General features: G+C 53.6%; 56 protein-coding genes (1 of these 56 only partly in view). 24 read left to right on the top strand and 32 right to left on the bottom strand.

Features of this window, described 5'->3' with window-relative positions:
• From Q9J80_RS08335 to Q9J80_RS08325, 3 genes are all read right to left on the bottom strand, one after another.
• Positions 1–85: the 5' end (the start) of a YadA C-terminal domain-containing protein gene (locus tag Q9J80_RS08335; RefSeq protein ID WP_301673964.1), read on the bottom strand. Its footprint begins 128 nt before the window's first position; 85 of the gene's 213 nt are visible here — the first part of the coding sequence; the start codon lies at positions 83–85; its stop codon lies beyond the left edge, outside the window.
• Between the two features lie 707 nt (positions 86–792).
• Positions 793–1,779, bottom strand: coding sequence for a peptidylprolyl isomerase (locus Q9J80_RS08330; RefSeq protein WP_301673965.1), 987 nt, complete (start codon positions 1,777–1,779; stop codon positions 793–795).
• Positions 1,780–1,879: 100 nt separating this feature from the next.
• Positions 1,880–4,288, bottom strand: coding sequence for an LPS-assembly protein LptD (locus tag Q9J80_RS08325; RefSeq protein ID WP_304671513.1), 2,409 nt, complete (start codon positions 4,286–4,288; stop codon positions 1,880–1,882).
• A 69-nt stretch (positions 4,289–4,357) separates the two neighbouring features.
• On the opposite strand from Q9J80_RS08325, the gene amgK reads away from it, so the two are divergent.
• Positions 4,358–5,362, top strand: a complete 1,005-nt coding sequence (gene amgK / locus Q9J80_RS08320; RefSeq protein ID WP_301673967.1) for an N-acetylmuramate/N-acetylglucosamine kinase AmgK — start codon at positions 4,358–4,360, stop codon at positions 5,360–5,362.
• An 80-nt stretch (positions 5,363–5,442) separates the two neighbouring features.
• Here the strand turns inward: amgK and Q9J80_RS08315 are convergent, their stop codons facing one another.
• Positions 5,443–6,141 carry a thiol:disulfide interchange protein DsbA/DsbL gene (locus tag Q9J80_RS08315; protein WP_107863303.1) on the bottom strand — a complete coding sequence of 233 codons (699 nt, stop codon included), beginning with the start codon at positions 6,139–6,141 and terminating at the stop codon, positions 5,443–5,445.
• Positions 6,142–6,344: 203 nt separating this feature from the next.
• Here Q9J80_RS08315 and murJ point away from each other — a divergent pair, with 203 nt between their 5' ends.
• The 4 genes from murJ (at position 6,345) to recQ (ending at position 12,170) form a co-directional block, all read left to right on the top strand.
• Positions 6,345–7,883 carry a murein biosynthesis integral membrane protein MurJ gene (gene murJ / locus Q9J80_RS08310; RefSeq protein WP_301674014.1) on the top strand — a complete coding sequence of 513 codons (1,539 nt, stop codon included), beginning with the start codon at positions 6,345–6,347 and terminating at the stop codon, positions 7,881–7,883.
• 132 nt (positions 7,884–8,015) lie between these two features.
• Positions 8,016–8,972, top strand: a complete 957-nt coding sequence (locus Q9J80_RS08305; protein WP_301673968.1) for a YheT family hydrolase — start codon at positions 8,016–8,018, stop codon at positions 8,970–8,972.
• 50 nt (positions 8,973–9,022) lie between these two features.
• On the top strand, positions 9,023–9,805 hold the full coding sequence (gene trpC, locus Q9J80_RS08300) for an indole-3-glycerol phosphate synthase TrpC (RefSeq protein WP_301673969.1): 783 nt from the start codon (positions 9,023–9,025) through the stop codon (positions 9,803–9,805).
• 64 nt (positions 9,806–9,869) lie between these two features.
• Positions 9,870–12,170 (top strand): DNA helicase RecQ, encoded by a 2,301-nt coding sequence (gene recQ / locus Q9J80_RS08295; RefSeq protein ID WP_301673970.1) that lies wholly within the window; start codon positions 9,870–9,872, stop codon positions 12,168–12,170.
• A gap of 36 nt (positions 12,171–12,206) precedes the next feature.
• Here recQ and Q9J80_RS08290 read toward each other — a convergent pair whose 3' ends face one another.
• The 3 genes from Q9J80_RS08290 to bioH all read right to left on the bottom strand — a co-directional run bounded on the left by Q9J80_RS08290 (position 12,207) and on the right by bioH (position 15,318).
• Entirely contained in the window at positions 12,207–13,703 is a 1,497-nt protein-coding gene (locus Q9J80_RS08290; protein ID WP_304672781.1) for a gliding motility protein, read from the bottom strand.
• 81 nt (positions 13,704–13,784) lie between these two features.
• Positions 13,785–14,573, bottom strand: coding sequence for a class I SAM-dependent methyltransferase (locus tag Q9J80_RS08285; RefSeq protein ID WP_304671508.1), 789 nt, complete (start codon positions 14,571–14,573; stop codon positions 13,785–13,787).
• 1 nt (position 14,574) lies between these two features.
• The gene (gene bioH / locus Q9J80_RS08280; RefSeq protein WP_301673973.1) at positions 14,575–15,318 is read right to left on the bottom strand and encodes a pimeloyl-ACP methyl ester esterase BioH; all 744 of its coding nucleotides are present in this window, start codon (positions 15,316–15,318) and stop codon (positions 14,575–14,577) included.
• Here bioH and Q9J80_RS08275 point away from each other — a divergent pair.
• The 12 genes from Q9J80_RS08275 to Q9J80_RS08220 all read left to right on the top strand — a co-directional run bounded on the left by Q9J80_RS08275 (position 15,317) and on the right by Q9J80_RS08220 (position 23,897).
• Positions 15,317–16,042, top strand: coding sequence for a ComF family protein (locus Q9J80_RS08275; RefSeq protein ID WP_301673974.1), 726 nt, complete (start codon positions 15,317–15,319; stop codon positions 16,040–16,042). The two genes, bioH and Q9J80_RS08275, sit on opposite strands and share 2 nt — an antisense overlap.
• Positions 16,043–16,106: 64 nt before the next feature.
• Entirely contained in the window at positions 16,107–16,571 is a 465-nt protein-coding gene (gene trmL / locus Q9J80_RS08270; protein ID WP_301673975.1) for a tRNA (uridine(34)/cytosine(34)/5-carboxymethylaminomethyluridine(34)-2'-O)-methyltransferase TrmL, read from the top strand.
• A 129-nt stretch (positions 16,572–16,700) separates the two neighbouring features.
• Positions 16,701–17,420, top strand: coding sequence for a septal ring lytic transglycosylase RlpA family protein (locus Q9J80_RS08265; RefSeq protein ID WP_301673976.1), 720 nt, complete (start codon positions 16,701–16,703; stop codon positions 17,418–17,420).
• A gap of 53 nt (positions 17,421–17,473) precedes the next feature.
• Positions 17,474–17,800, top strand: coding sequence for a PepSY domain-containing protein (locus Q9J80_RS08260; protein WP_115110324.1), 327 nt, complete (start codon positions 17,474–17,476; stop codon positions 17,798–17,800).
• A gap of 81 nt (positions 17,801–17,881) precedes the next feature.
• Positions 17,882–18,466, top strand: a complete 585-nt coding sequence (gene ruvA / locus Q9J80_RS08255; RefSeq protein ID WP_304671507.1) for a Holliday junction branch migration protein RuvA — start codon at positions 17,882–17,884, stop codon at positions 18,464–18,466.
• The gene (locus tag Q9J80_RS08250; protein WP_101115934.1) at positions 18,466–18,603 is read left to right on the top strand and encodes a hypothetical protein; all 138 of its coding nucleotides are present in this window, start codon (positions 18,466–18,468) and stop codon (positions 18,601–18,603) included. Before ruvA ends, Q9J80_RS08250 begins: the two co-directional genes overlap by 1 nt.
• 25 nt (positions 18,604–18,628) lie before the next feature.
• Positions 18,629–20,485: an ABC transporter ATP-binding protein gene (locus tag Q9J80_RS08245; protein ID WP_301674015.1), complete on the top strand. Its 1,857-nt coding sequence runs from the start codon at positions 18,629–18,631 to the stop codon at positions 20,483–20,485.
• Positions 20,486–20,612: 127 nt separating this feature from the next.
• Positions 20,613–21,260, top strand: coding sequence for a hypothetical protein (locus Q9J80_RS08240; protein WP_128582410.1), 648 nt, complete (start codon positions 20,613–20,615; stop codon positions 21,258–21,260).
• Between the two features lies 1 nt (position 21,261).
• Positions 21,262–21,753, top strand: a complete 492-nt coding sequence (locus Q9J80_RS08235) for a surface-adhesin E family protein (protein ID WP_301669436.1) — start codon at positions 21,262–21,264, stop codon at positions 21,751–21,753.
• Between the two features lie 61 nt (positions 21,754–21,814).
• Positions 21,815–22,681, top strand: coding sequence for a ribosome small subunit-dependent GTPase A (gene rsgA / locus Q9J80_RS08230; RefSeq protein WP_304671504.1), 867 nt, complete (start codon positions 21,815–21,817; stop codon positions 22,679–22,681).
• A gap of 27 nt (positions 22,682–22,708) precedes the next feature.
• Complete coding sequence (locus Q9J80_RS08225) at positions 22,709–23,017, top strand: exodeoxyribonuclease VII small subunit (RefSeq protein WP_369415227.1); 309 nt, start codon at positions 22,709–22,711, stop codon at positions 23,015–23,017.
• On the top strand, positions 23,001–23,897 hold the full coding sequence (locus Q9J80_RS08220) for a polyprenyl synthetase family protein (protein WP_304671503.1): 897 nt from the start codon (positions 23,001–23,003) through the stop codon (positions 23,895–23,897). The genes Q9J80_RS08225 and Q9J80_RS08220 overlap by 17 nt, the downstream gene beginning before the upstream one ends.
• A 52-nt stretch (positions 23,898–23,949) precedes the next feature.
• Here the strand turns inward: Q9J80_RS08220 and Q9J80_RS08215 are convergent, their stop codons facing one another.
• The 23 genes from Q9J80_RS08215 to Q9J80_RS08105 all read right to left on the bottom strand — a co-directional run bounded on the left by Q9J80_RS08215 (position 23,950) and on the right by Q9J80_RS08105 (position 43,929).
• Positions 23,950–24,249, bottom strand: coding sequence for a DUF2818 family protein (locus Q9J80_RS08215; protein ID WP_003676976.1), 300 nt, complete (start codon positions 24,247–24,249; stop codon positions 23,950–23,952).
• 115 nt (positions 24,250–24,364) lie between these two features.
• A complete protein-coding gene (gene nuoN / locus Q9J80_RS08210; protein ID WP_304671502.1) occupies positions 24,365–25,807 on the bottom strand; it encodes an NADH-quinone oxidoreductase subunit NuoN in 1,443 nt (480 codons plus the stop codon).
• Positions 25,808–25,816: 9 nt separating this feature from the next.
• Entirely contained in the window at positions 25,817–27,313 is a 1,497-nt protein-coding gene (locus Q9J80_RS08205) for an NADH-quinone oxidoreductase subunit M (protein WP_304671501.1), read from the bottom strand.
• A gap of 88 nt (positions 27,314–27,401) precedes the next feature.
• Positions 27,402–29,426, bottom strand: coding sequence for an NADH-quinone oxidoreductase subunit L (nuoL, locus tag Q9J80_RS08200; RefSeq protein WP_301673981.1), 2,025 nt, complete (start codon positions 29,424–29,426; stop codon positions 27,402–27,404).
• Positions 29,427–29,474: 48 nt separating this feature from the next.
• The gene (locus Q9J80_RS08195) at positions 29,475–29,816 is read right to left on the bottom strand and encodes a hypothetical protein (protein ID WP_301673982.1); all 342 of its coding nucleotides are present in this window, start codon (positions 29,814–29,816) and stop codon (positions 29,475–29,477) included.
• A gap of 131 nt (positions 29,817–29,947) precedes the next feature.
• Positions 29,948–30,523, bottom strand: a complete 576-nt coding sequence (gene fic, locus Q9J80_RS08190) for a protein adenylyltransferase Fic (protein WP_301673983.1) — start codon at positions 30,521–30,523, stop codon at positions 29,948–29,950.
• A gap of 36 nt (positions 30,524–30,559) precedes the next feature.
• Positions 30,560–30,865, bottom strand: a complete 306-nt coding sequence (gene nuoK / locus Q9J80_RS08185; RefSeq protein ID WP_004519135.1) for an NADH-quinone oxidoreductase subunit NuoK — start codon at positions 30,863–30,865, stop codon at positions 30,560–30,562.
• Entirely contained in the window at positions 30,862–31,533 is a 672-nt protein-coding gene (locus Q9J80_RS08180; RefSeq protein WP_301673984.1) for an NADH-quinone oxidoreductase subunit J, read from the bottom strand. Before Q9J80_RS08180 ends, nuoK begins: the two co-directional genes overlap by 4 nt.
• A gap of 11 nt (positions 31,534–31,544) precedes the next feature.
• The gene (gene nuoI, locus Q9J80_RS08175; RefSeq protein ID WP_002218650.1) at positions 31,545–32,024 is read right to left on the bottom strand and encodes an NADH-quinone oxidoreductase subunit NuoI; all 480 of its coding nucleotides are present in this window, start codon (positions 32,022–32,024) and stop codon (positions 31,545–31,547) included.
• Between the two features lie 59 nt (positions 32,025–32,083).
• Positions 32,084–32,422 carry a hypothetical protein gene (locus Q9J80_RS08170; RefSeq protein WP_301673985.1) on the bottom strand — a complete coding sequence of 113 codons (339 nt, stop codon included), beginning with the start codon at positions 32,420–32,422 and terminating at the stop codon, positions 32,084–32,086.
• Positions 32,423–32,471: 49 nt separating this feature from the next.
• Positions 32,472–33,548 (bottom strand): NADH-quinone oxidoreductase subunit NuoH, encoded by a 1,077-nt coding sequence (gene nuoH, locus Q9J80_RS08165; protein ID WP_002216340.1) that lies wholly within the window; start codon positions 33,546–33,548, stop codon positions 32,472–32,474.
• Positions 33,549–33,550: 2 nt separating this feature from the next.
• Positions 33,551–35,812: an NADH-quinone oxidoreductase subunit NuoG gene (gene nuoG / locus Q9J80_RS08160; protein ID WP_304672780.1), complete on the bottom strand. Its 2,262-nt coding sequence runs from the start codon at positions 35,810–35,812 to the stop codon at positions 33,551–33,553.
• Positions 35,813–35,870: 58 nt separating this feature from the next.
• Complete coding sequence (gene nuoF / locus Q9J80_RS08155) at positions 35,871–37,166, bottom strand: NADH-quinone oxidoreductase subunit NuoF (protein ID WP_003686543.1); 1,296 nt, start codon at positions 37,164–37,166, stop codon at positions 35,871–35,873.
• On the bottom strand, positions 37,142–37,264 hold the full coding sequence (locus Q9J80_RS08150; RefSeq protein ID WP_003708125.1) for a hypothetical protein: 123 nt from the start codon (positions 37,262–37,264) through the stop codon (positions 37,142–37,144). Before Q9J80_RS08150 ends, nuoF begins: the two co-directional genes overlap by 25 nt.
• 61 nt (positions 37,265–37,325) lie before the next feature.
• The gene (locus tag Q9J80_RS08145) at positions 37,326–37,901 is read right to left on the bottom strand and encodes an excalibur calcium-binding domain-containing protein (RefSeq protein WP_304671497.1); all 576 of its coding nucleotides are present in this window, start codon (positions 37,899–37,901) and stop codon (positions 37,326–37,328) included.
• Between the two features lie 98 nt (positions 37,902–37,999).
• Positions 38,000–38,473, bottom strand: coding sequence for an NADH-quinone oxidoreductase subunit NuoE (nuoE, locus tag Q9J80_RS08140; protein WP_304671496.1), 474 nt, complete (start codon positions 38,471–38,473; stop codon positions 38,000–38,002).
• 54 nt (positions 38,474–38,527) lie between these two features.
• Positions 38,528–38,968 carry a pyruvate kinase gene (locus Q9J80_RS08135; protein ID WP_101130102.1) on the bottom strand — a complete coding sequence of 147 codons (441 nt, stop codon included), beginning with the start codon at positions 38,966–38,968 and terminating at the stop codon, positions 38,528–38,530.
• Positions 38,969–39,030: 62 nt separating this feature from the next.
• Positions 39,031–40,287, bottom strand: coding sequence for an NADH dehydrogenase (quinone) subunit D (gene nuoD / locus Q9J80_RS08130; RefSeq protein WP_304671495.1), 1,257 nt, complete (start codon positions 40,285–40,287; stop codon positions 39,031–39,033).
• Positions 40,277–40,870, bottom strand: coding sequence for an NADH-quinone oxidoreductase subunit C (locus Q9J80_RS08125; RefSeq protein WP_304671494.1), 594 nt, complete (start codon positions 40,868–40,870; stop codon positions 40,277–40,279). Before Q9J80_RS08125 ends, nuoD begins: the two co-directional genes overlap by 11 nt.
• A gap of 12 nt (positions 40,871–40,882) precedes the next feature.
• On the bottom strand, positions 40,883–41,365 hold the full coding sequence (locus tag Q9J80_RS08120; RefSeq protein ID WP_002215610.1) for a NuoB/complex I 20 kDa subunit family protein: 483 nt from the start codon (positions 41,363–41,365) through the stop codon (positions 40,883–40,885).
• On the bottom strand, positions 41,356–41,712 hold the full coding sequence (locus Q9J80_RS08115; RefSeq protein ID WP_002215607.1) for an NADH-quinone oxidoreductase subunit A: 357 nt from the start codon (positions 41,710–41,712) through the stop codon (positions 41,356–41,358). Before Q9J80_RS08115 ends, Q9J80_RS08120 begins: the two co-directional genes overlap by 10 nt.
• A 378-nt stretch (positions 41,713–42,090) precedes the next feature.
• Complete coding sequence (locus Q9J80_RS08110) at positions 42,091–43,077, bottom strand: S49 family peptidase (RefSeq protein ID WP_301673988.1); 987 nt, start codon at positions 43,075–43,077, stop codon at positions 42,091–42,093.
• A gap of 39 nt (positions 43,078–43,116) precedes the next feature.
• Positions 43,117–43,929, bottom strand: coding sequence for a competence/damage-inducible protein A (locus Q9J80_RS08105; protein WP_301673989.1), 813 nt, complete (start codon positions 43,927–43,929; stop codon positions 43,117–43,119).
• 186 nt (positions 43,930–44,115) lie between these two features.
• Here Q9J80_RS08105 and Q9J80_RS08100 point away from each other — a divergent pair, with 186 nt between their 5' ends.
• From Q9J80_RS08100 to Q9J80_RS08080, 5 genes are all read left to right on the top strand, one after another.
• The gene (locus Q9J80_RS08100; protein WP_301673990.1) at positions 44,116–44,577 is read left to right on the top strand and encodes a hypothetical protein; all 462 of its coding nucleotides are present in this window, start codon (positions 44,116–44,118) and stop codon (positions 44,575–44,577) included.
• Positions 44,578–44,848: 271 nt separating this feature from the next.
• The gene (locus Q9J80_RS08095) at positions 44,849–45,235 is read left to right on the top strand and encodes a hypothetical protein (protein ID WP_301673991.1); all 387 of its coding nucleotides are present in this window, start codon (positions 44,849–44,851) and stop codon (positions 45,233–45,235) included.
• Between the two features lie 125 nt (positions 45,236–45,360).
• Positions 45,361–46,704 (top strand): argininosuccinate synthase, encoded by a 1,344-nt coding sequence (argG, locus tag Q9J80_RS08090; RefSeq protein ID WP_301673992.1) that lies wholly within the window; start codon positions 45,361–45,363, stop codon positions 46,702–46,704.
• A 206-nt stretch (positions 46,705–46,910) separates the two neighbouring features.
• Positions 46,911–47,126: a DUF4177 domain-containing protein gene (locus tag Q9J80_RS08085; RefSeq protein ID WP_002246537.1), complete on the top strand. Its 216-nt coding sequence runs from the start codon at positions 46,911–46,913 to the stop codon at positions 47,124–47,126.
• Positions 47,119–47,334, top strand: a complete 216-nt coding sequence (locus Q9J80_RS08080) for a hypothetical protein (protein ID WP_002248798.1) — start codon at positions 47,119–47,121, stop codon at positions 47,332–47,334. Before Q9J80_RS08085 ends, Q9J80_RS08080 begins: the two co-directional genes overlap by 8 nt.
• A 504-nt stretch (positions 47,335–47,838) precedes the next feature.
• On the opposite strand, the gene Q9J80_RS08075 is transcribed toward Q9J80_RS08080, so the two are convergent.
• Together Q9J80_RS08075 and sstT are read right to left on the bottom strand one after the other, a co-directional pair.
• Positions 47,839–49,275 (bottom strand): transferrin-binding protein-like solute binding protein, encoded by a 1,437-nt coding sequence (locus Q9J80_RS08075; protein WP_301674016.1) that lies wholly within the window; start codon positions 49,273–49,275, stop codon positions 47,839–47,841.
• 255 nt (positions 49,276–49,530) lie between these two features.
• Positions 49,531–50,760 carry a serine/threonine transporter SstT gene (gene sstT / locus Q9J80_RS08070; protein WP_301673993.1) on the bottom strand — a complete coding sequence of 410 codons (1,230 nt, stop codon included), beginning with the start codon at positions 50,758–50,760 and terminating at the stop codon, positions 49,531–49,533.
• 363 nt (positions 50,761–51,123) lie between these two features.
• On the opposite strand from sstT, the gene Q9J80_RS08065 reads away from it, so the two are divergent.
• Both Q9J80_RS08065 and Q9J80_RS08060 read left to right on the top strand, forming a co-directional pair.
• Complete coding sequence (locus tag Q9J80_RS08065; RefSeq protein ID WP_301673994.1) at positions 51,124–52,971, top strand: autotransporter assembly complex protein TamA; 1,848 nt, start codon at positions 51,124–51,126, stop codon at positions 52,969–52,971.
• Between the two features lie 54 nt (positions 52,972–53,025).
• Positions 53,026–57,195, top strand: a complete 4,170-nt coding sequence (locus tag Q9J80_RS08060) for a translocation/assembly module TamB domain-containing protein (RefSeq protein ID WP_301673995.1) — start codon at positions 53,026–53,028, stop codon at positions 57,193–57,195.
• Positions 57,196–57,441 lie beyond the last annotated feature (246 nt).

The following is a 57,441-nucleotide window of genomic DNA, read 5'->3' as shown; positions in this document are numbered from 1 at the left end:
GATAACCGCCCACAGCGGCGGTAACGTTTGCCTTGCCGACAGAGTAGGGTTGGAATAAACCGCTTAACGCGGCTTGTGCCGCCAAACCGCGTTTCAGTTTTTTGTTTTCAGCATCTGCCGTTTTTCCGTCATTCGTCGCAACAACCGCAGTCTCATCAGAATTCGTCGCTGCAAGCGAGTAGCTAGAAACTACCCCCCCGCGATTACCAGCAGGGAAAGCACTGACGGTGCCAATAATTTTTTCATCATTAAAATTCCTATGGTTAGTATGATACAAAGCGTGAAATTACGATTAATCCGCCATTTTCCAACTTATGCGGAAATATGCTTCCCAACCGTAAGCCTGCATTGTAAAACAATAACATTCAATTACTGAATAATTTTCGCAGATTCAAGGAAAAAATCCTGATTCCTTACTTCTGCCTTCTTTATTTCATCATTCCCCGGCAGGCGCGGATTTGGTTTTTGCGTTTCAGTTGCTTTTAGGCTTCAGGCAACTTTTAAATCGTCATTCCTGATAAATACCCGCAATCTAAAATCCCGTCATTCCTGCGCAGATGGGAATCTAGGTTTGTCCTCACCGAAACCGATATGCCGTCATTCCCGCGAAGGCGGGAATCCAGACCCTTCGGCACAGAAACTTATCGGATAAAACGGTTTCTTTAGATTCTACGTCCTAGATTCCCGCCTTCGCGGGAATGACGAATGACGGTGTAAAAGTAACTCGAAATCCAAAAAGCCATACCGCCCGAATTTTTGCCCGATCAGTATGGCTTTTTGCTTCAAACCGTTTCAGCGGATGTCGATGTACGCGCCGGAATGCAGGTCGCGCAACAGGCTGACGGTTGCCTGTTCTGCCTTCTGCTGGAAAATATATTGCCGTACGGAATTGCGGACGCGTTCCTGAGGCGTGCCCGCCTCGCGTACTTCGTTCAGCTTGATGATGTGCCAGCCGAACTGGGTGCGTATGGGCGCGCTGACTTGGCCGGGTTTGAGGCTGCGGACGGCTTCTTCAAAGGCGGGAACCATTACGCCGTCGGCAAACCAGCCCAAATCGCCGCCGTTGCCTGCGCTCGCGTCTTGCGAATATTGGCGCGCCAGGCTGGAAAAGTCTGCACCGCTGCGTGCCTCTCCGTAGATTTTGCGGATGGTGCTTTCTGCGCCGACAGCGGCGTTTTCGCTGTCGGCCTTAATCAGGATGTGTTGGGCGCGGTATTGGCGCATCGGCTCGCCTTCGGGCAGGGTAACGCCCTGTTTCTGCGCCTGTTCGATAAAGCGGTCGACCTCTGCCTCGCTTACCCGGCTGTTCTGCATTACTGCCTGCTGGCGGACTTTTTCGGCAATAATGCTGTCGGCAAGTTCGCGGCGTTGTTCGGCAGACAGGTTCTTAAGCGCGGGGTTTTGCGCGGCGACGGCGGCAATTTCTGCCTCGCCCGCCTGAATGTTGCGGCGTTTGCCCGCCTGTACGATCAGTGATTGGTTGACCAGCTGCATCAGTACTTGTTCGGTCAATGCCGTATCGCTGATTTGTACGCCTTTGGGCAGGTTTGCCTTGGCATCGGCAACAGCCTGTGCCAGCCTGCGGCGTGTGATGACTTCGTTGTCGGCAACGGCGGCGATGCCGTCTGAAAAGTGTATACCGCCTTCCTGTTGGGCGGCTTCTTGGCGTGCCGTCTCCGCCGGCTTGGCGGCAGGTGCGGGTTTTGCCGCACGGGGTGCCGCTTGGCTGTAGGACGCGCTCAGCAGTGCGGCGGCTATCATCAGGGTTTTTATCTTCATCGATATTTCCTTATCGGTTGGATTCCGCACTTGGGTTCGCGGAATCGGGGTTGTTCGTCGGACGGCAGGTTCGTTGGAACAGGACGGGGATTCGGTCTGTTTACGGCTGCGTTTTGCGCCTGCCTGAAAGGTCCAGATTCGGGATATAGCCGGGTACGGCAATGTCCATCGCACCTTTGGGAACCCTGCCGATATTGCTCAAGTCTTTTAATTGCAGGGTAAGGAAGACAGCGTTTTTGTAGGTGTTCTCTCCGGTAACGTAACGTTGCGCATACATGCCGGCACTCCAGCAGCCGCAACTGCTCCGATATTCGGCACCCGCCAGCATTTCTATCGGTTTTTTGGCTTCAAAACCGTAGTTGTAGCGGGCGACGGCCGACAGGTTGCGCGTCAGCGGCCATTGTGCGGACAGGTCGAGCTGGCTGAGTTTGTCGTAAAAATAGGAACCGTCGGACTTCAGGTAGATTTTTTCGTTGCGCCCGTATTTGTAGCGGGCGTTCAACACTTTGCCCTGTGCGGGACGGTAGCTTGCACCGACGGCGTAGTTCTCGGCGCGTTTGTCGTTTTGGTTGTAGTGGATGCTGCTGTCGAGGATGAAGCGGCTGCCGATGCTGCCGGAGGCAAATGCCACCCAGTCGGAACGGTTGCGCGGATTTTTGCCGACGCTGCCGTCAAGCATCACCGCATCATCCTTGAAATAGAATTTCTGACCGATGCCGGCGCGGAAACGCTCTTCCCCCGTCACACCGTCCAAAATACGGCTTTGTACGGCGGCGGAAAGGCTGTTTGCGGCATTGATCCTGTCGTTGCCGTAATAGAGGTTTTCACGGAAGAGCTGCCCGTAGCCGAAGCTGCTTTCCGACGAATCGAAATTGGGCAGGTCGTTTTGGGATTTGGCAGGAATATAGTTGTAGAACAGGCGCGGCTCGAGGGTTTGCAGGACTTCTCCGCCGAACAGCCGCGTATTCCGCTCGAAGGTTGCGCCGCTGTCGATATTGACAATGGGCAGCACGCGGCTGACGCGGCGCGGCTCTTTGCCGTCGAAGCGGTTAAGGCTGTAGTAGGTGGCGTGCAGCCCGAGCTTGGGCCGGATATAACCCCAGCTGCTGCCGAACTCCCATTTGACGCCGGGATACACGACCAGGCGGCTGCCGTCTTGGCGGCTGTCGTGGCTGAAGCGGGTAAATTGTGCGGACACGCCGATTTGCGCCCTGCCTGCGTTTTTATGCCAATCGGCAGAAAGGCGTGGCATCAGAGCATACGGTTTGTCTTTGTAGCCGTTTTGGTTTGCCAGCGTCTGGTATTTTTGTGCCGACAATCCGACGTTCAAAATGCCACCAGCCGCCCTGCCGCCATAATCCAGCCATACGCGGCGGTTGAGGTTGACGTTGCCGGCGATTTCTTCGCTGCCGTAAAAGTCGCGGTAGTAGCCGCTGTCGGAGACTTGGTTGAAATCGACACCCGCCTGAAGCGTGTCGGAAATGTCGTGCCGGTGCTGCCATTTTGCCTGATAGCGGTTGTTCCTGCCGCTTTTCTTATCGTGCGGCAGCCAGGCTAGGTCGGCCTGTCCGCTGTAATCGGGACGCAGGTAACGGATTTGTCCGTCAAACGTCGCGCCGCGTTCGCCGATAATGCCAGGGGCAAAGGTGGCATCGAAGTTGGGGGCAAGGTTGAAATAATAGGGAACGGAAAGGGAAACGCCGTCCGAACCGGCGGACAGTGAGGGAACAAGCAGGCCGCTTTTGCGGTTGCCGTCAAGCGGGAAGTCCGCCCAAGGCGTATAGAAAAGGGGAACGCCGCCGAACACGAAGGCGGCGTGTTTGGCAACGCCTATGCCTTTTTCCCGATCGGCTTCGACAGAGGCTGCCTTGACATACCAGCCGGCATCGCCGGCGGAACAGGTGTTGAATTGGGTTTCCGTCAGTTTGTAATGCCCTTCGCCCAACATTTCGGCGGTGCGGCTGACGCTTTGCAGCCGCCGTCCGCCTTGTTCGGTTTCCATGCGGACGTTGTGTGCTTCGCCGGTCTGCTGCTCGAGATTGTAGGTCAGGGTTTCGCCCCGAATCAGCGTACCGTCCTGTTGGAGGGCGAAACGGTCGCCTACGGTAACGGTGTCGCCCGACTGGTCGTAATCCGCCCAATCGGTATTGAGGACTGCGCCGTCCCGTTCGATGATAACGCTTCCTTCCGCGCGTACCTTGACCTGCGACTGCCCTTCCATCCTGTCGGCAACAATGCGCGTATAATCTTCGGGGATGAATGCTTCGCCGCTGCCTTGGACGGCAGCTTCGGTTCTCTCGGGGCTGCCGCTTTCGTTACTGCAAAACAGGCAGGTCGAACCGAGGCTCAGGCCGACAGGCTGCATGGGTTCGGACACGCTCCGAACGCTTCCTCCGGCGGTCTGATTGTCCGTTTCCTCCGCCGCAACGGCATCGGCGGCGGCGCAATGCGTGCCGAAGCAGAAGCCCAATGCCAGCACCAGTGGTTTGAGTGAAAATAAACGAGCCAAAATTGCCCCTCAGGTCGGTTTGCCAGTTAGAATAGCGTTTATTGTAACCTGAAATGCTTTAGTACTGTTATGCAACGACAAATCGAACTGAAAAATTGGCTTCAGACCGTCTATCCCGACCGCAGTTTCGAACTGGCCTTTGCGGCGGCGGATGCTGATTTCCGCCGCTATTTCCGTGCAACGTTTTCAGACGGCAGCAGTGTCGTCTGCATGGATGCGCCGCCCGACAAGATGAGTGTCGCGCCTTATTTGAAGGTGCAGAAACTGTTTGACATGGTCAATGTGCCGCAGATATTGCACGCGGACACGGATTTGGGGTTTGTGGTATTGAACGACTTGGGCAATACGACGTTTTTAACCGCGATGCTTCAGGAGCAGGGCGAAGCGGCACACAAAGCCCTGTTGCTGGAGGCCATCGGCGAGCTGGTCGAATTGCAGAAGGCAAGCCGTGAAGGGGTTTTGCCCGAATATGACCGTGAAACGATGCTGCGCGAAATCAACCTGTTCCCGGAATGGTTTGTCGCAAAAGAATTGGGGCGAGAATTAACATTCAAGCAACGCCAACTTTGGCAGCAAACCGTTGATACACTGCTGCCGCCCCTGTTGGTGCAGCCCAAAGTCTATGTACACCGCGACTTTATTGTCCGCAACCTGATGCTGACGCGCGGCAGGCCGGGCGTTTTAGACTTCCAAGACGCGCTTTACGGCCCGATTTCCTACGATTTGGTGTCGCTGTTGCGCGATGCCTTTATCGAATGGGAAGAAGAATTTGTCTTGGACTTGGTTATCCGCTACTGGGAAAAGGCGCGGGCTGCCGGCTTGCCCGTCCCCGAAGCGTTTGACGAGTTTTACCGCTGGTTCGAATGGATGGGCGTGCAGCGGCACTTGAAGGTTGCAGGCATCTTCGCACGCCTGTACTACCGCGACGGCAAAGACAAATACCGTCCGGAAATCCCGCGTTTCTTAAACTATCTGCGCCGCGTATCGCGCCGTTATGCCGAACTCGCCCCGCTCTACGCGCTCTTGGTCGAACTGGTCGGCGATGAAGAACTGGAAACGGGCTTTACGTTCTAAGAAACAGCCCTCCGAACGCTTGAAACTAAAAATGCAGTCTGAACCTGAAATCGGGTTCAGACTGCATTTTTCAGATAGGCTTACTGCGCGGCTTTTTGTTCTTCGCGTACTTTGTCCGCCAAAAGGTCGATGGTGTTCATACCGGATTCCCAGTCGGCAAATTCGACTTTATATTTGCCGCCGACGATAACCGTGGGCGTACCGTCGATTTGGAAGGTTTCAGTCAGCTCCTGCATTTTGTCGGCGCGCGCCTGGCTTTCGGGAGATTCGTAGGCGGCAAGGACTTTTTTGCCGTCAAAGGCGGTTTGTTCACCCAGCCATTTTTTGAGGACTTCCGGCTCTTGCAGCTTAATTTTCTGATTAACCATCGCATCGAAAATATGGCTGTTCGCCACATCTTTGCTTTCGGCGGCAGCCATATCGACGGCGGCGGCAAGGCGTGCCAGCGGCAGCATTTCTTTCTGCCAGACGACGTGCTCGGTACGCAGGTACATATCGTCTTTAAAAGACTTGGCGTGTTTGCTCAAAACAGGTTCGAGGTGGGCGCAGTGCGGGCAGAAATAGCCGAAAAACTCAAGGACTTCAACCTTGCCTGCCTGCTGTTGGGGAATCGGGTTGGAAAGGACAGTATAGTTTTGCCCTTCGACCAGCCCTGCCGGGGCGGCGGCTGCCGAAGCGGCAGGCGCGCTGTCGGCGGGGACGCTGGTTTGGACTTTGCTGTCGCACGCGGCAAGGGCGAACAGGGCGGCAACGCCGAGGGCAAGGTGTCTGGATTTCATACAGCTCTCCGTGATGTTGGAAATAAATCGGATATTGGTATTTTATTGTATTTTCGCGTGTTGATACAGTTTGCCTCCGGAAAAGGAAGCTTTCGTATCGGGAAACCGGCTCGGACGACATGAAACCCGATGCCGTCTGAAGCGGTTTCTGTCGTACAATACGCGCCGTTGCCCCAAACGGGTACGACTGTTGAGGAACAATGATGAATATGCTTGGAGCTTTGGCAAAAGTCGGCAGCCTGACGATGGTGTCGCGCGTTTTGGGATTTGTGCGCGATACAGTCATTGCGCGCGCATTCGGCGCAGGCATGGCGACGGATGCGTTTTTTGTCGCGTTCAAACTGCCCAACCTGCTGCGCCGCGTGTTTGCGGAAGGGGCGTTTGCCCAAGCGTTTGTGCCGATTTTGGCGGAATATAAGGAAACGCGTTCGAAAGAGGCGACGGAGGCTTTTATCCGCCATGTGGCGGGGATGCTGTCGTTTGTGCTGGTCATCGTTACCGCGCTGGGCATACTTGCCGCGCCTTGGGTGATTTATGTTTCCGCACCCGGTTTTGCCAAAGATGCCGACAAATTTCAGCTCTCCATCGATTTGCTGCGGATTACGTTCCCCTATATCTTATTGATTTCACTTTCCTCTTTTGTCGGCTCAGTACTCAATTCCTATCATAAATTCAGCATTCCGGCGTTTACGCCCACGTTTCTGAACGTGTCGTTTATCGTATTCGCGCTGTTTTTCGTGCCGTATTTCGATCCTCCCGTTACCGCACTGGCATGGGCGGTTTTTGTCGGCGGCATTTTGCAACTCGGCTTCCAACTGCCCTGGCTGGCGAAACTGGGTTTTTTGAAACTGCCCAAACTGAATTTCAAAGATGCGGCGGTCAACCGCGTGATGAAACAGATGGCGCCTGCGATTTTGGGCGTGAGCGTGGCGCAGATTTCTTTGGTGATTAACACGATTTTCGCGTCTTATCTGCAATCGGGCAGCGTTTCATGGATGTATTACGCCGACCGCATGATGGAGCTGCCCAGCGGCGTGCTGGGGGCGGCGCTCGGTACGATTTTGCTGCCGACTTTGTCCAAACACGCAGCAAACCAAGATACGGAACAGTTTTCCGCCCTGCTCGACTGGGGTTTGCGCCTGTGCATGCTGCTGACGCTGCCGGCGGCGGTTGGACTGGCGGTGTTGTCGTTCCCGCTGGTGGCAACCTTGTTTATGTACCGAGAATTCACGCTGTTTGACGCGCAGATGACGCAACACGCGCTGATTGCCTATTCTTTCGGTTTAATCGGTTTGATCATGATTAAAGTGTTGGCACCCGGCTTCTATGCGCGGCAAAACATCAAAACGCCCGTCAAAATCGCCATCTTCACGCTCATCTGCACGCAGTTGATGAACCTTGCCTTTATCGGCCCACTGAAACACGTCGGACTTTCGCTTGCCATCGGTCTGGGCGCGTGCATCAATGCCGGATTGTTGTTCTTCCTGTTACGCAAACACGGTATTTACCGGCCCGGCAAGGGTTGGGCGGCGTTCTTGGCAAAAATGCTGCTCTCGCTCGCCGTGATGGGAGGCGGCCTGTATGCCGCCCAAATCTGGCTGCCGTTCGACTGGGTACACGCCGGCGGAATGCAAAAGGCCGCCCGGCTCTTCATCCTAATTGTCATCGGAGGCTGTCTGTATTTCGCATCACTGGCGGCACTGGGCTTCCGTCCGCGCCATTTCAAACGGGTGGAAAGCTGACCGATGCCGATATCCTTTTTCGGAAAACGCTTTTTCCGCGCCTATATTCGGACGCGCATCCCCCGCGTCCGCATCGGCCGGACGGGCTGCCGCATCATCAATGCCGTCTGAAAACAAGAAAACCGATACCTTATGATTTTGACACCGCCGGACACGCCCTTTTTCCTCCGCAACGGCAATGCCGACACGCTGGCCGCCAAATTCCTGCAACGCCCCGCACCCACATACCGCCGCGAGCTGCTTCCCGACAGCACGGGTAAAACCAAAGTCGCCTACGACTTTTCAGACGGCATTTCGCCCGATGCGCCGCTGGTCGTGCTGTTTCACGGTTTGGAGGGCGGCAGTGGCAGCCATTACGCGGTCGAACTGATGCTCGCGGTACGCAATCGCGGTTGGAACGGCGTAGTCGTCCATTTCCGCAGCTGCGGCGGCGTAGCGAACACCGCCCCGGTGTTCTACCACTTGGGCGATACCGCCGAAATCGCCTTTACTTTGGACACGCTCGCCGCGCGTTACCGTGAAATATACGCCGTCGGCGTATCGCTGGGCGGCAACGCGCTGGCAAAATATTTGGGCGAACGGGGCGAAAACGCGCTGCCGCACGCCTCGGCCGCCGTATCCGCCCCCGTCGATGCAGAGGCGGCAGGCAGACGCTTCGACAGCGGCATCACGCGGCTGCTCTACACGCGCTACTTCCTCCGCACCCTGATACCCAAAGCACGGTCGCTCCAAGGTTTTCAGACGGCATTTGCCGCAGGGTGCAAAACACTGGGCGAGTTTGACGACCATTTCACCGCACCGCTGCACGGCTTTGCCGATCGGCACGACTACTACCGCCAAACTTCCTGCAAACCGCTGCTCAAACACGTTGCCAAACCGCTGCTGCTGCTCAATGCCGTCAATGACCCCTTCCTGCCGCCCGAAGCACTGCCGACACCGGACGAAGTGTCCGAAGCCGTTACCCTGTTCCAACCTGCACACGGTGGGCACGCCGGCTTTGTCAGCAGCACCGGTGGCAGGCTGCACCTGCAATGGCTGCCGCAGACCGTCCTGTCCTATTTCGACAGCTTCCGCACAAACAGGCGTTAACGGTTTGATGCTAATATTCCCCCTTTCCCCAGACGAATACGGAACACGATATGACCGACATCCTCAATAAAATCCTTGCCACCAAAGCACAGGAAGTTGCCGCTCAAAAAGCCGCCGTTTCCCCCGAACACATCCGCGCACTTGCCGCAGAAGCCGCGCCCGTCCGCAGCTTCATCGATTCGATACGCGGCAAACACCGCCTAAACCTGCCCGCCGTCATTGCCGAAATCAAAAAGGCAAGCCCGAGCAAAGGGTTAATCCGTCCGGACTTCCGACCGGCCGAGATTGCACGCGCCTATGAAAACGCCGGAGCGGCGTGTTTGTCCGTACTGACCGACAAACCCTATTTCCAAGGTTCGCCCAAATACCTCAAACAGGCGCGCGAAGCCGTATCGCTGCCCGTGCTGCGCAAAGACTTCATCATCGACGAATACCAGGTTTATCAGGCGCGCGCATGGGGGGCGGATGCCGTCCTGCTGATTGCCGCAGCACTGGAACAGGAACAATTGGAACGCTTTGAAGCGGTGGCGCACGAATTGGGCATGACCGTCCTGCTCGAACTGCACGATGAAACCGAATTGGAAAAATGCCGCAACCTGACCACGCCGTTGTGGGGCGTAAACAACCGCAACCTGCGGACTTTTGAAGTCTCCCTCGACCAAACCCTGTCGCTGCTGCCCGCGCTGGAAGGCAAAACCGTCGTTACCGAAAGCGGCATTACGGGTAAGGCGGATGTGGAATTTATGCGGGCGCGCGGCGTGCACACCTTCCTGATCGGCGAAACGTTCATGCGTGCCGGCGATATTGAGGCGGAAGTGGGCAAACTCTTCTAAATCCCGATTTCAGACGGCATATTGCCGCCGACCGACCAACACCCTTACAAAGCACGGAACCATCATGCACCGACCGACCGCCAAACAGATTCTGCACGAAGTATTCGGCTATCCCGAATTTCGCGGCAGGCAGGAGGCTGTCATCAATACTTTGGCAGGCGGCGGCAGTTTGACGGTGCTGATGCCGACGGGCGGCGGCAAGTCTTTGTGTTACCAGATTCCCGCGCTGATGCGCGAAGGCGTGGCGGTTGTCGTATCGCCGCTGATTGCGCTGATGAACGACCAAGTGGCAAACCTGCACGCCGCCGGCATCGAAGCGGCGGCAGTCAACAGCGGCACATCGGCAGACGGGGCGCGCGATATTGCCGACCGGCTCGCCCAAGGCCGTCTGAAACTGCTTTATGTCGCGCCGGAACGCTTGGTTACCGACCGCTTTTTGCGTTTTCTCGACCAACAAACCGTCAGCCTGTTTGCCATTGATGAGGCGCATTGCGTCAGCCAATGGGGACACGATTTCCGCCCCGAATACCGACAGCTCGGCATGCTTGCCGAACGCTATCCGAACGTCCCGCGCATCGCCCTGACCGCCACCGCTGATGCCGCCACGCGCGCCGACATCAAGCATTATCTGCACTTGGACAATGCGCCCGAATTTATTTCCAGCTTTGACCGCCCGAATATTTATTATCAGGTTATCGAAAAAAACAACGGCAAAAAGCAACTGCTTGAATTTATCCGCAAAGAAATGATGGGGCAAAGCGGCATTGTGTACTGCCTAAGCCGCAAAAAGGTTGAAGATGTGGCGCAGTTTTTGCGTGAAAACGGATTAAACGCGATTCCGTATCATGCCGGTTTGAGCATGGACGTACGCGAGGAAAACCAACGCCGCTTTACGCATGAAGACAATATTATCGTGGTGGCGACCGTGGCGTTCGGCATGGGCATAGACAAACCTGACGTGCGCTTTGTCGCCCATCTCGATATGCCCCAAAGTGTCGAACATTTCTATCAGGAATCGGGACGCGCCGGACGGGACGGACTGCCTGCCGTGAGCTGGCTGTGTTACGGTTTGAACGATTGGGTGTTGCTGCGCGAACGGATTGCCGAAGGCAACAGCGACGATGTGCAAAAGCAAATCGAAATGCAAAAACTCGATGCCATGCTTTCCGTCTGCGAAACCGCCGCTTGCCGCCGCGTGTTGCTGCTCAAACATTTCGGCGAAGAATCCGAACCCTGCGGCCATTGCGACAACTGCCTGCATCCGCCTGTACGGTTTGACGGCACGGTGTTGGTGCAAAAATTACTCAGCTGCGTGTACCGCGCCGGACAACGTTTTGCCGCCGGTTACATCACCAACCTTTTGCGCGGCAAAAGCGACGATTGGATACGCGGCAACCGGCACGAGCAACTGTCCACATTCGGCATCGGTGCGGAGTTGTCCGACAAAGAATGGCGCAGCGTCATCCGCCAGTGCATCAGCCTCGGCTATCTCACCGTCAACATTACCCGATATCAGGCATTGCAACTGACCGAAGCCGCCAAAAAAGTCCTCAAAGGCGAAACCGAAGTGATGCTGCGCCCGCTCAAGCGCGACAAGCCCGCCGTCCGCACCCTCAAAGACAACTGGCTGCGTACCGAACGCGAAGAACGCCTGTGGCAGGCATTGCGCGTTTGGCGTATGAAACAGGCAGAAGCCGAAGGCATCCCCGCCTATATGATTTTCGGCGACAAAACCCTGCGCGACCTTGTCGAAAAAATGCCGCAAGACCTCAACGGGCTGCACGACATCTACGGTTTGGGCGAAGCCAAAATCGACCGTTTCGGACACGGCATCCTCAAAGTCTGCCAAAACGCTGCCGACTTTAGCCACGATGCCGTCATCCGCCCGCAAACCGAACGCGAACAACAACTGCGTCAAAAACTCGAAGCCTGGCGGTATAAACAGGCAAGGGCGGAAAACTGCGCCCTGCATGCCGTCCTCTCCGACGAAAGCCTTGCCAATATGCTTGCCGATACGCCCGAAACCGAAACCGACCTCGAAGGCGTGCACGGCTTGGGCAGCGTACGCGCCGCCAAATACGGACGGGACATCCTCACCGTCTGCCGTCCGTTTTCAGACGGCATCGATGAAACCGCCAAACGCAAACGCCGCCTGATGCGCGCCCTGATCCAATGGTGCAACGAAACGGCAAAACACGAACAGTCCGAACCCTACCGCATTCTCAGCAAAGCCGCCCTGCGCGCCATTGCCGCCAAACAGCCGGAAGGTTTGGCGGAGCTTGCCGCCGTATACGGCGTAGGCGAAGAAAAAGCCGCACGTTACGGTGCGGCGGTGTTGGCGGTGTTGGAACGGGATGCCGTCTGAGGCCCGTTACCAAGTTTCAGACGGCATTGCCTCTATTTAAAAATTCCTGTTTTTATCAAATATTTCAAACAGTTTTTCCTTGTCGGCACAAGACCCCTCCGGTATCAGGTTCAATATCGTTTCCAACGCCTCGGCAATATCTTCCCGTTCTACCGTGTCAATAAAGAGTTTTTTGTCCATTTTGTTGAAACCTCCGGTATAGGCTTTGACCGCCTCTGCCAGCTCCTCTCCTATGTTTTCAGGCGGATTGCCGAGCAGTTTGACCACGCCGGCACGGGTTTTCCGGTACAGCTCCGCCGCTTTTTTGGCATGGCTTTTCGGAATATGCTCCGCACCGTCCCAATCACGGAAGGGGTTATCGAAATTTTGCGCCAGCCATTCGGGTTTTCGGGCTTTTTCTATCCACAGGTCCAGCCCGTCTTCCTTCCGTTTCTTATAAAGTTTCTTCACTGCCTTCGCCGCCTCTTCGGGCAGGCTGCTCATCCACAGCCTGTGCAGCTTCGGCAGCCGGTCGGGATGCGGGATGTCGTCCGCGCCGAAACCGAACAAATCTACGGTAGTGAACACTTCCAAATCCTCAAATCCCGATACGGCGGAAAAATTGGCGATATTGCCCGGTTTGCCCCACAGCCGTATGGTTTTGAGCTTAGGATACGTTTCCGACAGGTTTTGCATATCAAAATCGGCAATGCCCATGACGTTGACGGCGGTCAGGTTTTCCAAACCCTGCACTTCAGGAACGCTTTTACCCACTTCCAAAATCAGACCCGCGCCCTTTTCGGCGGTATAGACCTTGCAGTTTTCCTTGATTTCGCCTTTCAGGTTCAGGCTGTCCAAGCCTTCGTTCAGATAAAGCGATTCCACGCCGGTCATATCGACAGAAAGGTCGGTTATGCGCGTATTGCTGAAATCCAGCACGGTCTGACCGTGGTTTTCCAGACACAATCGGGTGATAAACGGATATTCCTCCAGATATTCATATAGATTTTTATGCCATTTGGTCAGAAACAGCGAAGACAGGCAGGGAAACGCCTTCAGTTCCATCGCGTCTTCAAAATCGTCCCAAACATCGCTCAAATTCTGTTTGGATATGCCGTATTCCCGTCCGGCAAACATCACGGTCTTTTTGCTTTTGGCGGCTTTTTTGAATGCCTTTCTCTGTTTTTCGGGTATCTGCTGCCATCTCAACTGACGGTACACGTCGTAGCCGTCGCCCCAAAAAGAGGCATACCGCTGCGTGTCTTCGCCGACCAGCGGCGCGGTATTCCCAACCCGTACATATCCCGTCGGCACGACGGCACTTGCCTTATACATGTGCAGACCGCGTTCCCAATACATAAAGTCTTTGTAGAGCGGTTTCAAATCCGCCAGCTCCGCCGACCCAAGCGGTTTGTTGCCCTGCCAGTCCAAAGCCAGCAGGGTTGCATATGTTTTTTTACCGCCGTGTTCTTCAACTCGGGTAACCTGGCAGGCAGTGTACTGCTTCAGTCTGATGTTATAGACGCAATATACGTCTCCGGCATCGGCATACATCGGCATTTCCTTTATTTCTGTAGGTTTTCACAGACAGATGCCGTCTGAAACTTGGAAACGGCTTCAGACGGCATCTGCACATCATCTCTTCGGAAAAAACTGCACTACGTTCTCCCCCTGCGGCAGCATCAGTTTTTTCACGGCGTGTCCGTACACCGTTTCCAGCGTAATGCCCAAACCGCCTTCCCGTTCAAATATCGCCCCGACACACGAACGCGCGGCGTTTTCATCGTTCCACGCCATCGCCCGCCAAACGCCCAGCGTATCCATATCCGCCCAAAACGTTTCCGCCTTTTTGTAATCCAACACCAGCTTCGCCGTATCGGTAACGGGGTCGTAAAAGCCGTTTTCGGCGAGCATATCGCCCAAGTCGTGCATATCGGGAAACATCACGCTGCGGCTTTCAATGCCGTTTTCTTTCAGACGGCATTTCAGTTCCGCCAAGGTATCTCGCCCGAAGCAGGTGAAAAACAGCAGCCCGTCCGTCTTCAGCGCGCGCGCCCAATTTTGCAGCACGGGGACGATGCTTTCCGCCTCCGTCAAACCGAGGTTGGACCACAACATATCGGCACACGCTTCGGGCAGCGGCGCGGTCGGGGATTGGCAGTGTTGCACCACGCCCTTACCCGTAAACCTTTGCCAAAAACCGCCTTTGCGGGCGGCAGCCGCAGCCGCCAAAAAATCCGCACGGGAATCGTATTCTTCAAATACCGCCTGCGGATAGCGTTTCGCCAGCAGGCTGCGGCTGATGTCCGCATCCGCACCGGCAAGCAGGATATGCTTGGGCGCGTTGCGGACGAGTGTCAGGCGTTGGTCGGCATGTTCGGCGAGATGGCGGTGAACCTGCCAGCATTTGTCCTGCGGATTCATGTCAAACCCCTTCGACAAAGTCGCGGTACAGCGCGGCAAACGCTTCCGCATGGCTCAAAAACGGCGCATGCGCCGCCTTTTCCATTACAACCAGCCTGCTTCCTTTCAAATGCCGGTGCAGATACTCGCCCATACGCGGCGGCGTAATCGCGTCTTTGCCGCCGAACACCAGCAGTACCGGAACATCTATCTTGTCCAACAAATGCCGCGCATCCGCCCGCTCCGCCGCGTCCAAAGCTTCCTGCAAGGCTTGAGGCGTGCCGCAGCGCGCCAAATCGGGCAGGATTCTGCCTATGATTCCGTCCGCATCAGGCGTGTGCAAAAGCTGTAATTGTAGAAACTGTTTGATATGTTTGGCATAATCCGAACGGAACGCACCGACCATTTTGCCCAGTGCAGGCGCGGCAAGCCCTTCGGGATAATCTTCGTCAGCCGTCAGTCGGGCGAAACTCGCCGTCAGGCAGAGCGAACGGACTTTTCCGGGATGGCGGGCCGCCAGATACAGCGCAACCAATCCGCCGAGCGACCAGCCGAGAATGTCGGCGGGCGTATCGATTTGTGCGGCAACAGCGTCGGCAGCTGCCTCAATATCGAAGGGTTGCGCGAAGGGCGCGTCGCCGTGTCCGGGCAAATCGACGGCGGACACCGACCACGTTGCAGGCAGACGGGGCATTAGGTCGTCGAACACATGGCGGTTCGCCCCCCAACCGTGTATCAGGTAAACTTTTTTGACGGCATCAGGCATGGATTTTCTCTCTTGTTGGCGGCGCATCGCAGACGCGGCCGCAGTCAGACACTGCGTATTATGCCACGATTCATCAGACGTTTCAGACGGCATCTGCGCCAGCTGCAATACCGATTTGGCAAGTTTCCGCACCGACGCGGCAAACAGCTGCCCCCTGTGTTTCAGACACATCCAAGGCGGATCGGCGTGCGGCATTTGCCAAAAGAAACCGCCCGCATTCGACCGGATGTGGGCCTCGCTGCATTACGAACCACCCGTCAGCAACATGATACGTACGCTGAAACACTTGGCAGACTTGGGCATGATTCGCCCGTTGGCAAACCTGATGGTACAAAACCCGCCCGACTGGCTTGCAGACGAATGTTTCGATTTCGTCCTGCCCGTACCGCTGGGCAAAGAACGGCTGCTTCAACGCGGCTTCAATCAAAGCGAAAGTATCGTCGGGCTGCTGGCGCAACGCTACGGTTGGCGCACACTACCGCGGCATACCGTATTCCGACACCACCGCCCGCCGCAAAGCACGCTCAAAGGCAGCGAACGGCGGCGAAACATCAAAAACGCCTTTGAAATCCGCACACCGATACCGGAAAACTGTAATATTCTGTTAATCGACGATGTCTTTACCACCGGCGCGACACTGAACGAACTGGCGAAGATGCTGAAAAAATCGGGCGCGAACCGCATCTGCTGCTGGACGCTGGCACGCACGCCAATGAAAAAATAACTAAATTTTTTGACACCCCATCCGCCTTATGGCAAGGTTACGCGCCTATAAGTGATTGATATTTATGTTTACCATCGTTTTATACCAACCGGAAATCCCCCCGAACACGGGCAACATCATCCGCCTGTGCGCCAATACCGGCGCGGATTTGCACCTTGTCAAACCGCTCGGCTTCCCATTGGATTCCGCCAAAATGAAACGCGCCGGGCTCGACTACCACGAGTTCGCCAGCCTGACGGTGCACGAAAACTTCGACGGCTGCCTCAAGGCACTCGCAGGCAGGCGCATTTTCGCCCTGACCACCAAAGGCACGGCACGCCCCGATGAAACCGCGTTTCAAAAAGGCGACGTTTTATTGTTCGGACCGGAAACGCGCGGACTGCCTGCCGACATTCTCGACAGCCTGCCCGCCGCGCAAAAAATCCGCCTGCCCATGCAGCCCGGCAGCCGGAGTATGAACCTTTCCAATACCGTTGCCGTGATTCTCTTTGAAGCATGGCGGCAACACGGTTACTCAGGCGGCGTTTGAACGCAAGTTCATGCCGCCTGAAAACCTATCCGGACACGTTCCGAACCACTGTCCGCACTGTACGGCGGTTCGGAACGTATCCGGCGGGCATGATGCCCATTCGTCTTCAACTCAAGAACGGAACACGTTTTGACTTTAACCCGAAAAACCCTTTTCCTCCTCACGGCCGCATTCGGCATACATTCCTTTCAGACGGCATCCGCCGACGCAGTGGTCAAAGCAGAAAAACTGCACGCCTCCGCCAACCGCAGCTACAAAGTAGCCGGCAAACGCTACACGCCGATAAACCAAGTTGCCGCATTTACACAAACTGGCAACGCCTCATGGTATGGCGGCAGATTTCACGGCCGCAAAACTTCCGGCGGGGAACGATACGACATGAACGCCTTCACCGCCGCACACAAAACACTGCCCATTCCCAGCTACGTCCGCGTAACCAATACCCGTAACGGGAAAAGCGTCGTCGTCCGCATCAACGACCGCGGCCCCTTCCACAGCAACCGCATCATCGACGTATCTAAAGCGGCGGCCCAACAATTGGGCTTTGTCAGCCAAGGTACGGCACATGTCAAAATCGAACAGATTGTCCCGGGCAAATCCTCACCGACTGCCGAAAACAAAGACATCTTCATCGACTTGAAATCCTTCGGTACGGAACGCGAAGCACAGGCATATCTGAACCATGCCGCCCAAAACCTGGCTTCATCGGCATCAAACCCGAACCTATCGGTTGAAAAACGCCATTACGAATATGTCGTCAAAATGGGACCGTTTTCCTCGCAGGAACGTGCCGCCGAAGCCGAAGCTCAGGCACGCGGTATGATTCAGACGGCATTGACCGCCGGCTGATGTCCCGCCTTTACGTCCTTCAAACACCACCAGATACTTCGCAGGAGCAAAACATGAACTTCAAACGCCTTCTCTTGACCGCCGCTGCAACCGCACTGCTGGGTATTTCCGCCCCCGCACTCGCCCACCACGACGGACACGGCGATGACGACCATGGACACGCCGCACACCAACACAACAAACAAGACAAAATCATCAGCCGCGCCCAAGCCGAAAAAGCAGCGTTGGCGCGTGTCGGCGGCAAAATCACCGACATCGATCTCGAACACGACGACGGCCGTCCGCACTATGATGTCGAAATCGTCAAAAACGGACAGGAATACAAAGTCGTTGTCGATGCCCGTACCGGCCGCGTGATTTCCTCCCGCCGCGACGACTGAATTTGATACAATCCGTGCCGTCTGAAGCCCGAACCGGTTTCAGACGGCATTTTGCACCCGACACTTCAGGATTCGGCACACATGATCAGCAGACTGACCGGCAAACTGGTTGAAAAAAACCCTCCGCAAATCGTCATCGATGTCAACGGTGTCGGCTATGAGGCCGACGTATCCATGCAGACCTTCTACAACCTGCCGCCATTGGGCGAAACCGTACAGGTTTTCACCCAACTCGTCGTCCGTGAGGACGCACACCTGCTCTTCGGTTTTGCCACTGCGGAAGAACGCAAAACATTCCGCCAACTGATCAAGGTCGGCGGCATCGGTGCGAAAACGGCTTTGGGCATTTTATCGGCAATGACTGCCGACGAACTGGCGCGGGCGGTTGCCGAAGAAGATGTGAAACGCCTGTCTTCTGCTCCGGGAATCGGCAAAAAAACCGCCGAACGCATGGTTTTGGAACTGCGCGGCAAGCTGGTCGCGCATACGGTAACGGACGGGCTGTTTGCCGCTGCACCCGCCGCCGACGAAACGGAAGACATCGTCAGCACGCTGCTTGCGCTGGGTTACAGCGAACGCGAAGCAAAAGCGGCGGTCAAAGGCGTTCCGAAGGGGACGGACGTGGGCGAAGGCGTGCGCCTCGCCTTAAAAAACCTGCTGAAATAATGCCGTCTGAAGGCGGCGCGGCGTTTGCCCTGCCGAAACCCTGCGTTTCCGCCCCGCGCTGTCTTCCCGACGGCTTTTCCCGTAAAATGGCGTTATTGTCCTTCCTTTCAGACGGCATTGTGTTTGATGCCGTCTGAAACTGTTTTACCGAAATCGAAAACAATGTTGAACAAAATCTTTTCTTGGTTCGAATCCCGAATCGACCCCTATCCCGAAGCCGCCCCGAAAACGCCTGAAAAAGGGCTGTGGCGGTTTATCTGGAGCAACATCAGGGGCTTGCGCAAATGGATTGCCGTTTTGGCGGCATTTACCGCAGGCATCGGCATCATGGAAGCCCTGCTGTTTCAATTTATGGGCAAAGTCGTGGACTGGCTCGGCAAATACACGCCCGCGACCCTGTTTGCCGAAAAAGGCTGGGCGTTGACGACGATGGCGGCGATGATGGTGTTTTTCGCCCTCTGGACCTTCCTCGCGTCCAACGTGCGCCTGCAAACCCTACAAGGCGTGTTCCCCATGCGCCTGCGCTGGAACTTCCATCGCCTGATGCTGGGACAGAGCCTGGGCTTCTATCAGGACGAATTTGCAGGACGCGTGTCCGCCAAAGTCATGCAGACCGCACTGGCACTACGCGACGTGGTGATGACGGTTGCCGACATGGTCGTGTATGTGCTGGTGTATTTCATTACTTCCGGCGTGATTCTGATTTCGTTCGACGGCTGGCTGCTGCTGCCCTTTATCGGCTGGATGATTGGATTCGCCCTGATTATGCGTTTCCTGATTCCCAAGCTCGGCAAAACCGCCGCGCGTCAAGCGGATGCGCGCTCGCTGATGACCGGCCGCATTACCGACGCCTATTCCAACATCACCACCGTCAAACTTTTCTCCCACGGCGCGCGCGAAGCGGCCTACGCCAAGCAGTCGATGGAAGAATTTATGGTGACGGTACACGCCCAAATGCGTTTGGCAACGCTGCTGCACACCTGCAGCTTCATCGTCAACAGCTCGCTGACCGCCGGTACGACCGCGTTGGGCATCTGGCTTTGGTATCACGGGCAAGTCGGCGTCGGCGCGGTTGCCACCGCCACCGCGATGGCGTTGCGCGTCAACGGTTTGTCGCAATACATCATGTGGGAATCCGCCCGATTGTTTGAAAACATCGGCACCGTCGGCGACGGCATGGCAACCCTGTCCAAACCGCACACCATCCTCGACAAGCCCAAAGCCCTGCCGTTGAAAGTGTCGCAAGGCGAAATCAAGTTCGAACACGTCGATTTCTCCTACGAAGCAGGCAAACCGCTGCTCAACGGCTTCAACCTGACCATTCGCCCGGGCGAAAAAGTCGGCTTGATCGGACGCAGCGGCGCGGGCAAATCCACCATCGTCAACCTGCTTTTGCGCTTCTACGAACCGCAAAGCGGCACGATTTCGATCGACGGACAAACCGTGGACAGCGTGACCCAAGAAAGCCTGCGCGCCCAAATCGGTTTGGTCACGCAAGACACCTCGCTGCTGCACCGTTCCGTGCGCGACAACATCGTTTATGGCCGCCCCGATGCAACTGATGCCGAAATGATCTCCGCCGCCGAACGCGCCGAAGCCGCCGATTTCATCCCCAACCTTTCCGACGCCAAAGGACGGCGCGGCTATGACGCGCACGTCGGCGAACGCGGCGTGAAACTCTCCGGCGGTCAACGCCAGCGCATCGCCATCGCCCGCGTCATGCTCAAAGATGCGCCGATTCTGCTGCTCGATGAAGCCACCAGCGCGCTTGACTCCGAAGTCGAAGCCGCCATCCAAGAAAGCCTCGACAAAATGATGGACGGCAAAACCGTCATCGCCATCGCCCACCGCCTCTCCACCATCGCCGCGATGGACAGGCTCATCGTCTTGGACAAAGGCCGCATCATTGAAGAAGGCAGCCACACCGAGTTGCTCGAGAAACAAGGCCTGTATGCCAAACTTTGGGCGCACCAAAGTGGCGGCTTCTTGAGTGAACATGTCGAGTGGGAAAACAATTAAACGCTTGGAAAGAAGATAAAAGGCCGTCTGAAAAAAAACAATAATTTAGATCGTGCTTAATTTGATGTCATGAATTAAAATGGTCATGTAATTCAACGATAATTTACGCTAACTTTAGAAAGACAATATGAAACGATCTATCAAATATTTGAGTATGGCTGTATTTGCACTTGCAGCGAATGCATGGGCAGGAAGTGCGGAAGAAGAGTTGCTGAATGCATTTGTAAAATGTGATGCATCTATGTTTGATATCTTGAAAAACAAGCAGGAGCAATTGAGTAAATATGCTCCGATTGAGAAAGTAGGAAAGACTGCACGTTTTCAGTTAGGTAGTGCCGATGAAGATGGGAAAAGACAGGTTATCTTCAATAAACCGATAATAGTAAACGGCATACATTTTAGTAGTTTTTCGGCAGAATATTCGGAACTGCCGGTTAATGAGACGGGTAAAAATCCTGTCTTTTATTTCTGGGGGTTCGAGCTTAAAAAAGCTCAGGCTGCTGATGTGGTAGCAAAGTTCCCTCAATGGGGATTGAAACCGATGGGAGAGGATTTTGTGACTTCTCCGCAAATTATTATTAATAGTCATAAGTCTTTGCGTTGGCAGCCAAATATGCAAGCAACGTCTGGTTCGATACCTGCAAAAAATACAGTAGAAAAATCGCTGATATTGGAAGAGAGTGACGGTAAAACTTCTCTCATCTGTACTATTCAGGGTTATCCGAATGATAAACTGATTCGTCGTGAACGACTTGATCTAATCGGGGGAAAGTAAAATGAAAAAGTTAGCTGTTTTTTTAATGACAATTTGTTTACCAATCTCAGTATTTGCTGATAAGCCAAGATTTTTGCCAATGCTGGATGGTGCTCAGAGTCGTGTTTATGCAGATATGGAAAGTATCAAGAATCATCCTCACAACCCAAATTTGTTAGTATATGATGTGATAACTAATTTTGATGATACGAATAAAAATTTGGCAGGTACTTCCATGATAGAGAAGCACTATCTGGATTGTCTGAACAGGATTGATATTATGAATCCGGAGCCGGCAAAACTATACAGTCGTCATTTCGGGAAAGGGAAATTATTGCATGAGATCCCAATGGAATCTGAACGGTTTGAAATGAAAGAGATTTCGACGATGAGTATTCTATCTGCTACTGTGTGTAGTGTCGGCGGCCATGATTTTGGCGGTAATCCGAATGCTTTAGAAGATATGGGAAAAGCGTTGGATAAAATGGAGCAAAAGAAAGGTCGGAAAAGATAAATCTCAAGGCCGTCTGAAAACATTTTCAGACGGCCTTCCCGTTCCCCTACCCGTCAAAACCATGACCGATACCGCCCAAATCATCACCAGCTACGGCCGCCGCTACATCGTGCGTACGCCAGACGGCAAAACCTACGAAGCCAGCACGCGCAAAAAGCGGGTCGATTTCGCCTGCGGCGACCGCGTGCATATCCAAAACATTAACGCCGAACAGGCCGTCATCGAAGACTACCTGCCGCGCGAAAGCCTGCTCTACCGCCAAGACGCTTGGAAAACCAAACTTATCGCCGCCAACGTCAGCCAGCTCCTTATCGTTACCGCCGCCGTTCCCTCGCCCAGCGAAGCCCTGTTGCAACGCGCCCTCCTTGCCGCCGAAGCCGCGGGCATCCAAGCCGTCATCGTCCTGAACAAAGCCGACCTGCCCGAAACCGCCCTCTGGCGCGAAAAACTCAAATTCTACGAAACGCTCGGTTATCCCATCATCGAAACCCGCGCGCTAGAAAACGCCGACATCCTGCGCCCCGTCCTGCAAGGGCATAGCAACATCCTGCTCGGACAAAGCGGCATGGGTAAATCCACCCTGACCAACGCCCTCTTGGGCAACCAAACCGCCCGCACTGGCGACATTTCCACCGCGCTCGATTCCGGCAAACACACCACCACCCACGCCCAGCTTTACGATTTAAACGAAGAAACCCAATTAATCGACTCCCCGGGTTTGCAAGAATTCGGCCTGCACCACCTCGAAGCCGCCGACCTACTGCAATACTTCCCCGACCTGAGCCATCTCGTCGGGCAATGCCGCTTCCACAACTGCACCCACCGCGCCGAACCCGGCTGCGCCGTCAAAGCCGCCGCGCAAACCGGTAAAATTCGCACCGAACGGCTGACCTTCCTGCAACGTATTACCGACGATCTGCTCAAATAACCTCTTGCCGTTTGCAGGACAAAAACCATGCCGTCTGAAATCCTGCTGTTTCAGACGGCATCCGGTTTTCAGAAATGCTACAATTCCATTTTTACAGAAACTCCCGACACCATGAAGAAAATTACCCCGAAATCGTTTGAAGAGGCCCTGTCGCGCCTTGAATCACTGACCCAGTCCATGCAGGGGGAAATGCCCTTGGAAGACGCGCTTGCCGCCTATCAGGAAGGCAACGAACTGGTCAGATACTGCCAAACCAAGTTGGCCCAAGTCGAACAAAAACTACAGGTTTTAGACACAGATGGGCTGAAGGAGTTAAACCTTGAATCCGGCGAATGATTTGAAAGCGTGGCAACAGAGGGCGCAGGCGCAAACAGAGCTGCTGCTGGAACGGTTTTTGCCGTCTGAGGGGGAAATACCGCACACACTGCACGAAGCGATGCGTTATGCGGCTTTGGACGGGGGCAAACGTCTGCGGCCGATGCTGGTTCTGGCAGCTTCGGAATTGGGCGAAGCCGTGCATGAAGCAGTAGAACAGGCAATGGCAGCAATCGAAATGATCCATGCCTATTCGTTGGTTCACGACGATATGCCGGCAATGGACAACGACAGCCTGCGTCGGGGCAAACCGACCTGCCATGTGAAATATGGCGAAGCAACCGCACTACTGGTCGGCGATGCTTTACAGACCCAAGCCTTCGACGTGTTGAGTCGTCCGACAGAACTGCCCGCCGCACGCCAGCTGGCAATGTTGTCAGTTTTGGCAAAAGCAGGCGGAAGCAGGGGCATGGCGGGCGGTCAGGCAATCGATTTGGCCAATGTCGGCAAGCAGATGGCCCAAACCGATTTGGAACAGATGCACAGCCTGAAAACAGGGGCGTTGATTCGTGCCGCAGTTTTATTGGGAGCGATGTCTTGCCCGAATCTGTCTGAAAACAGTCTGGCGGTATTGGATGATTATGCGGCAAAACTGGGGCTGGCGTTCCAAGTCATCGACGATGTGTTGGACTGCGAGGCAGACACGGTGACTTTGGGCAAGACGGCGGGCAAAGACGCAGACAACGACAAGCCGACTTATGTGAAACTGATGGGCTTGGAAGCGGCGCGCTCATACGCGCACAAACTGGTTGCCGAAGCGGTCGCGCTGCTCGAACCGTTCGGCAATAAGGCATTACGGCTCAGGCAGCTTGCCGAATTTACGATTGCGCGCACATACTGAGCAGACTCGGATATGCCGTCTGAACAAGGCTTCAGACGGCATTATTGTTACCCTATTCCCTGTTGCGCGTATGCCAGAAATACCGCCACACAAAACATGGAAACGCAAAAATCAGGTACAGACAGACGACTGTGGCGTAAAACTCCCAACCCTGATCGTGTACCGATCCTGCACGGGATTCAAGAATATAGGCAAGAATGGCGGTCAGTGCGAAACCTGCCGCCAGCTCGATCAGGTGATGTCCGAAATGTTTGCGCTTGAGCGGAACAATACCGAACAGCCTGACCGTAAGAAACGGAGCATTGGCAAAAATTAAGGCAAGCAGCAAGAGTGTGTACATAGATGCGGTCATAATCTTCTTTCTCCGCTTTCAGACGGCATAGCCGTTTCCCATGCCGTCTGAAATACGGCGGTAACCTTAAATAAAACGGCAACCTCTGATACGGCTGCCGTGATGATACCGAATATTACAGCGTATTTTCCAGCGCCTTGGCACACCAGTCGATAACGGTTTGCGGCATGATACCCCACAGGAGCAGCAGGAAGGCATTGACCGTCAGGACAAATTTGGCGGCATAGTTGCTGCCGACCGGCTGGTCATGGTCAGGCGCATCGAAGTAGATAACTTTGACCACGCGCAGGTAGTAGAACGCACCAATCAGCGACATGATGACGGCAAATACGGACAACCAAACATGGCCTTGTTTCAAGAGTGCCATAATCACGCCGAATTTGGCGTAAAAACCCATCAGCGGCGGAATGCCTGCCATGGAGAACATAGACAGCAACATCAGGAAGGCAAACCATGCATGGCGTTGGTTAAGGCCTGCAAGGTCTTTGATGTTTTCACATTCAATGTCTTTGGTGGACAATACCATCAAGACACCGAAGCTGACTGCCGCCATCACAGCATAGGTAATGGCGTAATACAAACCTGCGGTAAAGCCGACCGCGCCTGCCATAAACGCCAACAGGATAAAGCCCATGTGCGATACGGTGGAATAGGCAAGCATACGTTTGATATTGGTTTGCATGATGGCGGCAAGGTTACCGACCACCAAAGAAGCGACGGCAAGAATGGCCAACATCGGCGCCCAGTCTGAATGTATGGTACCCATACCGGTAACAAGGATACGGAACGCAAAGACGACAGCGGCAATTTTCGGAGCCGTACCCACAAAGGCGGTAATAGAGGTCGGCGCGCCATCGTACACGTCGGGTACCCACATATGAAATGGAACCGCACCCAGTTTAAATGCAATGGCGACCACAATAAACACCATACCCAATTTCAACAACCATTCATTAGCCTGCTCATTGAAAGCGGAAGCCAAGACGGAAGCAAAATCAAGGGAACCGGTGGAGCCGTAAACCATAGAAATGCCATAGAGCAGCAAACCGGAGGCCAACGCGCCCAATACGAAGTATTTCAGCGCAGCCTCGGCAGAGCGGCCGGAATCTCGGCGCAGGGCAATCATGGCATACAGCGACAAAGACAACAATTCCAAACCGATATACGCAGTCAGGAAATGTGCCGAGCTGACCATGACGCTCATACCCAACAGGGCAAACAGCGACAGGGTGTAAAACTCGCCTTTAAAGATTTGGCGGTCTTGGTTGTACGGTTTACTGTAAATAAACAGACCAAACGTCAGTGCATACAGCACCAGTTTTGCCAAACGGGACATGCCGTCTGCAATATACATACCGTGAAAGGCATCGACACTGCCCTGCTCCCATACCACCAATTGGGTGACGGCTACGACAATAACCGTTCCCAAACTCATCAGATGGGTCAAATAGCGGTTTTTATCGCAAATCCACAAGTCTGCCAGCAATACGACACCCAATAGCGCAAGCAGCACGATTTCGGGCATGGCGGGCATTAAATTCAAATCAGACCAGTTCATTTACACACCTCACATCTTGCTTTGTGCCACATGGGCAATCAAATCGTTTGCCGCTTGATGTACCACTTCGATAAATGCTTGCGGATACAGACCCATGCCCAAAACAGCAATCGCCAAAATCGCCAAAATCGCAAATTCGCGGCAATTGATGTCTTTCATTTCGGCAACGTGCGGATTGTGGATCGCACCAAAAATAACGCGTTTGTACATCCACAGGGTATAAGACGCGCCATAAATCAGCGTCATAGCCGCCAGCGCGCCCACCCAGAAATTCACTTTGACCGCGCCCATAATCACCATAAACTCGCCCACGAAGCCGGAAGTTGCAGGCAGACCGGCATTGGCCATACCGAACAACATCATAAACGCCGCAAACTTGGGCATCACGTTCACCACGCCGCCGTAATCGGCGATATTGCGCGTGTGCAGGCGGTCGTACATCACGCCGATACACATAAACATCGCCGCCGACACGAAGCCGTGCGAAATCATCTGAATGACCGCGCCTTTCAATGCCCAGTCATTCAGTTGGCCGTCAACAAACAAAAACATCCCAAGCGTTACAAAACCCATATGGCTGATGGACGAATACGCCACCAGTTTCTTCATATCGGTTTGCACCAGGGCCACCATACCGATGTAAATCACGGCAATCAGGCTCAATACGATGATTACGGGGGCAAAATAGCGTGCCGCATCCGGCATAATCGGCAGGATAAAGCGCAAGAAACCATACGCACCCAGTTTCAGCGTAATTGCCGCCAACACCATCGAACCGCCGGTCGGCGCTTCAACGTGGGCATCCGGCAGCCAAGTGTGTACGGGGAACATCGGCACTTTCACGGCAAACGACAGGAAGAACGCCGCAAACAAAAGCTGTTGCACGCCCAACGGAATCTGTTTGATGTTTTGAAAATCGACAATAGAGAAGCTGCCTGTCTGATAGTACAGGTAAACCATGGCAACCAGCATCAAAAGCGAACCCATCAGCGTATAGAGGAAGAGCTTGACCGACGCATAGACGCGGCGCGGACCGCCCCATACACCAATAATCAGGTACAGCGGAATCAGCATACCCTCGAAGAACACATAAAACAGAATCGCATCCTGCGCGGCAAACGCACCGTTAATCAAACCCGACATCATCAGGAATGCCGCCATATACTGCGCCGGACGTTTCTGAATGACTTCCCAACCGGCCAATACCACCAACAGCGTAATAAACGCATTTAAGATGATAAAGAGCACTGAAATACCGTCCACGCCCAATGCGTAGTTGATTTTCAGAAGCGGAATCCACTCGTGGAACTCGGTAAATTGATAGCCGCCGCTCAAACGGTCGAAACCGGTAAACAGGGGCAGCGTTACCAAGAAACCGGCAAGCGCACCCATGAAGGCAAGCACACGCGCCAGCGGCGCACGGCTGTCCTTCCCGGTCGCCAAAACCAGCACACCTGCGGCGATGGGTATCCATATTGCCAAGCTGAGTAGGTAGTTGGGAAACATAGTGGTTAACCTGTGGTTAAAATAAAAATATCGTTGTGCGGGTTGGTTTGTCAGACGACATTTTAAGAGGCCGTCTGAAGCCTCATCCTTATCTGAACAATCCCCAGAAGGTCATACTGAGCAAGACCAATACGCCGAATACCATAGCGGCGGCGTAAGTGTAGATAAAGCCGGTTTGGGCTTTGCGCACTTGCGCGGCAACCGCGCCGACCAGTTTGGCGGAGCCGTTGACGATACCGTTGTCGATAATGGCGGTATCGCCGACTTTCCAGAAGAAAGTGCCTAATGCGCGCGTGCCTTTGGCGAAAACGTTGAAATACAGGGCATCGAGGTAGTATTTGTTTTCAAACAAAACGTAAACCGGACGGAACGCCTGAGCGATTTTGGCGGGCAGGTGCGGCAGTTTGACGTACAAAAGCCATGCGCTCAATACGCCTGCGATTGCGAGGTAGAGGACGGGCGAATGCAGGCTGTGCGACACCATCGCCAATGCTCCGTGGAACTCTTCTTTCATGATGTGCATGGTCGGATGCGCGTCGGCGTTGACAAAAATCACGTCTTTGAAGAAATCGCCGTAGAGCATGGGTTCGATGGCGATGTAGCCGATGATGACGGACGGAATGGCAAGCAGAATCAGCGGCAGGGTAACGACCAGCGGGCTTTCGTGCGGATTGTCGTTTTTGCCCAAACCGTGATGTTCTTCGCCATGGCCGTCTGAATGGTGTTCGGGCAGGCTGCGCCATTTCTCTTCGCCGTGGAACACCATAAAGTATTGGCGGAAAGCGTAAAACGCGGTAACGAACACGCTGGCGAGAACGGCGAAATAGGCAAAGCCGCTGCCCGGCAGGGTGCTGTATTTCGCTGCTTCGATAATCGAATCTTTGGAATAGAAGCCTGAGAAGAACGGCGTACCGATCAGCGACAAATTGCCGATCAGCATGGTCAGCCAAGTAATCGGCATGTATTTTTTCAGGTTGCCCATATGGCGCATATCTTGATCGTGGTGCATACCGATAATCGCACTGCCCGCCGCCAAGAACAACAAGGCTTTAAAGAAAGCGTGGGTCATCACATGGAACATCGCCACGGAATAGGCAGATGCGCCCAGAGCCACGGTCATGTAGCCCAGTTGCGACAGGGTAGAATACGCAACCACACGTTTGATGTCGTTTTGAATCACGCCCAAGAAACCCATAAACAGGGCAGTAATCGCGCCGATCACCATGATGACAGATAGCGCGGTGCTGCTCATTTCGTAAATCGGCGACATACGCGATACCATAAACAGACCGGCGGTAACCATGGTTGCGGCGTGAATCAATGCAGAAATCGGTGTCGGGCCTTCCATCGAATCAGGCAGCCAAACGTGCAGCGGGAATTGAGCCGATTTACCCATCGCACCGACAAACAAGAGCAAACAGGTTACGGTAATCAAAGACCATTCCACACCGGGGAACAATTGGATAGTGGCATTTTGTACGTTGGGCAGATAAGCGAATACATCTTGATAGCGCAGGCTGCCGCCGAAATAGGCAAGCACCAAGCCGATACCGAGCAAAAAGCCGAAGTCGCCGACGCGGTTGATCAAAAAGGCTTTCAGGTTGGCAAAAATCGCGCTCGGACGTTTGAAATAGAAACCGATCAAGAGATACGACACCAAGCCCACCGCTTCCCAACCGAAGAAGAGCTGGATGAAGTTGTTGCTCATAATCAGCATCAACATGCTGAATGTAAACAAAGAAATATAGCTGAAGAAGCGTTGGTAGCCGACTTTTTCATCGTGCATATAGCCGATGGTATAGATATGCACCATCAACGACACGCCCGTTACCACGACCATCATCATCGCCGTCATCGTATCGACCAAGAAGCCGACGGAAAAATCCAAACCGCCCATCGTCAGCCAGGTATAGACGTTCTCGTCAAACTTGGCGCGGCTGCCGTCGATAAAGCCCCACAGCACATAAGCCGACAACACGGCGGACACCGCCACGCCGAGTATCGTAACCGTATGCGCGCCGGCACGTCCGATTTTATTGCCGAACAAACCCGCAATCAGCGAGCCTGCCAAAGGCACGAGGGCAATGATGAGATATAAAGTCATGTCGTTCATTTGATTGAATCCGATTGATTTAAAAATCTATGTTTGTTTCGTACAAAATTACTTCGGAAAAACAAATCCAACACGCTCCAATCGTTTGCGTGCCACAGCTAATTGCTCTTCAGTAAATAAATCACACCACGGCTTTTGTAACACCAGATATTCCATACTGTATTTCAAGGCGTGGACTCCGCCACCACTCAAAATTAGCTCTGTAAAACCGGTCTGAGTCTTCTTCTCTCCCGTACTCAATAATTTATCCGCCGCCTCTTTACCACCAAATTCATTTACCATTTTCAAAAATCTAGTTGCCTTATAAGGTGGTTTAAATTTTAGAGTCTCCTCATAAAGATTCAGCATGGCTTCATGAAATTCTTGTTCTAACTGATTTTTATCCATCATTCTTCTTTCAATATTTCAGTCTCGTAGGTCGGATTCTCGAATCCGACAAATCTGCCTGTTTCCCCAAAATGTCGGATACAAGTATCCGACCTACCGCTTAAGGTCGTCTGAAGCCGTTTTTCAGACGACCTTTACCCTTTCTTATACCCTTCGTAATAATACGACTGCTCGATTCCTTTAAAGATGATTTCGCAGTTGTCCACATCATCGGTCAGGTTGTCCTTCAATAGAAAGCGCAGTTCTAAATCGTTGACGGAGCTGCGTTCCATCGCCTGCAAATACAGAGTTTTGCTTACATTTTGCCAGTTTACGACTTTTTTCAGGTTTTTCTTCAGCACCAAGTCCAGCCAGATGCGGGTGCTTCTGCCATTACCCTCCAAAAACGGATGGGCAATGTTCATTTCAACATATTTGGCGATGATTTCTTCAAAAGTCCGCTCGGGCATCTGCTCGATTTTAACCAAAGCTTCTTTCAGATACATGGCGTTGGCAAAACGGAAACCGCCTTTGGAAATGTTGTCTTCCCTGATTTGACCCGCAAAATCATATAAGCCGCCGAACAGGTAACGGTGAATCTGTTGCAGACCCGCGGTGGTACCGACTTCGATACGGTCGATATCGCCGCTTTCAAACAGGCGGCGGGCATTGTGCAGGCTTTGTTCGTCTATGGACTTCATCGTTTTTCCTATCGGGTTTTCAGACGGCATCGGCGCCTTGTCGGGCCTCGACCAAACCTACCTTTATTACCCTTTCAACTCGTCCAAATCGGCAACATTAATCGTTTGTCGGTTGCGGTACACCAGCACCATAATCGCCAAACCGATGGCGGATTCGGCAGCGGCAACGGTCAGTACGAAAAATACGAAAATCTGTCCGGCAGTATCGCCCAAATATTGGGAGAAGGCGATAAAGTTGAAGTTCACCGCCAAAAGCATCAGCTCGATGGACATCAGCAATACCAGCACGTTTTTGCGGTTCATAAAGATACCCATTGCGCTGATACCGAACAGGAGCGCGCCCAATACCAGATAATGCGTCAAGGTAATCATGCTTTGCCCTCCCCTTCCGGCTTGAGGTCGTCTGAAACTTCGCTTTCTTCAGCAGATTCGGTTTGCGGTTTGACCGCTTCCATTTTCACCAAGCGCATACGGCCTTGATCGGCACGTACTTTAACTTGGTCGGCAGGATCCATACGTTTCGGATTAACCGTTTTACGGTGAACCAGCGCAATCGCGGCCACCATACCCAACAGCAGCAATACCGCCGCCAATTCAAACGGCAGCAGATAATCGGTATAAATACGGCTGCCCAAATCGCGGATATTGTTGTAATCGGCAGGAATGTCTTTCATCAGACCAAATGCGGCCAGGTCGGTTTTCGGGTTGACCAAAATCAGGATCAGGGCAACCGCCAACAATGTGCCGACCACACCGGCAACAGGCGCATGACGCCAAAAACCGGCGCGCATGGCTTCGATATCGATGTTCAGCATCATCACGACGAACAGGAACAACACCATCACTGCGCCGACATACACGACCACCAACGTCACACCCAAAAACTCTGCCTGCATCAGCATCCAAATCATCGCGCTCACGCAGAAGGTCAGCACCAAATGCAAAGCGGCATGTACAGGGTTTTTAGCGGTGACGGTACGAACCGCACCGTACAAAACGATGGCGGCAAGGATATAGAACAGAATCGCGGAAAAAGTCATTCGTCTGCTCCTTAACGATACGGCGCGTCAGCGGCTTTGCGTTTGGCGATTTCGGCTTCGTATTTGTCGCCGATTGCCAAGAGGATTGGCTTGGTCATGTGCAAGTCGCCTTTTTTCTCGCCGTGGTATTCAAAAATATGGGTTTCCACAATCGCATCGGTCGGGCAGGCTTCTTCGCAGAAACCGCAGAAGATGCATTTGGTCAGGTCGATGTCGTAACGTTTGGTGCGGCGCGTGCCGTCTTCGCGTTCTTCCGATTCGATGTTGATCGCCATTGCCGGACAAACCGCCTCGCACAATTTGCACGCGATGCAGCGTTCCTCGCCGTTCGGATAACGGCGTTGCGCGTGCAAACCCCTGAAACGCACGGATTGCGGCGTTTTCTCTTCGGGGAAATAAATCGTGTCTTTGCGGGCGAAAAAGTTTTTGAGCGTTACGCCCAAGCCTTTTACCAATTCGCCAAGCAGAAAGGTTTTTACTAAGTTAGCCATATTATTCAACCCATTATCTCAGGGAATATTTTGAGGGCTTCAAGCCGTCTGAAAACCGGTTATTTTAAAAACGAAACGTTGAAATCCGTTTCACCGCGTTCATCTTCGCGCATATGCACATTGTAATGGCGCACCTGACCGCAAGCCTGAACTGTCCACACTTCCTCGGACTGTATCCGCCCTTCCACACGTTTGACATCGCTGATTTTTGCATCGATGGCTTTGATGTTTTGGCATAAGAAAACAGTACTTTCCCATTGCTTGATGACCTTCGCGACATCATTGCGCAAAACATTGTCGCCGCCGAACGCGGTACTTTGACCGCCGTATTGGATATCGCCGACAAAGGCGCACGATGCCAAGATGGCGGAAGACAATATTGCTGCATATCTCTTCATTTGCTTCATCCTTTCAAAAGCCGCATCTGAATCAAAGTTTTCAGACGGCCTATTTCCACAAATTCAGCGGTGAAATCATCCACACGCCCAAAATCACGATGTAGGCGAAGCCGATCGGAATCAGCACTTTCCAGCCCAAACGCATGATTTGGTCGTAACGGTAGCGCGGGAAGGTTGCACGGATCCACAGATACCAGTACAGAACCGCCGCCATTTTCACAAACATCCAGAAGGCGGAAGGCGTACCGATAAAGCCCCAACTTTGCGGGAACGGAGACAACCAGCCGCCGAGGAACATTAACGATGTCAGCGCGGCAATCAGAATCATGAAAATGTATTCGGCAAGGAAGAACAGCGCGAATGCAAAGCCGGAGTATTCAACGTGGTGACCGGCAACGATTTCAGACTCGCCCTCTGCCACGTCAAACGGTGCGCGGTTGGTTTCGGCAACGGCGGAAATCAGATAGACGATGAAGATGGGGAAGAGCGGCAGCCAGTTCCAAGAGAATACCGAACCGCCGGCAATACCTTTGGCCTGTGCGGCAACGATGTCGGAGAAGTTCATACTGCCCGATACCATCACGACACATACCAGCGCGGCACTCATGGCAATCTCGTAGGAAATGCTTTGTGCGGAAGCACGCATTGCGCCCAAGAACGAATATTTGGAGTTGGAAGCCCAGCCCGCGATAATCACGCCGTAAACCGACAGCGAGGTAATCATCAGGATATACAAAAGACCGATATTGATGTTGGTCAGCACCCATTCTTCGTTGAACGGAATCACTGCCCACGCCGCGAAAGACGGGGCGAGCGACATAATCGGACCGATGTAGAACAGGGCTTTGTTTGACAGCTTCGGACGGGTAACTTCTTTAAACAAGAGTTTGAACACGTCGGCAAACGGCTGAATCAGACCCCACGGACCGGTTACGTTCGGGCCGACACGAAGCTGCATAAAGCCGATGACTTTACGTTCGAAATATGTCAGGTAGGCAACGGTCAGAATCAGCGGAATCAGGATAATCACGATTTTGACGATGACGGATACCACCAAACCTACGGTGATACCCAAATCGCCCAGACCGAGCGTTGCGGCAAAGAGGTTTTGGAACCATTCTTGCATGATCAAGCTCCCGCCAGTTCAATAGTGTCCATCAACGCACCCAGCGCAGCATTTTCGGTATGCAGCGGCAGATGCACCACGTTTTCAGGCAATCCAGCATCGGCTTTAACCATCACAGACACGCCTGCGCCGTTTTGTTTGACGATGGCGGTTTGTCCGTCTTGCAGACCTAAGCGTGCCAATGTGTTTGGATTTACACGCGCGGCAGGCACAGCGGCATGGACGGTTGCCTGCAACGGTGCGGAACGGCGCACGATAGAATCAGTGTGATAAATACCGACGCCGCCGACACGGACGAGGCGGTCTGAGGCCGTCTGAACGCCCTCCTCTGTCCATGTGCTGCGGTTGTCCAGTTTGGACGGCAGGCTTTCTGCATCCAGCGCGTCTTTCAGAATCGCAGCGGTATCGTGGTATTCAAAACCTTTCAGGTCAAACAGGTTGCCCAATACGCGCAACACTTTCCACAACGGACGCGAATCGCCGAAGCCTTGTACCACGCCGTGGAAAGATTGCAGACGGCCTTCCATATTGATGAAGCTGCCTGAGGTTTCGGTAAACGGCGCAATCGGCAACAACACGTCGCACACGTCCAGCAGCGTTTCGCTGACAAACGGCGTAAACGCCATCACGCTTTTCGCCTGTTTCAACGCGGCTACGGCTTTTGCACCGTCAACCGTATCGATTTCAGGCTCGACGTTGAGCAGCAAGACTGCCTGTTTCGGCGCGTTTGCCATTTCGGCAACGCTCTCGCCCGAGTTCACACCCAAAACATCCGCACCGACGCTGTTGGCGGCTTGAGGCAAAATGCCCAGCACTGCGCCAGTCGCATCTGCCAGCTCTTGCGCGGCGGCATAAATAGCGGCGTAATCAGGATGGTTTTGCACTTCCGCGCCCAAAATCACTGCTGCTTTTTCAGCGTTTTTCAGGCTGGCGGTAACGGCGTGTTCCGCATTCGCAGACAGGTTTTTCAGACGGTCTGCCCACTCGTCGGGATGTGCGGCTTCTTGAGACAGAAGCGGCATAAACAATTCTTCTTTACTGCTGGCCAATACGCTCAAGGCCATACGGTCTTTGGCGGCGCGGCGCAGGCGGGCGGTCAGGAGCGGCTGTTCTTTGCGCAAGTTCGCGCCGACCACCAATACGGCATCGTTGTCCGCCAGCGATTCAATACTTTGCCCCAACCATTGCGCACCCTTAATGCCGTCTGAAAGACGTTTGTCCAGTTGGCGCAGGCGGGTGGCAAAATTTTTAACGCCCAGTCCGTCGGCGAATTTCTTCGCTAAATACAGCTCTTCAACCGTATTCATCGGATTGGCCCAAACGCCGACTTGGTTTTGGTTGCCGTCTTTGGCGATACATTCAATCGCGCTGCGGACATATTCCAACGCGGTTTTCCAATCCACGTCCATCCACTCGCCGCCCTGTTTGATTTTTGGGTTTTTCAGACGGCTTTCGTGATACAGGCCTTCGTAGGCGAAACGGTCGCGGTCGGACAGCCAACATTCGTTGATGGCTTCGTTTTCCAGCGGCAACACGCGGCGGACGGTATGGTCTTTGGTCTGCACAATCAGGTTGCTGCCCAAAGCGTCATGGGCGGAAACGGATTTGCGGCGGTTCAATTCCCAAGTACGCGCGTTGAAGCGGAACGGTTTGCTGGTCAATGCGCCGACAGGACACAAATCGATGACGTTGCCCGACAATTCGGTTTCCACTGCTTTGCCGATAAAAGGCATGATCTCGGAATGTTCGCCGCGGTTGGCCATAGCGATTTCTTGCAAACCGGCGATTTCTTCAGTGAAACGAACGCAACGGGTACAGTGGATACAACGGCTCATTTCCTCGGCGGAAACCAAAGGCCCCATGTCTTTGCCGACGACGGAACGTTTTTCTTCGGTATAACGGCTGGTGGTTTTGCCATAGCCCATCGCCAAATCCTGCAACTGGCATTCGCCGCCTTGGTCGCAGGTCGGACAATCAAGCGGATGGTTGATGAGCAGGAACTCCATCACGCCTTCTTGCGCCTCTCGGGCTTTTGCCGAATGCGTACGCACAATCATGCCGTCTGTAACCGGCGTGGCACAGGCAGGCAGAGGTTTGGGGGCTTTTTCCACGTCCACCAAACACATACGGCAGTTGGCGGCGATGGAAAGTTTTTTGTGGTAACAGAAATGCGGGATATAAGTACCGAGCTTGTGCGCGGCTTCAATCACCGTCGCGCCCTGCTCCACAGATACCTGTTTGCCGTCGATTTCGATTTGTAACATGGTTCGTTCCTAGTTACGGGTATTTGATAAATCATTCTTTTAGAGGCCGTCTGAAAACTTAGCACCACTTATTCGGTTTCATAGGTCCGCCGTGTTCGATGTAATGCACAAACTCATCACGGAAATGCTTGGTAAAGCTGCGGACAGGGAAGACGGCGGCATCGGCGAGGGCGCAGATGGTGCGGCCTGCCATTTGGTTGCCGACAGAATCCAACAAATCCAAGTCTTCCATACGGCCTTTGCCTTCTACGATGCGGTGGACGATGCGGTAGAGCCAGCCCGTACCTTCTCGGCAAGGCGTACATTGGCCGCAAGACTCGTCATAGTAGAAGTAGCTCAGGCGTTCAAGGGCTTTCACCATGCACACGTCTTCGTCCATGACGATAATCGCGCCGGAACCCAGCATCGAGCCTGCTTTGGAAATCGAGTCATAGTCCATATTGGTCTGCATCATGATATCAGCAGGCAATACAGGCGCGGACGAACCGCCAGGAATAACAGCTTTAAGTTTTTTACCGCCGCGCATACCGCCCGCCATTTTCAAGACTTCGGCAAACGGCGTGCCCAACGGCACTTCATAGTTGCCCGGACGCTCGACGTGGCCGGAAATACAGAACAATTTGGTACCGCCTGCATTCGGAATACCTTTATCGGCAAACGCCTGTCCGCCGTCACGGATAATGAAGGGAACGGAGGAGAACGTTTCGGTATTGTTGATGGTAGTCGGTTTGCCGTACAGGCCGAACGAAGCAGGGAATGGCGGTTTAAAGCGAGGCTGGCCTTTTTTGCCTTCCAACGATTCGAGCAATGCGGTTTCTTCGCCGCAAATATATGCGCCGTAGCCGTGGTGGGCGAAGAGTTCAAATTCAAAATCCGAACCCAAAATATTTTTACCCAAAAAGCCTGCGGCACGCGCCTGCTCCAAAGCGGCTTCAAAGCGTTGATAACCTTCGAAAATTTCGCCGTGAATGTAGTTGTAGCCCGCTTTCGCACCCATCGCGTAACCGGCGATAATCATGCCTTCAATCAGAGCATGGGGGTTGAACATGATGATGTCGCGGTCTTTGAACGTACCCGGTTCGCCTTCGTCGGTATTGCAGACGACGTATTTTTCGCCCGGGAAGGAACGGGGCATAAAGCTCCATTTCAAACCGGTCGGGAAGCCCGCACCGCCGCGCCCGCGCAAGCCGGAGGTTTTGACTTCGTCAATCACATCGGTTTGCGAGATGTTTTCGGACAGGATTTTACGCAGGGCGGTATAACCGCCGCGTTTGACGTATTCGTCCAATGTCCAGCAGTCGGGATTGGCGGTATCCACTTGGTCAAAAATCACGCCTGATTGGTAAATAGCCATTTTTGGTGTGCCTGTTTGTTTTCGTATCGGTTGCGGCTGCCTGCCGTCTCAATGTTCCTGATGCCGTCTGAAACGGTTTGTCTGTTTTCAGACGGCATTTTCCTGTCTTCGTTTAATCTGAACCAAACCTGCGTTTGTTCTTCCCGTCATCAATCAAAATTACCATCCGCCGCATTTGTCTTCACACGGAATGCCGTCGCCATCGCCGTCCATCTTGGTATCGGAACAGTTCCTTACAAACCATTTGGCTTCTTCGCACGAAGTCATTTGTGAGCAATGTTGCCTGCCGTCGCAACGGTATGGGCTGCTGTCGGGCTGCTGCCGTTTTATTTCGGGCAATACTTGCGTTTTAACCGGCGTATTTTCCTGTTTCGGAGTCAGCTTCTCTGACGCATATTGGTACGCCTCATAGCCGATTACCGAAACAAGCAGTAAACCGACCAACAAAGACAGCACAACCTGAACAATCGAAGTGGGAGATTCCTCGTCTTTTCGATGTTTCTTGCGGTATCCGGGAGAAACTGCACGCTCCCGATTCAGATAACGTATCTGTTTTGCAGAAAATCTTCCCTTGCCGTCTGAAACCACTTCAAAACCGACCGCCTCGTTAATCTCAGGACGCGGGTTTCTTGGGGAAAAGTCGGAAATATGGCAGAAGATTTCTTTGTTACCGCCGTCTATCCGTATAAAACCATAACCTTTTTCGTCATCCCATTTAACAATTACCCCCCTCATCAACCACTCCTTTTTTATTGTTACTTTTTAAAATCACAATTTAGAATTTTGGAATAACCGTTTAAATTTGATTACAAACCCGGCTGCATCCGGATAATCTATTCTAATTCTGCTAATTTTTTTTCAATCGCCTCTTCGGTCATAAAGCTGCACATACTGTGGTTGTTGACCAGCATAACGGGGGCATCGCCACATGCGCCCATGCATTCGCCTTCGACAAGGGTGAATTTTCCGTCGGGCGTGGTTTCGCCGTAGCCGATACCGAGTTTTTGTTTGAGGTATTCGCCGGTTGCCATACCGCCGCGCAGGGCGCAGGGCAGGTTAGTACAAACGGTCAGTTTGTATTTGCCGACAGGCTCAAGGTCGTACATATTGTAGAAGGTAGCGACTTCGTAGGCTTGTGCAGGCGAGATGCCGATATAGTCTGCGACAAAGGCGATGGTCTCGGGAGCAAGCCAGCCTTTTTCGGTCTGGGCGATACGCAATGCGCCCATAATGGCGGATCGGCATTGGTCGGCAGGATATTTCGCCAACTCTATGTCGATTTGTTTTAAGGATTCTGTGGATAACATCTTGTAATCCTAAATTAGGTTTTTTTTGGAATTTCAGGCAGCCTGAAAACAAATTTAAACGGTTAAATCCACTCTTCGTTTTGTAAATGATTTCACTACGGCTTCATACCATTGTTTAATGGTTTGAGTAGTTTCCACATCATCACGTACGCAACGATTTAATGTACCACGAGCTTGTTTTAATATTTTCGGTTCAATCGCCCAATCTAATACGCGAACAGGACGACGGTTAACAATCCATGCAGTTTCCAGATTAGCATCATCGGTAACTTTATATGCCCCACCGGTAATTTGGACAAGCGCAATCAATTCTTGACCGCGTTTTAGCGCAACAATGTCATTAACCTGCATTTCATTGATAAATGCGGCAATTTGACCTTTTCCACCTTCCCATTGTCCCAAACCGATAATTTTTTTGTGTTCCAAAATCCAATCAATGTTCTCAGAGAACTCCATTTCATCGGTTGGATGCATCTGCATATGCCAAAATTTCATGCTTTTTATTCCTAATAATTTTTTCAGGCAGTCTGAAAAGTACAGGCTGCTTTTTTACAGCTTTATCTGTCTACTTCGCCAAACACAATATCCTGCGTGCCGATAATCGCCACCACATCAGCCAGCATGTGGCCTTTTGCCATTTCGTCCATGCCTTGTAGGTGGGCGAAGCCGGGTGCGCGGATTTTCAGGCGGTAGGGTTTGTTTGCGCCGTCTGAAATGATATAAACGCCGAACTCGCCTTTTGGGTGTTCGACAGCGGTGTAGGTCTCGCCCTCGGGAACGTGCATACCTTCGGTAAAGAGTTTGAAATGGTGAATTAGGTCTTCCATACCTGTTTTCATTTCAGTACGTTTGGGCGGAGCGAATTTGTGGTTTACGGTAATGACCGGACCCGGATTAACACGCAACCACTCGGAACATTGTTTGATGATGCGTACGGATTGACGCATTTCTTCCATACGGCAGAGGTAGCGGTCGTAGCAGTCGCCGTTCACACCGACGGGAATATCGAAATCCATTTTGTCGTACACTTCATACGGCTGTTTCTTACGCACGTCCCATTCCACGCCCGAACCGCGCAGCATCACGCCGGTAAAGCCTTTTTGCATGGCGCGCTCGGGGGAGACGACGCCGATGCCGACGGTACGCTGTTTCCAAATACGGTTGTCGGTCAGGAGGGTTTCGAGTGTATCGATGTTTTTCGGGAAACGTTCGCAGAAGGCATCGATAAAGTCGAGCATCGTGCCTTCGCGGGATTCATTGAGCTGCTTCAATACTTTGGCGTTGCGGAATTTGCTGCTCTCGTATTTGGGCATGAAGTCGGGCAGGTCGCGGTAAACGCCGCCGGGACGGAAGTAGGCGGCGTGCATACGCGCACCGGACACGGCTTCATACAAGTCCATCAGCTCTTCGCGGTCGCGGAAGGCGTAAAGAATGGCGGTCATCGCGCCGATGTCGAAGGCATGCGAACCGATACCCATCAGATGATTGAGGATGCGCGTTACTTCGGCGAACATGACGCGGATGTATTGGGCGCGGATAGGCACATCGATACCGGCGAGCTTTTCTACTGCCAAACAATACGCCTGCTCGTTGACCATCATGGAAACGTAGTCCAAGCGGTCCATATAGGGCAGGGCTTGCAGATAGGTTTTGGTTTCCGCCAGTTTTTCGGTGCCGCGATGCAGGAGGCCGATATGCGGGTCGGCACGGACGATGGTTTCGCCCTCCAACTCCAAAATCATGCGCAATACGCCGTGCGCCGCAGGGTGTTGCGGACCGAAGTTGATGGTGTAGTTTCTTAATTTATTGGCCACCGTAGTTCTCCTCACGGACGATACGCGGCGTGATCTCGCGCGGCTCAATGGTAACAGGTTGGTAAATCACGCGTTTTTGCTCTTCGTCGTAACGCATTTCCACATAGCCGGAAATCGGGAAGTCTTTGCGGAACGGATGTCCGACGAAACCGTAATCGGTCAGGATGCGGCGCAAGTCCGAGTGGTTGTTAAACATAATGCCGTACATATCGAAGGCTTCGCGTTCGTACCAATCCGCACTGTTGTAAATATCGACTACGGATTCGACTACGGGGAAGTCGTCGTCTGAAACCCAGACGCGTACGCGGATGCGTTGATTGTTTTTAACGGAAAGCAGCTGACTGACGACAGCAAAGCGTTTGCCCTGCCATGCTTCGTTTTTGTAAGTGCTGTAATCGACACCGCACAAATCGACCAAAAGCTCAAAATGCAGTTCTTCATGGTCGCGCAATGCGGTCATGACGGAAATATAGTGTTCGGGCAGACACTCGACGGTAATCTCGCCCAAAGCTGAAATGACTTTGCTTGCCTGATCGCCAAGCACACCGACGACGGTCTCGTATAAGTTTTGAATGCTTGCCATATCGTCCTCTCCTTACTCGTCACGCGCGATGGTGGAAGTGCGCTTGATTTTTTGTTGGAGCTGAATCAGGCCGTAAATCAGGGCTTCCGCAGTCGGCGGACAACCCGGCACATAAACGTCTACCGGCACGACACGGTCGGCACCGCGCACAACGGAATAAGAATAGTGATAATAGCCGCCGCCGTTGGCACACGAGCCCATAGACAATACCCAGCGTGGCTCGGCGAGCTGGTCGTATACGCGGCGCAGGGCGGGCGCCATTTTATTGGTCAGCGTACCCGCCACAATCATCAGGTCGGCCTGACGTGGGGACGGACGGAAAATGATACCGAAACGGTCAAGGTCATAACGCGCCATACCCGCGTGCATCATTTCCACGGCGCAGCAGGCCAAGCCGAAAGTAACCGGCCACAATGAACCGGTACGCATATAGTTCAACACCGTATCCGCGCTGGTGGTGATGAAACCTTTTTTCAAAACGCCTTCTATTCCCATTCCAGCGCACCTTTTTTCCATTCGTAAATAAAGCCTACCGTCAGGACGACGATAAACACCAGCATAGACCAGAAGCCGTACGCGCCCAAATCTTTGAACACGACTGCCCACGGCAACATAAACGCAACCTCCAAATCAAACAGGATAAAGAGGATGGCGACGAGGTAATAACGTACGTCGAACTTCATCCTTGCGTTTTCAAAGGCTTCGAAACCGCATTCGTAAGGCGCGTCTTTTTCGGCGTAGTGGCGTTTCGGGCCCAAAATTGTGCCGAGCAGGATAAACAGCACGCCGGCCGCGAGGCCGACGAGGATAAAGACAAAGACGGGAAAGTAAGCGGACAACATGGTTACACCCAAATCCGTTAACAAAATTTCTACAATAATTTCGTATTTTAGCGAATTTCAAAAACCATTAAAAGGTAAATATCGGCAAAACGCCCAAAAAAACCCAATAAATACAATTATGTTATGATAACGATTCTTATTTGATTTCAAGAACGCCAGACCGTCTGTTTCGCGCCAATCCTATAAAAACAAAACGTTTCTATCTTTATTACTGCCTTCGTACAGACCGGCACGGTAAAACCGCGCGACAAGCGTTCTGTTTTCATATTACCGTTTCACAAATATCACCCTACCATGCAAAAAAATGCCGTCTGAAAACCTTTCAGACGGCATCGGTATAGTGGTTTGAATTTAAACCACTATATCCGGCGGAAAGCGTTATCGGAGGGATTGCAGAGCTTCGCGCACACCGGCTTTGAGTTCTGCGCCGAAGCGTCTGCCCAAGATTCTGCCGAAATCGTCCTTCGGGGTGTAATTCACCACATCGGGGGCTTTGACCACGTCTCGCGCCACGCTGTAAATATTGCCGAGCCCGTCCACCAGCCCGACTTTCAGCGCGTCTGCGCCCGTGTACACGCGACCGCTGAACACGTCGGGATATTGTCGGAATTTGAGGCGGCCGCCGCGTCCGGTTTTGACGGCTTTGATAAATTCTCCATGTATGCCGGCCAGCATTTCTTCCCAGATTTTCGACTGTTCGGGCGTTTCGGGCGAAAACGGATCGCCCATGCCTTTGTTGCTGCCCGCAATTTTAACCCTGCGTTTCACGCCGATTTTTTCCATCAGGCCGGTCGCGTCGAAACTGCTGCCGATAACGCCGATGCTGCCGACGATGCTGGACGGGTCGGCATAGATTTTGTCCGCCGCCGCCGCGATGTAGTAGCAGCCGGACGCGCACATATCCTCCGCCACGAGATAAACGGGGATGCCGGGGTGCTGCGCCTTCAGACGGCGTATTTCTTCAAAAGCGGTATTGGAGACGACGGGCGAACCGCCGGGGCTGTTGGCGCGGATGACGATGGCTTTTGCCTGCGGGTTTTTATAGGCGGCCTCCATACCGTCTTTGAGTTTTTTGACCTGGTCTTCTACGCCGTTGCCGATTTCGCCGTACAGGTTGACGACTGCGGTATGCGGCGTGTTGCCCGCCAACTGCAATGCGGCTTCGTCTTTTCGGAAAATGCCTGCAATCAGGGCAACCAGAATCAGGGTGCTGACGGCGCGCCAGATGTTTTTCCACATCCGCTCCCTGCGCCTGTCCCGATAGGCGGACAGCAGCACTTCGCGCATGATGTCGCGCTCCCATAAGGTTTCCCCCGCATTTTTTGCTTCGGGTGCTTCGTTTTCTCTTCTGATTCGGTATTGCATGGTTTTCCTTAAATATCGTCCGATTTGGGCAAACGGTTTTCAGTTTACCCGATTTTTCAGCTCTGCTCCCAATCCGTCCAAGCTGTGCAACACTTCCGCCCACGCCGCGTCCAAAAGGTTGACGGCTTCTCCTTCGGCTTTGATGCCGAACTCAATGTGCGGTTTGACCTGCGTGCCGTCTGAATGCGTCCAACCGACGCTGGGCAGGCTGTACGAACGCACGCCGGGATAAGTTTGCTCGATATGCTCCATAATCGGCGTAATGCGCGATTCGGGCTGCTCAAACACATACACGCTGCGGCTGCCGCGTTCGGTTTGGTTGAAGCGGTCGGCGTAATAAGTATTCAAAACCCATTCGGCCATCGGGTGCGCCATCACGGGGAAGCCGGGGAAGAAATAATGCTCGCGGATGGAAAATCCGGCGATGTTGTTAAACGGATTGGGCACTAATTCCGCGCCTGCGGGAAAGTCCGCCATTTTCAGACGTTGGGCGTGTTCCGGCGAATCAAGCGGCTCGCCGCGTTTCTGGGTTACGCCTTCGATGAACTTGGCGGCTTCGGGATGGCGGACGACGGGCAAATCCAAAGCAGCCGCTGCGGCTTGGCGCGTGTGGTCGTCGGGCGTAGCGCCGATGCCGCCGGTAACAAACGTCGGTATGCCGTCTGAAAAGCTGCGGCGCAGTTGCCTGACCAGCAAATCGGGTTCGTCGGGCAGGTATTGCACCTGATTGAGCTTCAGCCCTTTGGATTCGAGCAGGGATTTAAAAAAGGCGAAATGCTTGTCTTGGCGGCTGCCGTGCAGGATTTCGTCGCCGATGATGATGAGGTTGAACAAATGCTGTCGGTCTTTCATAATCTTTCCTTCTGCCTAAAGGCTATTCATGATTTCCCATGATTACTGTTCCAATATTGCTTATTAGGTAAATCAAATGGGAAATATGTTGTTATTGTTGTTGCAAAAGATGGGCCGTATAAGGATAAAGTCATTGCAAGCTTTATACCAGATAATAATCAATTAAACCTAATTAGTGATAACTAAATGAAAATAATAGATTTTTTAAAAAATTGTGGTACTGACCAGTTTTCTATATTGTGTTATGGTATTTTTTTAAAAGAAGACAGAAATCATGAAAATATAAAGCAATGGGAATCTAGATCACGTTGCATTAAATCTGAAAAATATATTCTTGAAAATAATGAGTGGAAATATGATATTTTTTTAACAGAATCTTATTTTTTATATTCCAAAAATATTGATTTATTTAATGTAATTAAAGATGAAATACTAAATATCAATCAGCTTAAACCAATAGCTATAATATGCATGTTTGATGGTGCTTTCTCAGATTTTAATTATCTGAAGAATATAGATATAATTCAACAAACTTATGCATTCTGGTCAAAAGATATTGGTTTGTATATTGCTGAAGATACAGATACCCTACAATCAAATGAATGGAGTGAAAAAATTATATATCTATATAACCATATAGATATATAACAAGCATAGCCAGCGTAGCCAGTCTGTCTGATAGCAAGCGTGGGTGCTCGCACTCACGCGTTCTCTTTTTCGCTGTTAATCCGCTTTCAGGCAGCCTTAAAACCACTTACACTTACCTTTTTTTGTTTTACCCCCCCTCTAAACTATGCCCACCATCTCAACCCTAAACATCATCTCCCCTAAACTCTACCCCAATGAACAATGGAACGAAAGCGAAGCACTCGGTGCCATCACTTGGCTATGGTATAGGTGCAACGGATAGGAGAGACTCATGTTTGCAATCGGCATTGTTGCGTTTTTCATGTTCATTATCAGCCTTTTTGTGTGTACGTTTGTGCTGATTATTCAGTATTTGATTATTCGCCGTAAAATTCATCAAGACAAACGTGCAGTCAATTTTCGCGCCAAATATGCTACGCTTTCCACATTTTTTATACAATGGGTTGTTCTGAGCGCATTCAGCTCCTTACCTGCAAACCGTATGATTTTTTCACTGGCAGTCTTTACGGATATTTTACTTGGTTTTTTGTGGTTGTTTTTTGTTGCAACCAATGCAGATAAAATGTGGCGTTTGACTGGGCAAAAAGGCTACTTGTTGTGGCCTTTGGCAGCTGCTTCGGTTTGGGCAGCATGCTTCATTGTATTCAGCTACGGATAGCGTCTCAATAATTGCGGACAAATGCCGTCTGAAAACCTGAATGCTTTTTCAGGCGGCATCAAACTAGATTATCTCATCTATTTATAAGATAATGATTTCAACTTTTCAAGTCTGAAGGAATCCCAATGAGCCAAAACCATACCATTTTACAAAATCTCCCCGTCGGTCAGAAAGTCGGCATCGCCTTCTCCGGCGGCCTTGATACCTCTGCCGCGCTGTTGTGGATGAAACTCAAAGGCGCGCTGCCTTACGCCTACACCGCCAACCTTGGTCAGCCCGACGAAGACGACTACAACGCCATTCCCAAAAAAGCGATGGAATACGGTGCGGAAAACGCCCGCTTAATCGACTGCCGCGCGCAGTTGGCACACGAAGGCATCGCCGCTATCCAATGCGGTGCGTTCCACGTTTCCACCGGCGGCATCGCCTATTTCAACACCACGCCTCTGGGCCGCGCCGTAACCGGCACGATGCTTGTTTCCGCAATGAAAGAAGACGATGTGAATATTTGGGGCGACGGCAGCACCTACAAAGGCAACGACATCGAGCGTTTCTACCGCTACGGTTTGCTCACCAATCCCGCGCTGAAAATCTACAAACCCTGGCTCGACCAGCAATTTATCGACGAACTCGGCGGCCGTCACGAAATGAGCGAATTTCTGATTGCCAACGGCTTCAACTACAAAATGTCGGTTGAAAAAGCCTACTCCACCGATTCCAATATGCTCGGCGCGACCCACGAAGCCAAAGACTTGGAATTTTTGAACTCGGGCATCAAAATCGTCAAACCCATTATGGGCGTTGCCTTTTGGGACGAAAACGTCGAAATCGAACCCGAAGAAGTCAGCGTGCGCTTTGAAGAAGGCGTACCGGTTGCACTGAACGGCAAAGAATACGCTGATCCCGTCGAACTCTTCCTCGAAGCCAACCGCATCGGCGGCCGCCACGGTCTGGGTATGAGCGACCAAATCGAAAACCGCATCATCGAAGCCAAATCGCGCGGCATCTACGAAGCCCCGGGAATGGCGTTGTTCCACATCGCCTACGAGCGTTTGGTGACCGGTATCCACAACGAAGACACCATCGAACAATACCGCATCAACGGCCTGCGCCTCGGACGTTTGCTCTACCAAGGCCGCTGGTTCGACAGCCAAGCCCTGATGTTGCGCGAAACCGCCCAACGCTGGGTTGCCAAAGCCATTACCGGCGAAGTAACCCTCGAATTGCGTCGCGGCAACGACTACTCGATTCTGAACACCGAATCGCCCAACCTGACCTACCAACCCGAACGCCTGAGTATGGAAAAAGTCGAAGACGCAGCGTTCACACCGCTCGACCGTATCGGACAACTGACTATGCGCAACCTCGACATTACCGACACCCGCGCCAAACTGGGCATTTACTCGCAAAGCGGTTTGTTGGCATTGGGCGAAGGTTCGGTATTGCCGCAGTTGGGTAATAAGCAATAAGTTTCACCGCATTGCATCGCTGCAATTTAAGGGATTGTCTGAAAAGGCAATCCCTCAATTAAAGGAATCCTATGTTTCAACACACAGGGCGGCACATAAAGCACCGCCCTATGTGTCGTCCTGATTTGGAAGGGGTTGCGCCCCTCCCAAATAAAGTCTAATTCTACCGCCTTAAAGGGCGGGGTTTAAACCGAAAAGGAAATACGATGAAAGAATACAAAGTCATCATTTATCAGGAAAGCCTGTTGTCCAGCCTGTTTTTCGGCGCGGCAAAGGTTAACCCCATCAAATTCAGCGAGTTCCTCAATAAACAAACCCCCGAAGGCTGGCGGGTTGTAACGATGGAAAAAGATTTGCGCCGTATGCTGCTGTTTTTCAAACGCGAGGCCTACGTCGTCATTTTGGAGCGGGATCGTGTTTAAGCTCGGCGTTTATACCTGTCTCGGACTGTTTGCCGGCTGGGTGCTGCTGCTGATCGTGCAACTCTGGTTTTCTTTTCTCGAAGCGGAATTGTTTTTCAAAATCACACTGACTATGGCGGGGCTGTTTGTCATCATCCTCGCCGCCCTGCTGGTATGCGGCCAGTATTTTTCCGAAAAGAAAATGAAAGACGACGGGTTTATCAACTGATGCGGATTTAAACCGGATCCGCGACCCAAACATCACAATGCCGTCTGAACGCCCCCGCTTCAGACGGCATACCGTTTCCGCAAGCCCTTTCAGCACATAAGGCACATCCTGTTGTACCGCACCGATTCGGAAAGGCAATGCCTTTCCCCAAACCGGCCCGAACCCTGCCGCCCCGAAGAGCGGGGGTTCAAGGCATTATCGCCCTGCTGCTGCCGGTTGGAACCGGCGGAGTGTTAAAACACAGCCGTTGAAAAACAGGCCGTCTGAACATTCAGACGGCCTGTGCTTTATTTTCATATTTCAACAGATCGGAAAAGGCGGGCGGAAATACCCGGCATTCCGGCTGCTGCCGACGGTTTCCCCGGCAGGCTGCGGAATGCCGCCGATACGCGCGGCAATTCCAGTGCCGGATTTTGGGATGCCGCCTTTTTCGGGGGGCTTGTTTGATGATTTGAACGCGTCGTCCCACCGTAATGAATACCTGCGCTTCAGACGGCATCAGCATCAATCCTGCTCTTTTTTGCCGGCAAACACGCCGAATCCGCCCTTTTCCGCATCTGTCGGGCGATAGCTGTATTTTCCCGCCACTTCCTCGCCGGCCGGGCCGTAAAACCTTCCGGAAACATCCCCGCCGCCATTTTCCGTCCAAGTCCCCTTAAAGCCGTTTCCATCGATGACGGCTTTGAATTTTTGCGTACCCATATGCAAATCATCGCCGCTGTCGATAATGCCGTCCACAGATTTGCTGCCGAAATCGACTTTTGCGGCAAACCTGCCCCTGGTCGGGTACGAACGACCGTTTTCCGTATGGAAATGCAGCACTTCGCCGTTGTACACGGCCGCGCCCGCAAGCATTTCGCCTTTTGCCGGTTCGCCTTGCACACGGAGGGCATACGATCCGCCGGGCAATTTTTCCGCCCCGTAAGTCAGATACCGGTAATTCCCTTCGGGCGCGAAGATATTGCCGGAATGCCCCGTCAGGCTGACCGCTTCCCCATCGACAATCAGCGTATCGGCCTGATTGACGGGAATCAGCGGCATCTCGGCAGGAAGCGACCTCCTCGACCGTGCAGAACGGGTAGGGGGTTTGTCCGTATAGAAGATGATATATTTGTTAGTTCCTTCCATTTTGACTGTTGTAGCGACCAAACCGACAAATTTATCTTCCCCATCTTTCTTGTAGTTACTTATTTTGTCTTCATCACTTAATTTTTCAAATTCTGATTTTGACGGTGCTTCTTCATCCAATAAATTATCACCATTACAAGAATCGCCTTTACAGTGGGTCAACGTTATATTTTGCGACGGCCCGTCAATCAAAACGCCATTGCCCACGTTCGTCCTTCCAAAATCGCCGCCGCCATTCGTGGCGTTAGGATTGGTTGAAGGGGCAGGATTTTGAGAGCCGCCGACTTGATTGTTTTCAGCTTGATCTGCCGTATTGCCGGCATTTTCCCCGCCTGCCGACGGATCGTCCCCCTGCATTCCGTCCGCCGCATTTGCCATACCCGGTTGGTTTGCCGGTTGCACCGATTCCCCGTTATCCGGTGCTTGGTTTCCCATATCCCCGTCCGGCATATTCGGAGCCGGGGTGTGATTCGGTGTCAAACTATCTGTATCGGCGGCTTTTTGCGGCATATCATCTTGCGCCCCCTCGTCTTCATTTTTGGGATTATCCGCTGTTGCCGCACCGCCATTGCCTGTATTTTCTTCCGAAACCGCCGCCATATCTTGACTGCCTTGTGCGGATGGCGCGCCCTGTCCTTGAGAACCTGCCTGTGGCGCATCTTCCTTTGCCTCTGTCTCTTTTTCAGAAACAACAGGGGCGGCAGGTTTTGACAGCGTGTCCGCCGACTTGACATCGGGCGATCCGCCACCGCCGCCCCCGCAGGCTGAAAGGGCAAAAATACAAGCCATTGCGATTACGCTGCGTTTAAACATCATCATCTCCTTCATCGTATTTCCTTTTTGGTTTAAACCCCGCCACTTGGACATCCGTCCTTCGGGGCGGTGGAATCAGACTTTATTTGGGAAGGGCGCAACCCTTCCAAATCAGGGCAACACATAGGGCGGTGCTTTATGTGCCGCCCTGTGTGTTGAAACATATTCAATAAATATTGTTTCCGCCGTATGCCTATAAAATTGTAAAAATATGCCGTCTGAACGCCAAACGGGCTTCAGACGGCATAGCTTGGTTTATTCCGCCCGGTTCCTCTGTCGGCCCAAATCGGCGGCAGCGGTAAACAAAACGTCGGTCGAAGAGTTCAACGCCGTTTCTGCAGAGTCTTGAATCACGCCGATGATGAAGCCGACGGCAACCACCTGCATGGCCACATCGTTATCGATACCGAACAGGCTGCACGCCAAAGGAATCAGCAGCAGCGAACCGCCCGCCACGCCGGATGCACCGCACGCGCTGACAGTTGCCACCAGGCTCAGCAGCAGGGCAGTGGCGAAGTCAACCGTAATGCCTTGCGTGTGCGCCGCCGCCATAGCCAAAACGGTAATCGTAATCGCCGCACCTCCCATATTGACGGTCGCCCCCAACGGGATGGAAATCGAATAAGTGTCTTCGTGCAGCCCCAGTTTTTTCGCCAAAGCCATATTCACGGGGATATTGGCGGCGGAAGAACGGGTAAAGAAGGCATACACGCCGCTTTCGCGCAGGCAGGTAAACACCAGCGGATAAGGGTTGCGGCGGATTTTCCACCACACGATGGCGGGATTGACCGCCAGCGCAATAAACGCCATACAGCCCAACAGCACCGCAAGCAGCTTCGCGTAACCCGCCAGCGCGCCGAAACCCGTCTCCGCGATTGTGGACGACACCAGCCCGAAAATGCCCAAAGGTGCAAAGCGGATAATCCACTTCACAACGGTAGAAACCGCTTCCGCCAAATCGGCGACGACCTGCCGCGTTACGTCCGAACCATGATTCCGCAACGCCGCGCCCAAAACCAAAGCCCAAGCCAAAATGCCGATATAGTTGGCATTGGCAATCGCGTTAATCGGGTTGGCGACCAGGTTCATCAGCAGCGATTTCAACACTTCCACAATGCCGGAAGGCGGCGCGGCGGACACATCGCCCGCGCCCGCCAAAACAATGTGCGTCGGGAAAACCATACCGGCGATGACGGCGGTCAGGGCTGCGGAAAACGTGCCGATGAGGTAAAGGACGATAATCGGCCTGATATGCGCCTTGTTGCCTTTTTGGTGCTGCGCGATTGTGGCCGCCACCAAAATAAATACCAAAACCGGCGCGACCGCTTTGAGCGCGCCGACAAACAGGCTGCCGAACAAGCCTGCCGCCAAGCCCAGTTGCGGTGAAACCGAACCGATTACGATGCCCAACGCCAAACCGGCGGCAATCTGCCTGACCAGGCTGACGCGGCCGATCGCATGAAATAAGGATTTGCCGAATGCCATAATTCTTCCTTATGTTGTGATATGTTAAAAAATGTTGTATTTTAAAAGAAAACTCATTCTCTGTGTTTTTTTATTTTTCGGCTGTGTTTTATCATTCGGCGCGACGGCTTGATTTGTTGGACAAAAATAAATTTATTTAATCCCGTTTATTTTCCGGCACTATCCCGAAACGCAGCCTGTTTTCCATATGCGGATTGGAAACAAAATACCTTAAAACAAGCAGATACATTTCCGGCGGGCCGCAGCCGCCGAAATACCGGCGGCGGTATGCCGTCTGAAGCGTCCCGCCCCGTCCGAACAACACGAAAACGGCCGTTCGAAACCCCGTCCGAACAGTGTTAGAATCGAAAACCGCCCACACCGATGCACGACACCCGTACCATTATGATCAAACCGACCGCCCTGCTCCTGCCGGCTTTATTTTTCTTTCCGCACGCATACGCGCCTGCCGCCGACCTTTCCGAAAACAAGGCGGCGGGTTTCGCATTGTTCAAAAACAAAAGCCCCGACACCGAATCAGTCAAATTAAAACCCAAATTCCCCGTCCGCATCGACACGCAGGACAGTGAAATCAAAGATATGGTCGAAGAACACCTGCCGCTCATCACGCAGCAGCAGGAAGAAGTGTTGGACAAAGAGCAGACTGGCTTCCTCGCCGAAGAAGCGCCGGACAACGTTAAAACGATGCTCCGCAGCAAAGGCTATTTCAGCAGCAAAGTCAGCCTGACGGAAAAAGACGGGGCTTATACGGTGCACATCACACCGGGCCCGCGCACCAAAATCGCCAACGTCGGCGTCGCCATCCTCGGCGACATCCTTTCAGACGGCAACCTCGCCGAATACTACCGCAACGCGATGGAAAACTGGCAGCAGCCGGTAGGCAGCGATTTCGATCAGGACAGTTGGGAAAACAGCAAAACTTCCGTCCTCGGCGCGGTAACGCGCAAAGTCTACCCGCTTGCCAAGCTCGGCAACACCCGGGCGGCCGTCAATCCCGATACCGCCACCGCCGATTTGAACGTCGTCGTGGACAGCGGCCGCCCCATCGCCTTCGGCGACTTTGAAATCACCGGCACACAGCGTTACCCCGAACAAATCGTTTCCGGCCTGGCGCGCTTCCGACCGGGCACGCCCTACGACCTCGACCTACTGCTCGACTTCCAACAGGCGCTCGAACAAAACGGGCATTATTCCGGCGCGTCCGTACAGGCCGACTTCGACCGCCTCCAAGGCGACCGTGTCCCCGTCAAAGTCAGCGTAACCGAGGTCAAACGCCACAAGCTCGAAACCGGCATCCGCCTCGATTCGGAATACGGTTTGGGCGGCAAAATCGCCTACGACTATTACAACCTCTTCAACAAAGGCTATATCGGTTCGGTCGTCTGGGATATGGACAAATACGAAACCACGCTTGCCGCCGGCATCAGCCAGCCGCGCAACTACCGGGGAAACTACTGGACAAGCAACGTTTCCTACAACCGTTCGACCACCCAAAACCTCGAAAAACGCGCCTTCTCCGGCGGCATCTGGTATGTGCGCGACCGCGCGGGCATCGATGCCAGGCTGGGGGCGGAGTTTCTCGCAGAAGGCCGGAAAATCCCCGGCTCGGATGTCGATTTGGGCAACAGCCACGCCACGATGCTGACCGCCTCTTGGAAACGCCAGTTGCTCAACAACGCGCTGCACCCCGAAAACGGCCATTACCTCGACGGCAAAATCGGTACGACTTTGGGCACATTCCTGTCCTCCACCGCGCTGATCCGCGCTTCCGCCCGCGCAGGTTATTTCTTCACGCCCGAAAACAAAAAACTCGGCACGTTCATCATACGCGGCCAGGCGGGTTACACCATTGCCCGCGACAATGCCGACGTTCCTTCAGGGCTGATGTTCCGCAGCGGCGGCGCGTCTTCCGTGCGCGGTTACGAACTCGACAGCATCGGACTTGCCGGCCCGAACGGATCGGTCCTGCCCGAACGTACCCTCTTGGTGGGCAGCCTGGAATACCAACTGCCGTTTACGCGCACCCTGTCCGGCGCGGTGTTCCACGATATGGGCGATGCCGCCGCCAATTTCAAACGTATGGAGCTGAAACACGGTTCGGGACTGGGCGTACGCTGGTTCAGCCCGCTCGCGCCGTTTTCCTTCGACATCGCCTACGGGCACAGCGACAAGAAAATCCGCTGGCACATCAGCCTAGGAACGCGTTTCTAAACCGATACGGCCGCTTCAGACGGCATTGCAGCAAACTATTTTGAAACAGACATTATGACCGATACCGCACCGACAGATACCGATCCGACCGAAAACGACACGCGCAAAATGCCGTCTGAACACCGCCCTGCCCCGCCGGCAAAAAAACGCCGCCCGCTGCTGAAGCTGTCGGCGGCACTGCTGTCTGTCCTGATTTTGGCAGTATGTTTCCTCGGCTGGCTCGCCGGTACGGAATCCGGTTTGCGCTTCGGGCTGTACCAAATCCCGTCTTGGTTCGGCGTAAACATTTCCTCCCAAAACCTCAAAGGCACGCTGCTCGACGGCTTCGGCGGCGACAACTGGTCGATAGAAACCGAGGGTGCAGACCTTAAAATCAGCCGCTTCCGCTTCGCGTGGAAACCGTCCGAACTGATGCGCCGCAGCCTGCACATTACCGAAATTTCCGCCGGCGACATCGCCATCGTTACCAAACCGACTCCGCCTAAAGAAGAACGCCCGCCGCTCAGCCTTCCCGACAGCATAGACCTGCCTGCCGCCGTCTATCTCGACCGCTTCGAGACGGGCAAAATCAGCGCAGGCAAAACCTTTGACAAACAAACCGTCTATCTCGAACGGCTGGATGCTTCATACCGTTATGACATCAAAGGACACCGCCTCGACCTGAAGGCCGCCGACACGCCGTGGAGCAGTTCGTCGGGGGCTGCCTCGGTCGGCTTGAAAAAACCGTTTGCCCTCGATACCGCCATTTACACCAAAGGCGGACTTGAAGGCAAAACCATACACAGTACGGCGCGGCTGAGCGGCAGCCTGAAAGATGTGCGCGCCGAACTGACGATCGACGGCGGCAATATCCGCCTCTCGGGAAAATCCGTCATCCACCCGTTTGCCGAATCATTGGATAAAACATTGGAAGAAGTGCTGGTCAAAGGGTTCAACATCAACCCGGCCGCCTTCGTGCCTTCCCTGCCTGATGCCGGGCTGAATTTCGACCTGACCGCCATCCCGTCGTTTTCAGACGGCATCGCGCTGGAAGGCTCGCTCGATTTGGAAAACACCAAAGCCGGCTTTGCCGACCGCAACGGCATCCCCGTCCGTCAGGTTGTAGGCGGCTTTGTCATCCGGCAGGACGGCACGGTGCATATCGGCAATACGTCCGCCGCCCTGCTCGGACGGGGCGGCATCAGGCTGTCGGGCAAAATCGACACCGAAAAAGACATCCTCGATTTAAATATAGGCATCAACTCCGTCGGTGCGGAAGACGTGCTGCAAACCGCGTTCAAAGGCAGATTGGACGGCAGCATCGGCATCGGCGGCACGACCGCCTCGCCCAAAATCTCCTGGCAACTCGGCACCGGCACGGCGCGCACGGACGGCAGCCTCGCCATCGCAAGCGACCCCGCAAACGGACAGCGGAAACTGGTGTTCGACACCGTCAACATCGCCGCAGGGCAAGGCAGCCTGACCGCGCAAGGCTATCTCGAACTGTTTAAAGACCGCCTGCTCAAGCTGGACATCCGTTCCCGCGCATTCGACCCTTCGCGCATCGATCCGCAACTTCCGTCAGGCAATATCAACGGTTCGATTCATCTTGCCGGCGAACTGGCAAAAGAGAAATTTACGGGCAAAATGCGGTTTTTACCCGGCACGTTCAACGGCGTACCGATTGCCGGCAGTGCCGACATTGTTTACGAGTCCCGCCACCTTCCGCGTGCCGCCGTCGATTTGCGGCTGGGACAGAACATTATTAAAACAGACGGCGGCTTCGGCAAAAAAGGCGACCGGCTCAACCTCAATATCACTGCACCCGACCTCTCCCGTTTCGGTTTCGGACTCGCGGGGGCTTTAAATGTACGCGGACACCTTTCCGGCGATTTGGACGGCGGCATCCGAACCTTTGAAACTGACCTTTCCGGCACGGCGCGCAACCTGCACATCGACAAGGCGGCAGACATCCGTTCGCTCGATTTCACCCTCAGAGGCTCGCCCGACACAAGCCGCCCGATACGCGCCGACATCAAAGGCAGCCGCCTTTCCCTGTCGGGCGGCGCGGCGGTTGTCGATACCGCCGGCCTGACGCTGGAAGGCACGGGCGCGCAGCACCGCATCCGCACACACGCCGCCATGACGCTGGACGGCAAACCGTTCAAATTCGACTTGGACGCTTCAGGCGGCATCAACAGAGAACTTACCCGATGGAAAGGCAGCATCGGCATCCTCGACATCGGCGGCGCGTTCAACCTCAAGCTGCAAAACCGTATGACGCTCGAAGCCGGTACGGAACGCGTGGCGGCAAGTGCGGCAAATTGGCAGGCAATGGGCGGCAGCCTCAACCTGCAACACTTTTCTTGGGATAAAAAAACCGGCATATCGGCAAAAGGCGGCGCACGCGGACTGCACATCGCCGAGTTGCACAATTTCTTCAAACCGCCCTTCGAACACAATCTGGTTTTAAACGGCGACTGGGATGTCACCTACGGGCGCAACGCGCGCGGCTACCTCAATATCAGCCGGCAAAGCGGCGATGCCGTATTGCCCGGCGGTCAGGCTTTGGGTTTGAACGCATTTTCCCTGAAAACGCGCTTTCAAAACGACCGCATCGGAATCCTACTTGACGGCGGTGCGCGTTTCGGACGGATTAACGCCGATTTGGGCATCGGCAACGCCTTCGGCGGCAATATGGCAAATGCACCGCTCGGCGGCAGGATTACCGCGTCCCTTCCCGACTTGGACGTATTGAAGCCCTTTCTGCCCACCGCCGCGCAAAACATTACCGGCGGCCTGAATGCCTCCGCGCAAATCGGCGGACGGGTAGGCTCTCCGTCCGTCAACGCCGCCGTCAACGGCAGCAGCAACTACGGGAAAATCAACGGCAACATTACCGTCGGGCAAAGCCGCTCCTTCGATACCGCGCCTTTAGGCGGCAGGCTCAACCTGACCGTTGCCGATGCTGAAGCATTCCGCAACTTCCTGCCCGTCGGACAAACCGTCAAAGGCAGCCTGAATGCCGCCGTAACCCTCGGCGGCAGCATCGCCGATCCGCACTTGGGCGGCAGCATCAACGGCGACAAACTCTATTATCGCAACCAAACCCAAGGCATCATCTTGGACAACGGCTCGCTGCGTTCGCATATCGCGGGCAGGAAATGGGTAATCGACAGCCTGAAATTCCGGCACGAAGGGACGGCGGAACTCTCCGGCACGGTCGGTATGGAAAACAGCGGGCCCAATATCGATATCGGCGCAGTGTTCGACAAATACCGCATCCTGTCCCGCCCCAACCGCCGCCTGACGGTTTCCGGCAACACCCGCCTACGCTATTCGCCGCAAAAAGGCATATCCGTTACCGGGATGATTAAAACGGATCAGGGGCTGTTCGGTTCGCAAAAATCCTCGATGCCGTCCGTCGGCGACGATGTCGTCGTATTGGGCGAAGTCAAAAAAGAGGCAGCGGCACCGCTCCCCGTCAATATGAACCTGACTTTAGACCTCAATGACAGCATCCGCTTCGCCGGCTACGGCGCGGACGTTACCATAGGCGGCAAACTGACCCTGACCGCCCAACCGGGCGGAAGCGTGCGGGGTGTGGGCACGGTCCGCGTCATCAAAGGGCGTTACAAGGCATACGGGCAGGATTTGGACATTACCAAAGGCACGGTCTCCTTTGTCGGTCCGCTCAACGACCCCAACCTCAACATCCGCGCCGAACGCCGCCTTTCCCCCGTCGGTGCGGGCGTGGAAATATTGGGCAGCCTCAACAGCCCGCGCATTACGCTGACGGCAAACGAACCGATGAGTGAAAAAGACAAGCTCTCCTGGCTCATCCTCAACCGCGCCGGCAGCGGCAGCAGCGGCGACAATGCCGCCCTGTCCGCAGCCGCAGGCGCGCTGCTTGCCGGACAAATCAACGACCGCATCGGGCTGGTGGATGATTTGGGCTTTACCAGCAAGCGCAGCCGCAACGCGCAAACCGGCGAACTCAACCCCGCCGAACAGGTGCTGACCGTCGGCAAACAACTGACCGGCAAACTCTACATCGGCTACGAATACGGCATCTCCAGCGCGGAACAGTCCGTCAAACTGATTTACCGGCTGACCCGCGCCATACAGGCGGTTGCCCGTATCGGCAGCCTTTCGTCGGGCGGCGAGCTGACATACACCATACGTTTCGACCGCCTCTTCGGTTCGGACAAAAAAGACACCGCCGGAAACGGCAAAGAGAAATAAACGGTTTTCAGACGGCATGGCACTGTCCGCAGCCGTGCCGTCTGAAAGGCGCGCCGCCAAACCGGACATTTGAAAACCTGCTTTTCCGCCGTCCGCCTGCAAGGGAACAGAATCGATATAGGGAATTAACAAAAATCAGGACAAGGCGACGAAGCCGCAGACAGTACAAATAGCACGGAACCGATTCACTTGGTGCTTCAGCACCTTAGAGAATCGTTCTCTTTGAGCTAAGGCGAGGCAACGCCG

Origin of the sequence: Neisseria blantyrii (assembly GCF_962747855.1) — a bacterium.
Taxonomy (GTDB): domain Bacteria; phylum Pseudomonadota; class Gammaproteobacteria; order Burkholderiales; family Neisseriaceae; genus Neisseria; species Neisseria viridiae.
The sequence above is the reverse complement of the archived record's forward strand: the minus strand, read 5'-3'. Positions and strand labels throughout refer to the sequence as shown.

What these genes read in the sequence shown, in the direction of transcription:
- Q9J80_RS08125 (WP_304671494.1), bottom strand. Translation starts at nt 40,870, where the DNA reads ATGGCAAGCATTCAAAACTTATACGAGACCGTCGTCGGTGTGCTTGGC.
- Q9J80_RS08330 (WP_301673965.1), bottom strand. Translation starts at nt 1,779, where the DNA reads ATGAAGATAAAAACCCTGATGATAGCCGCCGCACTGCTGAGCGCGTCC.
- bioH (WP_301673973.1), bottom strand. Translation starts at nt 15,318, where the DNA reads ATGCCTGATGCCGTCAAAAAAGTTTACCTGATACACGGTTGGGGGGCG.
- Q9J80_RS08215 (WP_003676976.1), bottom strand. Translation starts at nt 24,249, where the DNA reads ATGACCGCATCTATGTACACACTCTTGCTGCTTGCCTTAATTTTTGCC.
- nuoK (WP_004519135.1), bottom strand. Translation starts at nt 30,865, where the DNA reads ATGATTACCTTGACGCATTATCTGGTATTGGGCGCGCTCCTGTTCGGT.
- Q9J80_RS08110 (WP_301673988.1), bottom strand. Translation starts at nt 43,077, where the DNA reads ATGCAATACCGAATCAGAAGAGAAAACGAAGCACCCGAAGCAAAAAAT.
- nuoL (WP_301673981.1), bottom strand. Translation starts at nt 29,426, where the DNA reads ATGAACGACATGACTTTATATCTCATCATTGCCCTCGTGCCTTTGGCA.
- Q9J80_RS08060 (WP_301673995.1), top strand. Translation starts at nt 53,026, where the DNA reads ATGACCGATACCGCACCGACAGATACCGATCCGACCGAAAACGACACG.
- Q9J80_RS08135 (WP_101130102.1), bottom strand. Translation starts at nt 38,968, where the DNA reads ATGAAATTTTGGCATATGCAGATGCATCCAACCGATGAAATGGAGTTC.
- nuoH (WP_002216340.1), bottom strand. Translation starts at nt 33,548, where the DNA reads ATGCAAGAATGGTTCCAAAACCTCTTTGCCGCAACGCTCGGTCTGGGC.
- Q9J80_RS08085 (WP_002246537.1), top strand. Translation starts at nt 46,911, where the DNA reads ATGAAAGAATACAAAGTCATCATTTATCAGGAAAGCCTGTTGTCCAGC.
- nuoN (WP_304671502.1), bottom strand. Translation starts at nt 25,807, where the DNA reads ATGAACTGGTCTGATTTGAATTTAATGCCCGCCATGCCCGAAATCGTG.
- Q9J80_RS08120 (WP_002215610.1), bottom strand. Translation starts at nt 41,365, where the DNA reads ATGGGAATAGAAGGCGTTTTGAAAAAAGGTTTCATCACCACCAGCGCG.
- trpC (WP_301673969.1), top strand. Translation starts at nt 9,023, where the DNA reads ATGACCGACATCCTCAATAAAATCCTTGCCACCAAAGCACAGGAAGTT.
- nuoI (WP_002218650.1), bottom strand. Translation starts at nt 32,024, where the DNA reads ATGGCTAACTTAGTAAAAACCTTTCTGCTTGGCGAATTGGTAAAAGGC.
- Q9J80_RS08240 (WP_128582410.1), top strand. Translation starts at nt 20,613, where the DNA reads ATGAAACGATCTATCAAATATTTGAGTATGGCTGTATTTGCACTTGCA.
- argG (WP_301673992.1), top strand. Translation starts at nt 45,361, where the DNA reads ATGAGCCAAAACCATACCATTTTACAAAATCTCCCCGTCGGTCAGAAA.
- Q9J80_RS08095 (WP_301673991.1), top strand. Translation starts at nt 44,849, where the DNA reads ATGTTTGCAATCGGCATTGTTGCGTTTTTCATGTTCATTATCAGCCTT.
- Q9J80_RS08275 (WP_301673974.1), top strand. Translation starts at nt 15,317, where the DNA reads ATGGATTTTCTCTCTTGTTGGCGGCGCATCGCAGACGCGGCCGCAGTC.
- Q9J80_RS08305 (WP_301673968.1), top strand. Translation starts at nt 8,016, where the DNA reads ATGATTTTGACACCGCCGGACACGCCCTTTTTCCTCCGCAACGGCAAT.
- ruvA (WP_304671507.1), top strand. Translation starts at nt 17,882, where the DNA reads ATGATCAGCAGACTGACCGGCAAACTGGTTGAAAAAAACCCTCCGCAA.
- Q9J80_RS08065 (WP_301673994.1), top strand. Translation starts at nt 51,124, where the DNA reads ATGCACGACACCCGTACCATTATGATCAAACCGACCGCCCTGCTCCTG.
- Q9J80_RS08105 (WP_301673989.1), bottom strand. Translation starts at nt 43,929, where the DNA reads ATGAAAGACCGACAGCATTTGTTCAACCTCATCATCATCGGCGACGAA.
- nuoG (WP_304672780.1), bottom strand. Translation starts at nt 35,812, where the DNA reads ATGTTACAAATCGAAATCGACGGCAAACAGGTATCTGTGGAGCAGGGC.
- rsgA (WP_304671504.1), top strand. Translation starts at nt 21,815, where the DNA reads ATGACCGATACCGCCCAAATCATCACCAGCTACGGCCGCCGCTACATC.
- amgK (WP_301673967.1), top strand. Translation starts at nt 4,358, where the DNA reads ATGCAACGACAAATCGAACTGAAAAATTGGCTTCAGACCGTCTATCCC.
- Q9J80_RS08235 (WP_301669436.1), top strand. Translation starts at nt 21,262, where the DNA reads ATGAAAAAGTTAGCTGTTTTTTTAATGACAATTTGTTTACCAATCTCA.
- Q9J80_RS08205 (WP_304671501.1), bottom strand. Translation starts at nt 27,313, where the DNA reads ATGTTTCCCAACTACCTACTCAGCTTGGCAATATGGATACCCATCGCC.
- Q9J80_RS08075 (WP_301674016.1), bottom strand. Translation starts at nt 49,275, where the DNA reads ATGTTTAAACGCAGCGTAATCGCAATGGCTTGTATTTTTGCCCTTTCA.
- Q9J80_RS08315 (WP_107863303.1), bottom strand. Translation starts at nt 6,141, where the DNA reads ATGAAATCCAGACACCTTGCCCTCGGCGTTGCCGCCCTGTTCGCCCTT.
- sstT (WP_301673993.1), bottom strand. Translation starts at nt 50,760, where the DNA reads ATGGCATTCGGCAAATCCTTATTTCATGCGATCGGCCGCGTCAGCCTG.
- nuoE (WP_304671496.1), bottom strand. Translation starts at nt 38,473, where the DNA reads ATGTTATCCACAGAATCCTTAAAACAAATCGACATAGAGTTGGCGAAA.
- Q9J80_RS08180 (WP_301673984.1), bottom strand. Translation starts at nt 31,533, where the DNA reads ATGACTTTTTCCGCGATTCTGTTCTATATCCTTGCCGCCATCGTTTTG.
- Q9J80_RS08290 (WP_304672781.1), bottom strand. Translation starts at nt 13,703, where the DNA reads ATGTATGCCGATGCCGGAGACGTATATTGCGTCTATAACATCAGACTG.
- Q9J80_RS08225 (WP_369415227.1), top strand. Translation starts at nt 22,709, where the DNA reads ATGCCGTCTGAAATCCTGCTGTTTCAGACGGCATCCGGTTTTCAGAAA.
- Q9J80_RS08115 (WP_002215607.1), bottom strand. Translation starts at nt 41,712, where the DNA reads ATGTTGTCCGCTTACTTTCCCGTCTTTGTCTTTATCCTCGTCGGCCTC.
- Q9J80_RS08170 (WP_301673985.1), bottom strand. Translation starts at nt 32,422, where the DNA reads ATGAAGAGATATGCAGCAATATTGTCTTCCGCCATCTTGGCATCGTGC.
- Q9J80_RS08285 (WP_304671508.1), bottom strand. Translation starts at nt 14,573, where the DNA reads ATGAATCCGCAGGACAAATGCTGGCAGGTTCACCGCCATCTCGCCGAA.
- Q9J80_RS08260 (WP_115110324.1), top strand. Translation starts at nt 17,474, where the DNA reads ATGAACTTCAAACGCCTTCTCTTGACCGCCGCTGCAACCGCACTGCTG.
- Q9J80_RS08245 (WP_301674015.1), top strand. Translation starts at nt 18,629, where the DNA reads ATGTTGAACAAAATCTTTTCTTGGTTCGAATCCCGAATCGACCCCTAT.
- recQ (WP_301673970.1), top strand. Translation starts at nt 9,870, where the DNA reads ATGCACCGACCGACCGCCAAACAGATTCTGCACGAAGTATTCGGCTAT.
- Q9J80_RS08250 (WP_101115934.1), top strand. Translation starts at nt 18,466, where the DNA reads ATGCCGTCTGAAGGCGGCGCGGCGTTTGCCCTGCCGAAACCCTGCGTT.
- Q9J80_RS08100 (WP_301673990.1), top strand. Translation starts at nt 44,116, where the DNA reads ATGAAAATAATAGATTTTTTAAAAAATTGTGGTACTGACCAGTTTTCT.
- murJ (WP_301674014.1), top strand. Translation starts at nt 6,345, where the DNA reads ATGAATATGCTTGGAGCTTTGGCAAAAGTCGGCAGCCTGACGATGGTG.
- nuoF (WP_003686543.1), bottom strand. Translation starts at nt 37,166, where the DNA reads ATGGCTATTTACCAATCAGGCGTGATTTTTGACCAAGTGGATACCGCC.
- Q9J80_RS08145 (WP_304671497.1), bottom strand. Translation starts at nt 37,901, where the DNA reads ATGAGGGGGGTAATTGTTAAATGGGATGACGAAAAAGGTTATGGTTTT.
- Q9J80_RS08150 (WP_003708125.1), bottom strand. Translation starts at nt 37,264, where the DNA reads ATGCCGTCTGAAAACAGACAAACCGTTTCAGACGGCATCAGGAACATT.
- trmL (WP_301673975.1), top strand. Translation starts at nt 16,107, where the DNA reads ATGTTTACCATCGTTTTATACCAACCGGAAATCCCCCCGAACACGGGC.
- Q9J80_RS08195 (WP_301673982.1), bottom strand. Translation starts at nt 29,816, where the DNA reads ATGATGGATAAAAATCAGTTAGAACAAGAATTTCATGAAGCCATGCTG.
- fic (WP_301673983.1), bottom strand. Translation starts at nt 30,523, where the DNA reads ATGCCGTCTGAAAACCCGATAGGAAAAACGATGAAGTCCATAGACGAA.